Here is a 56,581-nt window from a genome sequence, read left to right as displayed (position 1 = left end):
CAAGGACTCCCCGTGTTGACCGTACGTGCGGCCCGAACCGATGATCTGGGCGCCATCGTTAATCTGGAACGCTACTGTTTTCCTCCCGAAGTCGCCTTTGGCCGCAGCCGCTGGCACTATCTGCTGGCCCACGCCAAGGGGCGCACCCTGTTGCTGCTGGACGAGAAACATCAGCTGATGGGCTATCTCTGCCTGCTGGAGCACAGAGGCTGGGATCGGCTGGTCATTCAGGCGCTGGCCATCCGCTGGACGGTGCGCCGTCTGGGCTGGGCCCGCCGTCTGCTGGAGCAGGTGATCTGCGAGGGCAAGGCCGCGGGATGGGGGGCAATTCGCCTCGAAGTGGGGGACGCCAACGAAGAAGCGTTGGCGCTCTATCAGGGGTTGGGATTTCGTCCCCAGCAGCGGCTGGCGGACTACTATGGCCGCGACCAGCACGCCCACCGGCTGGTGCTGCCGCTGGTGAGCGACGAGGAGCGTGAGCGGCGCAGAGTGGCTCGCACTCAGGCGCGCAAGCCCTCTGCGCAGGCCAACTGACCATATTGAACGAGCAGAATCGAGGAGCAGGATGAGCTGCGACAACTGTCTTGCCACCGCCATCAGGGCCAAGCTGGGGCGCTGCCCGGTCTGTGCCATCCAGACCTTTGTCATCGGTCTGAGTGGCTGGCTGGTCTGGTGGTGGTGCGGCGCCGACACCTCGGTCAACGCCCTCACCGGCCTGCTGTTTGCGCTGGGTGGCTCGGGCCTGTTGCTGCTCCATCTGGTGGTATTTGTCTGGCGCAAGGCGACCGGACGTGAATTGAGCGATGAATGAATCTTAATAGATTCAAACAGATAAATAACAATATCGGTGTAGATATGGAGGTTCAGATGATTGCAATGGTAACGGGCGCCTCGTCCGGTTTTGGTGAAGCTATCAGCCGCCAGCTGGTGCAGGCGGGCTACAAGGTGATCGGTACCGGTCGCCGTGCCGAGCGGTTGGCTGCGCTGGCTGACGAGCTGGGCGAGCAGTTCCTGCCGCTGGCGTTCGATGTGCAGGACAAGGCGGCTACCCGCGCTGCCATCGCTGCTCTGCCTGCCGCCTGGAGCGAGGTGGATCTGCTGGTCAACAACGCCGGTCTGGCGCTGGGGCTGGAGCCGGCCCACAAGGCGGATCTGGAAGATTGGGAGCAGATGATCGCCACCAACATCAGCGGTCTGACTCTGCTCACCCGCTTGCTGCTGCCGGGCATGGTGGCGCGCAATCGCGGCCATGTCATCAACATCGGCTCCATCGCGGGCACCTACCCCTATCCGGGCGGCAATGTCTACGGCGCCACCAAGGCGTTCGTGAAGCAGTTCAGCCTCAACCTGCGCGCCGATCTGGCGGGCACCGCCATCCGCGTCACCAACGTGGAGCCGGGCCTGTGCGGCGGCACCGAGTTCTCCAACGTGCGCTTCCACGGTGACGATGCCAAGGCGGCCTCCGTCTATCAGGGGGTGGAGGCGATCCAGCCGGAAGATATCGCCAATACCGTGCTCTGGGTGAGCCAGCAGCCGGCCCACGTCAACATCAACAGCATCGAGATCATGCCGGTGGCCCAGACCTTCGGCCCGCTCAATATCAGCCGCCGCTGATCGCTGGATTGGCTGAAACGAAAGAGGCTCCCTTGGGAGCCTCTTTGCGTTGGCGAGCCGATTAGAGGCTCATGATCTTCTTGAACTCCTCCGGCGAATACTTCTTCTCGCTGCGCTTGGTGAGATCCGTCATCAGCTTGTAGCGCAGCGTTTTGGCCATCTGATAGGTCTGCTCCAACTGGCCATAGGAGTAGTCTGCGGCCAGCCCGAGCGCGGTGGCCTTGTCGCTGGCATAGGCCTGCTTAAGGCTTTGGTCGAGCAGGGCCACCTCCTTGTAGAGCTTGTTGCTCTCCTTGCTCCAGACGCCGCGCAGCAGCGGCAGGTACTTGTCCGGATCGGCGCTGGCCAGCGCGGTCAGGCTGCGGAACTGCCAGTAGGCGGAATCATCGGAGTAGCTGTCGCTGCCGGTGCGATAGGGCAGGGGATAGTTTTCCAGGGTGTTGTAGAGCGGCACCATCACAGATTCGGCCAGCACGCCGTAACTCTGCCAGATGAGCCCCTGCAGCTCTTTGGGCATCTCCTTGCGCAGCTGGATGACGTGGGATTCGAGCTGGCGATCGATGCGGATCGGCCTCTCCGCCTTGCCCGCTAGCGGCGTGCCCTCATAGGTGGCGCTCAGCAGCCTGGCCACGTCCGGCACGGCGATGGGGGCATCCGGCTTCATAAACAGTGGATATTGTGCCTGCCGGGTCGGCTGCGGATGGCTGGCGGTCAGCATTTTCTGGCCGAGCCACTCCCGATCCACGTTGTAGGGGTCGGCAATCACCCCGAACGCCTTGGCGAAGTTGAACTCTTTCGGGTCGGCGTTATCCAGCAGTTTGTGCTCGCGCACGAACTCCAGCAGCTTGGGCGAGTGCAGCACATCGGCGCTGTCGAGACTGACGCCGTGAATGCGCAGGCCGTTGGCCACCATGGCGTAGCTGTCGTCCGGCACCCGCACCGCGATCCAGTGGTGGCCGGAGCCAATCTCCATCAGCCAGGCTTCGTTCACATCTGCCAGATAGAGGCTGTTGCCCTCACCGGCGCCATATTGCTCCACATAGCGGCCGAGCAGCTCGACCCCCTCTTTGGCCGTCCTGGCCTGCGGCAGGATCAGGGTCGGGATGATGGCTTCAATCACTCCCTTCTCGATCAGCGGATCGGCTTTCCGGGCCTTGTCGTTGACCTCGGCACTGGTGGTGGCCGAGATGGCGACGTTGAACTCGTTGATGCCGCGCTCCTCATAATATTTGCCTGCCGGGTCGCTGGTTGTGGCATCCCAGTCGTGGATGGCGGAGTAGGCGAAAAATGCCTTGGGCATCGGCACTTCCAGCCCGTTGCCCAGCTTCCAGACCTTGCCCTCGTTCTGCTGCGCGGGCCGGAAGGCGAGGTACTTGTTCCAGTTGTTGACGCCAAAATCCTCGTTTCTGGCGATCATCACGCTGCCATCGGCACTGGCGCCCTTGCCGACGATAAGGCCGGTACAGGCGTCGGCACTGGTGCCAAGCAGGGTGAGCAGGGTGGCAGAGAGAAGACTCAAGGTGTGTTTTTTCATAGGTGTACCCGAAGGGTTGCGGTGAGTGAGAGTCAGACGAGGGGATGAGGTGTGGGGAGGCTGCAACTCCGAACTGGCAGCGGAGTGAGCACGACAGATTGGTCTGCCTGTTATTGGTTTTGCGAACAGATCATCCATGACACGGCTGGCTGGTTGTGATGTGCGCCAAAATTGTATTCCCGAGTGGTTGTTTATTTTGTGATCGAGCTGCGGTTCCTGACTTTTCTCTGGCATCGTGGCGCGTGGACGGCAAAATGTGCCAAAACAGCGTGAGCTGGCAGCAGATGAGTCATGATTCTGACGCCTGCTTGCGAGGGATGCGTGGTGAGATCCGCCATATCTCTGGATCTCGTACTATCTGACAAGTTGGCCTGTAACTTGCTGGTTTAATTGATAATGGTGGGGCCTGACGCCCCATGTGACCGGATCAGCCTGTGCTCATTGCCGCAGATGCGCACCGAATTGGAGCCCCCATGGATATCAAACCCTACAGCCAGCAGCTTGCCCAGAGCGCATCCAACAACCGCGCCCTCGCCACCCTCAACAGTGCCAGTAGCGGCGGTCAGGGTGGTGGCTGGGAGGAGATGGTCAGCCTCTCCACCCAACGCATGACCGGTCAGGCCCAGCAGGTGCTGACCTACGAACATCTGGCCAAGAACAACAAGCTGCCGCCGGCGCTGGATATGAGCTCCGACAAGGGGGGCGTGGTGCAGCAGCTGGTGGACAAGGCGCTTGGTTTCGATCGCAAGAAGTTCAACGAGATCGAAGAGAAGCTCAAGACCATCGCCGATAACAAGAAGCTGACGCCGGAAGAGCGGGCAGAGCAGAGCAAGGCGCTCAACGAGCAGCGAGAGGCGATGCTCAAGGAGGCGATGGATCGCCTGACCGGCAAGAAGAGCTCATCCAAAGATGAGGCCAAAACTGCCTGATCCTGCCGCTGTTCTGAGATCTACCCGGTCGGCACCGATGGGCCAGTGTCGACCGCCGATGGGCAAGCTTCTGCCACCTCTTTTGACCTCACCTCCCCACAGGCGCACAATGTTCGCGCATTGAGCCAGTCGAGGAGTCCGCCGTGTACAACTTCCAATATGCCAATCCGACCCGTATCTGTTTCGGCGAGGGGCAGATCGCTAGCCTGCCCGAACTGATCCCGCCCGGCAGCCGGCTGCTGGTGCTCTACGGCGGTGGCAGCATCAAGCAAAACGGCGTCTATGAGCAGCTGACCCGGGCGCTGGAAGGGGTGACGTGGCAGGAGTTTTCCGGCATCGGCGCTAACCCCAGATTCGAGCTGTTGATGGAGGCGGTGGCGCAGGTGAAGCGCGAGCGCATCGACTTCCTGCTGGCGGTCGGTGGTGGCTCGGTAGTCGATGGCACCAAGTTTGTTGCGGCGGCCGCCTGCTACGAGGGGGATGATCCCTGGGATATCTGCGGCAAACAGGCGAGTGTGCACAAGGCGCTGCCGATGGGCTGTGTGCTGACCCTGCCAGCCACCGGCTCCGAGAGCAATCCCACCTCGGTGGTGAGCCGGGGGGATGTGAAGATCTCCTTCAGAAGCTCGCTGGTGCAGCCGCAATTTGCGGTGCTCGATCCGGCGACCACCTACAGTCTGCCGCCGCGCCAGACCGGCAATGGAGTGGTGGATGCCTTCGTCCATATTGCCGAGCAGTACCTCACCTTTCCGGTGGGAGGCGAGGTACAGGATCGGCTGGCGGAAGGTTTGCTGCAGGTGTTGGTGGAGAACGGCCCCAAGGCGCTGGCGGAGCCGACCAACTATCAGGTGCGGGCCAATCTGATGTGGGCCGCCAGTCTGGCGCTCAACGGCCTTATCGGCTGCGGGGTGCCGCAGGATTGGGCCTCTCACGCCATCGGTCATCAGCTGACGGCGCTTTACGGGCTGGACCACGGCCAGAGCCTGGCGGTGGTGCTCCCCTCACTGCTGCGTGAGCGAGCGAGCCAGAAGCAGGACAAGCTGGCTCAGTTTGCCGAACGGGTGTGGCATTCGACCCGCGAGGACAAGGCCCTGCGCATCGAAGAGGCGATTATCCGCACCGAGCAATTCTTCCAGAAGATGGGATTGGGTACCCGGCTGGCTGACTATGGCCTCAGCGAAAGTTGCATTCCGGCGGTCTGCTCCAACCTCAAGCGGGTGGGGCGCACCGCACTTGGGGAGCTGCAGGATATCGATCCGGATCGGGTGGCGCGCATTCTCGCCCGGGCGCTATAAGCCGGCGTCGATTTGTTTCCCTGGCTGATGCATTTTCCCAATTAAAGAGGGCCGCTTGTTGCGGCCCTCTTGTATGACGGGTTAGCCGATCACTCGGTGCGTGCCTTCAGATAACCGGCGTAATCCGGGATCTGTACGCTGAACGCTTGCCGCATATGGGGGCTGTCCATGATGAAGTCGGCGGTCGCTTCGTTGGTGGCGACCGGGATGTTCCAGACTGCCGCGAGGCGCAGCAGCGCCTTCACGTCCGGATCGTGCGGCACCGCATTGAGGGGATCCCAGAAGAAGATCAGTACGTCGATCTTCCCTTCGGCGATCAGGGCGCCGAGCTGCTGGTCGCCCCCCATGGGGCCGGAGAAGAGGCAGGTTATGGGTAGTTGCGCCTTCTTGCCGAGCATGGTGCCGGTGGTGCCGGTCGCATAGAGATGGTGCAGCTTGAGCTCCTCCTTGCGACGCATCACCCAGTTCAGCAGAGGGGTCTTCATATTGTCGTGAGCCACCAGTGCAACCCGTTTGTGGGGCGCCATCTCGCGTGCAATCTGTTCCATGGAAATCGTCCGTAGCATTGTTATTTGCAGAGAGCCGTATCCTAATCGAAAGCGGCGCCCGTTGCCTTGCTGGGCGCCGTAACTGTGATCACTTCGACTGTTCAATCCACTGCTTGTTCTTCTGCTCCAGCACCGAGATGGGCAGCATGCCGTATTCCAGCACATGGTGGTGGAACGCCTTGAGGTCAAAGCCTCCGCCCAGAGCCTGCTCGGCCGACTCCCGCATCCGGATCAGCGCCAGCTGGCCCGCTTTGTAGGAGGTCGCCTGGCCAGTGTAGGCCATGTATCGCGGTACCTCGGAGCTGATGTCCCCAGCACCCAATGCCGAGTTCTCCTTCATGTAGTTGACGGCCTGATCGTGGCTCCAGCCATACCAGTGGATACCGGTATCCACTACTAGCCGCATCGCCCTGAGCATCTCCTCGTTGAGGCGGCCAAAGTATTGCAACTGGTTGTTGAAGGCGGAAGATCCCTCGACCTTCACGTCTCCCACCGCCGGATCGTAGAGACCGCGCCCCTGATAGAGCCCCATGTCGTGATCCGCCAGGTACTCGGTGTAGAGCGCCCAGCCCTCCGCATAGGAGGTGTAGGAGGCGTTAGCCACGTACTGCGGGAAGTCGGGATCCTTGGCGGCTAGCTCCTGGGCGATGGTGACCTGGAAGTGGTGACCCGGCGCCGCCTCGTGGGCCAGCAGGGTGCTGATGTTCCAGCTCTGCAGACCATAGGGGTAGTATGTGTTGAGGAAGAACTGCCCCTTGCGGCCGGTCTGCGGGTTGCCGTCCTGATACCAGGCTACCCCGCCGTATGGCGCATCTTGATAGGAGACGGGCACCACCTCGTAATCCAGTTTGGGAATGGTACGTTCGGCATCGAAGAAGTCTGGCAGCACCAGTGCTGCTTTGCTCTTGAAGACGTTGTACTCCTGCTGTGCCCGCTCGTGTTCGGCCAGCGCCTGCTGCTGTGGCCCGCTCAACGTCGCCCTGGCTGCATTGTCCGGGTTGAGGCCGGCGGACCAGACCTCTAGCGGGTTCTGATAGAAGAAGGCCGGCTCGTTCAGATAGCGGAAGAAGGCGTAGATCTGGCCGCTCTGCTTGCTCTGGCTCACGTCGTCGCTGTCACACTTGCCGACGGAATGGCATACCTTGACCATGGCAGCGAAGATCCGCTCTACCTCGCTCAATCCCAGCTCATGTACCTGCTCGGGTGTCATATTGGTGGTGGTGTGCTTCTTCAGCAGCCAGCGATACCAGTCTCGCCCGTTGGTCATGCCGCAGAAGCCATCATCACACTCGCCACTACCCAAGCGCACTGCATAGGCGCCGCCATGCTGGTAATCCAGATAGTCGCGCAGCGCCATATAGCGGGTGTTGATGCTGTCCAACACGGCTTTGTAGTCTGCTCGCAGTGTGGCATCGGCATCCCCCGGCAACTGCTGCCAGCCGAGGTTGGAGCCGGCGATCGCCTCCCCATCCAGCTTGCTGTTGAGCTGGGCCAGCAGCCGGTCTACCAGCTCATCAGGCAAGGTGTTGCCTTGAACACTGGCCAGCTCGAACTGGTGTTTCACCTCGGCAAGATAGACATCATAGGCCTTGAGCCAGGTGAGGTGTTCCTGATACCAGGCCAGCGGGGTCATTGTTGTCTTTGCTCGAGTTGCCATTGCAAGTGCCGGAGCTGTGTCTGTGCGGTCGAGATCCCGTCGCCATGCGCCATCACTCGGCGTGACCCTGTCGGCCGAGCTGTGCTCGAAATAGTCGAAGTCACCGCTGACGGTGCGAGCCGCTTTGCCGCTGGCAGGGGCTGCGCCGACGTCATCTGCCAGATCCACCACGCGGTTGCGGAAGTGATGGATCGGGATCTGGGATTGGGGTAAATCGTATCCTTCAAGATTGATCTGCAAGTCCCAGCGGATCATGTCGTAGAACAGCCGATCCCGCTCACTTAGCACCGTGGGATCCAGAGCATTCAGTCGTTGGAGCAGTGAACTGTCGAGTGCTTTGCGCTTGGCGATGCTGGTGGCATCGATGGCAAAACCGTAGGGGTCGAGCGATTGGCTCTCGCGCAGGGCCTCATCCATGGTTTGCATCAGGGATGCTTTGGTGGCTGCGGGATCTGCAGGTGCGTTCGAGCTGTTGTCATTGCAGGCGGCAAGAGACAGGGCAATGGCGCAGGCTAGCGCGAGCTTGTTGGGTAGGAAGTGCATGATGTAGTCCTTTCACATGTTGTTATTGTATGTCCCTGTGAGGGGCCCCAATAGTGCAACTCCCAAGCGTCTGTTTTTGCGATCTGAATAGCAAAAATACGCTTATTTTTCATGCTGATAAGTGGCGTGAAAAGCTATGCAGCCAGACATTAAAAAACCCGCCTGAGCGGGTTTTTTAACCGTTTTTTCATGCCATAACTATTCAGGATGAACCGTGGTGCAGTTGCGACTGCTGGTAGTTCTCCAGCCCGATGCGATCGATAAGGTCTAGCTGGGTCTCCAGCCAGTCCACGTGCTCCTCCTCATCCTCCAGGATCTCCTGGAACAGGTCGCGGCTGATGTAATCCTGCACCGATTCGGCGTAGGCAATGGCCACTTTCAGGTCGGGAATGGCATCCATCTCCAGCGAGAGGTCGCAGCGCAGCATCTCTTCCACGGTTTCACCGATGCGCAGCTTGCCGAGATCCTGCAGGTTGGGCAGCCCTTCGAGAAACAGCACCCGCTTGACGAGCTCGTCGGCGTGCTTCATCTCGTCGATGGATTCGTGGTACTCCTTGTGCCCGAGCGCCTTGAGGCCCCAGTCATCGTAGATGCGGGCATGCAGGAAGTATTGGTTGATGGCAATCAGCTCATTGGCCAGCACCTTGTTGAGGTGGGCAATGATCTTGGGATCTCCTTTCATCGACAGTGCTCCTTGGTTCGTGCCTGAGGCTTCGATCGTTAGAGCTTAGTCCAGAAAAGTGACAACAAGAGGTCTGGCGAGCCAGCTCGCCTGAGAAAAGGGGTGACCCTGTTGGCGGGTCGCATCAGAAAAGAGGTGTCCGGATCAGGCCACTTCGTAGTAGAGCACGGGTTGCTCCTGCTCCATCTTGTCGAGTTCGGCGGCGATGATCTCCATGGTCATGCGCACGCATTTGCCACATTGGGCGCCCACCTCGAGCGACTGCTTGAGTTGGCGGAACTCGCTTTTACCTGACTGCACCGCTTTGCGGATCTGGGTATCTGTGATGCCGCGGCACAAACAGACGTACATGATGGTCACCTCTTGTGGAATGAGATGAAATCTAAATGAGAATGGTTCGTAGTGCAAATAACCATTGGTAATAAGATCCCCTGCTTGCCACTGTGCAACCCCTTGGGGACAATGCTGGCAACCAGAGGAGATCACCATGCTCAAGAAACTGTTCAGCGCCCTGTTCGGGGGCGAGCCGACCAAGGCGCCGGAAGTCACTCCCACCGAATATGCCGGCTATCTCATCTATCCGGAACCCATGGCGGAAGGGGGGCAGTACCGACTGGCAGGGCGCATCACCAAGGAGTTGGACGGCGTGCTGCAAACCCACCGTTTCATCCGCTCCGATCTGTTTGTTAATCCGGCCGATGCCGAGCGTTTCATGGTGCAGAAGGCTCACACCTTTATCGATCAGATGGGAGATCGCATGTTCGAGCCCCGCAAACCGGCTGACAGCCAAGCTTCATGACACAGCAAGAGGTCACCCTGCTGCGCGAGGCGCTGGCCCGCGCCGGCGAGCGGCGCCTGATCTGGCTGGAGGGGGAGGAGGCCGACTGCATTGCCCGCGCCCAATCCCTGCTCGGCGAGACGGTCTTCTGGCTGGGAGCCGGGCCCGAGTGCTATGCCCCGCAACCCGCCGCCAAGGCGCTGCAGCGGCTCGGTCAGGAGTGCGACACGCTGGTGTTCAACGCCTTCAGCGGCTTTAACCCCGACGCCTTCGGGGCGCTGGCGGGCACTTTGTGCGCCGGTGGCTTGCTGTTGCTGCTGACGCCGCCCAGAGTAGAGTGGCCTTCATGGCCGGATCCTGACCGGATCCGGCTGGTGGCGCAGCCGGAGGAGGCCGGTCGGGCCGGTCACGGCTTTATCGCCCGGCTGGTGCGGTTGCTGGCGGGGGAGCCTGCCCTCTCTCTGGAGCCGCCGGTTTGCTCGCAGCCGTGGCAACCGATTGGGCCCGAGCGCAGGCTGAGCAGCGATCAGGCACGGGCACTGCCCGCCATCCACAAGGTGTTGCAGGGCCATCGCCGCCGTCCGCTGGTGCTGAGCGCCGACCGCGGCCGTGGCAAGAGTGCGCTGCTGGGGCTGGCTGCCGCCGAGCTGCTGCGCCAGCAACCCTCGCTGAACATAGTGGTGACGGCCCCCTCGCAGGCGACGGTAGCGACCCTGTTTGCCCACGCCGCTTGCGGGCTCGATTGCACGCCGGAACAGCTGACAGGGCTGAGCTACTGCTCGCCGGATCGGCTGGTACACGAGGCGATGAATCCCGATCTGCTGCTGGTGGATGAAGCGGCCGCCATTCCGACCCCGCTGCTCGAGGCCATGCTGGCCCGCCACAGTCGCATCGTGTTTGCCACCACCGAGCACGGTTACGAGGGGACGGGGCGCGGTTTTCACCTGCGCTTCAAACGGGTGCTCGATAGCCAGACCCCGGAGTGGCAGGAGATCCGCCTCTCTGAACCCATTCGCTGGAGTAAGCGCGACCCGCTGGAGCCGCTGATTTTCCGCCTGCTCGGCCTCAATGCCGAAGTGGCAACTCCCTTGCCGCCGACCAGCCCGAGCTGGCGTCTGGTCAGTCAAGAGGCGCTGGCGAGCGATGAGACGTTGCTCAACCAGCTGTTCGGCTTGCTGGTGCTGGCCCACTACCAGACTACGCCGAGTGATCTCAGGTCCCTGCTGGAGAGCCCGGATCTCGACATCCATCTGCTGGAGCAGGATGCGAGCCTGCTGGGAGTGGCCTTGGTGGTGCGGGAAGGGGGAATAGAACCCGAGCTGGCCGAAGCGATCTGGGCCGGTCGCCGCCGTCCGCGCGGCCATCTGCTGCCCCAGTCGTTGCTGGCCCACGCCGGTTTCAAAACGGCGGGGGGGCGCAGCTACGCCCGGGTGATGCGTATCGCCATCCATCCCGAGCTGCACCGCCACGGACTGGGTTCGCTGCTGCTTGGCAGGCTTGAAGAACATTATCGTCAGGCGGGGATCGATTACCTCGGTTCTGCCTTTTCGGCTAGCGCCGACCTGCTCCCTTTCTGGCGCAAGGCCGGGCTGGAGGTACTGCGCATCGGCCTGCAGCGGGATGCCGCCAGCGGCTGCCACGCAGCCCTGCTGCTAAAGGCGCTGAAACCCGAACATGAGCCCGAGCTGGCCGGGTGGCAGCAGCGTTTCGTACGCCAGTTGCCAACCTTGCTGGCAGGCGAGCTGAAAGGATTGGAGCCCGAGCTGGTATGGCAATGTCTGCAAGGCAGCACCGTCACCGCGGCTGAGCTTGACGAGTTCGAGCGCGATGAGGTTGGGTGCTTTGCCCTGCATCACAAGCCGTTTGAACTGAGCCAATCCAGCCTGCAGTTGTGGTTGGCGCGCCATCTGGCTGTGCTGGGTTCACTGACTCCTGAAGAGCGTTATCTGCTGATCGCAGCTATCTGGCAATATGCCGACTGGGGAAGACTGGCTGCGAGGTTGCAGCTGGCGGGCAAGCCCGCAGTGATCAAGAGTTTGCGGGCGCTGCTGGCGCGTCTCTTGAGTTCCTCTACCACTCGATAGGTTTGCCCTGCCAGTCGAGAAAGCTCAGTTCGCCATCCGGTTGCAGCCGGTTCATCAGGTTAATCAGATGGTCGGCTACCAGCTCGGGACTCTGCACATTTCCTGGCGGTACATTGGCGTGAAACGGGCGGGAGAGTGGGGTATCCACTGTGCCGGGATGGAAGGCCAGCAATTTGACGCCTGGGGCCCGCCGGGCCAGCTCGATGGCGGCACACCTGAGCAGCATGTTGAGGGCGGCCTTGGATGCACGATAGCCATACCAGCCGCCCGCTCGGTTGTCGCCAATGCTGCCGACCCGGGCACTGAGAACGGCCAGAGTGCAAGGCTCGCGGCCAAACAGCGGTAACAGCTGGCTGATCCAGCGCAGCGGCAGCAGGGCGTTGGTCTGGTAGAGACGGGTCATGGCATCGAGATTGATTGCTTCGAGCCGCTTCTCTGGCTGGATCTCCCCCTGATGCAGGATGCCGTTGCAGATCACCACCCTGTGCGGTCTCGGTGCCAACTCCGCGATGCGGGCTACCGCAGTTGCCATCTGCTCATCGCTGTAATCGCAACATAGCCAGTGCAGGGCTGGCGAAGAGGCTCCTGCTGGTGCGGGCTGGCGGCTGATGGCAATCACTGGCCCGACACCCGCCGCCAACCAGTGTGTCACCAGAGCCGCCCCGATACCGCCAGAAGCGCCAATCACGACGATGCCTTCACTCATCTCAGGCTCCTTGTGAGTACATGATGGATTTCACCATCCGCCAATGTTGTCCTGATTGGCAGATACGATCCCGCCAGCCTGCGGGATCAAGCGGTTAAGGCTGCAATCTTGCCGAGATCCGAGCCGCTGGGTGAAATCCATTCCTATACTGAGGGAAAACCGCAGCGGTCTGCTGCCCGCGCAACCAGAATGAGAGTCACCATGATGTCCAAAGATGGGGAAGAGCGTAAATCTATCCTGACCGAAAGTGGCACTAACGAGCTTGAGATCATCGAGTTTCACCTCAAGAAGCAGCTACCGGATGGCCGTGAAAAAACCGCTTATTACGGGATCAACGTCGCCAAGGTACGCGAGGTGATCCGGGTGCCGGAAACCACAGATTATCCCAATGCCCAGCGCCATATGGTGGGGGTATTCTCCCTGCGGGATCGGCTGATCCCGCTGGTGGATCTGGCGGGCTGGCTCGGCATCAAGACCAACCCGGACCCCAGCCACAAGGTGGTGATCGTCACTGACTTCAACAAGATGGCCAACGGTTTTCTGATCGATAGCGTCAGCAGGATCCACCGGGTCTCCTGGGAGGATGTGGAGTCCCCCAGCCAGTTTCTGGAGGCGGGGGAGAACGACTGCGTGGTGGCAGTGGTCAGGCGCGATGGCAACCTCATCATGATCCTCGATTTCGAGAAGATCATCGCCGATATCAACCCCGAGCTCAGCATGGAGAAGTACGACGTCACCCAGGATCGCAAGGTGCTCATCGACGATCGCATGATGGCGCTGCGCCAGGGCAAAACCATTCTGGTGGTGGACGACTCGGCCTTTATCCGCAAGATGATCGAGACCACCCTGCGCACAGCTGGCTACAACGTGATCACGGCCAAGGACGGGGGAGAGGGGCTGGAGATGATGACGGATTTCGATCGTCTGGCCCAGGAGGAGAGAATGCCGGTGACCGGCTTCGTCAATGCGGTGATCACCGATGTGGAGATGCCGCGCATGGATGGCATGCACCTGCTCAAGCGAGTGCGGGATACCCCCTCCTACAAGGAGATGCCCATCGTGATGTTCTCCTCCCTGATGAGCGATGACAACCGCCAGAAAGCCCTGCAACTGGGGGCCAACGATACCATCACCAAGCCCGAGATAGGGCGCATGGTGGGGATGATGGATCACATGCTGCTTGGAATTGCCCCGCCTTCGCCAGCCAACAACATCTGACCTGCCGTTAACTTCCAATTAGCCGGTCGAATTCACTGACCGGTGCCTCAAGCGGCCACTCCTTGCCAAGGAGTGGCCGCGCTGTTTTGGCTGTTTGCTGCGATCCCGACGCCCCTTGTCTCCCGGATATGATTCGTGTAATGATAATTATTATCATTTGTTGGTGTGAAGCATATGACAGCAACCTGGGTGAAGGGGTGGGTCGAGTCGACCGAAGGTGGCAGCAGCATGAGTCACTGGAAACAGCAGACCCGAGATGGCAACCGGCTGTTTGACTGCGGCGAGTATCATCAGGCGTTGGCTCATTATCAGCAGGCGCTCTGGCTGGCTCGTCAGCAGTTGGTGCAGTGGCATGACGCCGATGAGGCGGTGGCGGCGCTGGTGGTGGCTCACCACAATCTGGCGGATCTGCTGGTGGCCATGACTCTGCCCGATCGCGCCGCCGACCTGCTCTGCTATGTGCACGACTGCCTGTTGGCAACCTGTCACTCCCCCGCTTGCTCCTCTCGCCTGCGAGAGGCTGCTTTGCGCCATACCCGCACAACCCGTGCCGAGTTGCTGACGTTCGTACAGCGCCACGGCAGCCACACCGGGATCATGCGTTCGCTCGGTCACTGCCTGTGTCAGAGCGAGCCCTCATCCCGGCTCCATTAATCCGAACAGAGGTCATCATGAGCCATACCCTGCCTGCCCTGAACTATTCCTACGACGCACTGGAACCCCATATCGATGCACTGACCATGGAGATCCACCACAGCCGTCATCACCAGACCTATATCAACAACCTCAACGCCGCGCTGGAAGCCGCGCCCGAGTTGGCCGCAATGCCGGTTGAGGATCTGCTGCGCCGCTTCGACACCCTGCCAACCGCCCTGCAGGGGGCGGTCCGCAACCATGGTGGCGGCCATGCCAACCACTCCCTGTTCTGGCTGGTGATGAGCCCGCAGGGGGGCGGTGAGCCGGGTGGTGAGCTGGCTCTGGCCATCGAGCGGGAATTGGGGGGATTCAATGCCTTCAAGCAGGCTTTCACTCAGGCGGCTTTGAGCCGCTTTGGCAGTGGCTGGGCCTGGTTGGTGGTGGACAAGGCAGGCAGATTGCAGGTGGAGAGCAGTGCCAATCAGGATAGTCCCCTGATGCATGGCCATACCCCGATCCTGGGGCTGGATGTGTGGGAGCACGCCTACTATCTCAAGTACCAGAACAAGCGTCCTGACTATATCGCTGCCTTCTATCAGGTGGTGGATTGGGCCGAAGTGGCCCGCCGTTATCAAGCGGCTAGAGGCTGACTTGGTCGCTGGGAATGGGTGTACAGGCTCACCGCCACAACCCGCGCTGTAATACCAAGACCCGCCAGTTGGCGGGTCGTCTGTTTATGGTGTGGCGGTGCTCGGCTCAGCCGCCGCTGCGGATACAGCAGGAGTGACTTGTTCAGTCACGGCCGAGGAAGATGGAGTTGCCGACTCGGTGGCAACCGCGGCAGAGACTTCCGCTGGCTTGGCCTCATCCACCGCCGGTTTGGGCTGTTTTAGGCAGGGTTGCAGGCTGCCGATAGTGCTCAGTGACTGGCAAGGCACAGGCAGACCGATGGGGACCGGAGCCCCGAGGAACTTGGGCCCCTTGTCCAGTACATAGAGGTCGAGCAACCCCATCAGGCGGGCAAAGACTTCCCGCACCCGGGTGCGGATCCCCTGATAGGCGCTGGGGTCCTCGGCATTGAAGCCGACCGCATCGATACCGAAATGGCGGGCGATGAAAATGGCCCGCTCGTTATGAAAGCCCTGGGAGACCACGGTAAAGCGCTCCTGGCCGAACACCTCCTTGGCGCGAACCACTGAGTCGAGGGTGCGGAATCCGGCGAAATCCATATAGATGGCGGAGGCGGGGATGCCCGCCTTGATCAGGGCGCGGCGCATCTGGCGTGGCTCGTTGTACTGCACTGTGGCGTTGTCACCGGAGACGATGATGAAGTCCACCTTGGCATTGTTGTAGAGCTCGGCCGCCGCCTTGATACGGTATTTGAAGTAGTGGTTGGGGCCGCCACCGGAGAGATATTTGGAGGTCCCCAGCACCACCGCAACCCGGTTGTAGGGCACCTTGTCTACCTGATCGTAGGTGTAGTGACGGGCATCCGAGACGATCCACTCGCTGTAGCCCAGCAGCATGGCAATCAGGGCCAGCAGCAAAACGAGGCAGGCGAGGAGGATCTTGGCAAACTTCTTCATGCGCGGTGCGGTCAGGGTCTGAAGTTGGGAGTGGCTATCGGCATTCTATTACAACTCGGCCGCTGGCGTCAGGCTTGATAACGGGCGGGCACCTCATTCGGGCAGAGGTTGTCGCAGCAGAGGCCGGGAGAGCGGGAGGATAAAGAGAGGGGCTGCGGTGGCAGCCCCTCTGTTGGGTGAAGGTCTATCAGTGGGCGGAGTCGTTACCCTTGCAGGCGTCTGACTCCTTGTTGGCTTGCCACCAGGGCAGCAGATCCCGGGCGAGCCACGCCTGATAGGCGTCGCTGTCGTTGGCGATCAGGCGGTCCAACTCCCCTTCGAAGTCGCTCATCGCCTGCTGTCGATCCGGATTGCGCAGCGCCTGTGCCAGCGCCAGCCAGCTGGCGCCGCGACCGGTATCATTGAGGAAACGGTGCACGGTATAGGACCAGGAGTAGACCATCTCGCCACCCTGGTCGTAGTCAAGGTGGAGGATAGCCGCCAGTGTCGGACGCTGTTTGGCGGGGCGGTTTGCTACGTTATCCAGACCCCGGGCAAAGCACTGGCCGTGGGCGATGTACTCTGCAATCCCCTCTGCCCACCAAGTGGTGCGGTTGAGCGGATAGTGGCCGAAGCTGCCGTACTGGTTGAAGCGGCCGTCGAGATAGTGAACGTACTCGTGGCGCAGGTTCCACACCTGGAAAGCGGGGCGTTTCCACTCTGCCTCATAGGCGAAGAAGCGGGCCTGATTGCCGGGGCGAGCCGGATCCCCCTCGATATAGATGCCGCCATTGTCGGTGGATACGCCAAACAGCGCGCTGCCGTAGCGGCCCCAGTCGGCGGAGGAGTTGAAGATCACCAGCTCCAGCGCTTCGTTGTGATCATCGGCTACCGGTTGCCAGCCAGTCTCCATCTGCTGGTGGAAGCGCTGCTCTTCATCACCCAGCTCGCGGCAGATCCCTTCGGCCTGAGCCAAGGTCAGATCCTGGGCGCGCAGACGCAGGGTGGGCGAGCAGGTGTGCTCGAACGGCAGAATATCTTCCATGCGGATCGGTGTGCAAAGCCCGGTAAACTCGCCGCTGACACAAGCCTCGCTGGTGCGATCCGTGTAGGTGAGGTAGTAGCTGGAGAGAGTCAGGGAGACCTCTTCCAGCATGGCAGCCGGATGCTGTCCGCCCGGGATCAGCCCTTGCTGGCGCATGATGGCGATCACATCGCGATCCAGCTGTTGGCGATAGGCGATCGCCTTATCCGGGCTGGTGTGATGGAGGTAGCGCATCATCTGGTAGAGGCGGCTATGGGCATCGAGGATGTTGTTGAAGATAAACAGATCCCGTGAGCCATCGCGCTGTTTCCAGAGGGCCAGCTCGCTCAGGCCCAGTTGCAGCAGGCTCTGGCGCAATGCCGCTTCCTGTTGCAGCACAGCTGCGCTGAAGTCTGCCTGCTGACCGTAAGAGGCGCTCTGATCGACCAGATTGAGCAGCTCGAACAGGCCATCGGCCCAGGGTTTGTGGCCATTGATCTGTGCCGCATGTTGCACCGCATAGCCGAGCACCTGGTTGAGCTGGGCCAGCATGGGGGCGGCACTCTGGCGGAAGGCGGCTTGCCCAAGTTGTCCCTGCGCTGCCACGCTCCAGGCTTCCAGCACTGTGCCAGCCTGATCCTGCGGTTCAGCTCCCAGCAGCAATGGGTGGTTGAGCAGATCAATCATTACCCCGGCCAGTGCCCGGGCAGCCTGATCACTCTCTTTGCCAACGCCGCCGTGGTAGTTGTGGGCGCGCACATAGTAGAGCAGCTTGTCCATTGCCGGATGGGTCGGCTGGTTGGCCGCCAGCAGAGCACGCATGCCGCGCACCACCGCCATCAGCTTGGCGTCATCGTGGCCGTAATCCGCCTGCCAGGCAGGACTGTTCTGGCCGCTCACGTCGGCTACCAGTTTGGCGGCATCGCTGTCGAGCAGATCCACATCGGGCTGCTCGGGCTCGGAGCAGAGACGACCGTTGGCGCGGCGGCACTCCAGCTGCTCCTCCTTGCTGGCCAGCACGATGGGGCGATTGAGCACCCGGCTCTCCTGCCACTCTTTGCTCTCTGGCAGGGGTTGCCACTCGCCGCCAGCGACCGGGTATTGGTAGCCGTTATCCTGCAGCGTCACCTGAACCTCGCTGCCAGCGGGGATCACCTGACGGCAGATGCGATAGCGGATGGTGTTGCTCCCCTCCTTGCGCTCCTGCGGCTCATCACACTCCTGCTGAGGCGTGAGCTGATCCAGCTGCCACTGATAGCGGCGCCAGACATGGATCTCGCTGACCTGAGCGGCAGCCTGACTGCCTGCCACCGGCTGCAGGCGGAAGAAGATCTGCTCCAACCGGCCATCCCGCTCACTCGGGGTCTCTTCAAGTACCTGCAACTGCTGCCAATCCTGCGGCTGATAGTGCCACTCCGACTCTGCGCAGCGGCCTTGTGCGTTGAGTTCGCAGCGATCCAGCTCCCTTTCGCTCTGACCCAGGATGATGGCTTGTGGCAGTGGCAGACGATCCTGCCGCTGGGCGGTCGGCGTGCCCGCCAGCTGCTCCCAGCGACCCTGCTTGAGGCCATAACCAAAGTCATAACTGCTGGCGGGAATGAGCTTGCCCGCCGGAATCCGATCTTCACAGCGCACGAAGCGGATCTGCCAGCCCGCATCTACCTTGAGCTGCGGCTCGCCACACTGCTGTTCGGCCAGTGCAGCGAGATCGCTGCTCTGCCAGTCGAAGCGACGGTAGACCCTGAGCTGCTGATAGGGGGCGTTGCTGCTGCGCGCCTTGAGCTCGTAAGTGATCTCGGTGATGCGAGCGGCCAGTTGCCGGCTCGATTCGCCAGTCAGCTGATACTGTCGCCAGTCATTGGGGGAGTAGTTGGCTTGCGCCGAGGATGTAGCCAAAAGCAGGGGGCCTGCCAGCAGCAGCCACCCGGTACCTGAACGGTTCATTTTTATCCCTTTGTTCTTGTTTGTGTATTGTCTTGCGAGTAATCGCAAGGCAATTTAAACAGTTCCAAAGGGATATCAATTGCCAATTAAAAATCAGATAAATCAATAAGATGGTGACTTTTTGAGTCTGATCGAATTATCGTGGGTTGGTGCCGCAGTAAGGACTCACATGTTTCTTTTTTGTTTTCAAAGAAGATCGGTAAATTGTGAGTCCGATCTCATTCAGCTTGTCGTGCCCGAGTGGTTTGTTGTCGGGCTACCTTGCCCAGCAGTTGGCGGGAGGGTTTGAGATTGCCGCCAAGGTCGGGCCAGGGGAGCCAGTGGTCGGGCACCATAAAGCCGGGCAGGGCGCTACGGATCCAGGCTGCCAGTTCGGAGTCGGGAACCGGCTCGCCGTGCCAGTCGATAAAGGCGGCGGGGCGTTGCCCCCACTCGTCGCTCGGTACCGGCACCACCAGCGCCTGGGCGACAGAGGGATGATCTACCAGTCGCTGCTCGATGGTTTCGGGCTGGATGTTTTCGCCACCCGAGATAAAGAGGTTATCGAGCCGTCCCTCTACCAGCAGTTCCCCTGCCGTAGTGAACCTTCCCTTGTCGCGGGTATGAAACCAGCCCTCGTCATCGAGGGGTCGTTCCAGCTCGCCATCTCGGTAGTAACCGGCGAACAGGGTGGTGCCGCGCACGCAGATCTCCTGCTCCCGGATGCACACCTCCCGTCCCGGTAGCGGTTTGCCAACTACGCCAGCATCGCCGGGGATAGCGGTGCAGACCTGACTGCCCATCTCGGAGAGACCATAGCTCGCCTTGGGTTCGAGCCCCATGGCGCAGAGGCGACTTACCAGCGGCTGCGGGATGGCGGCGCCACCGAGCAGCAATTCGCGCAGGCGGGTACGGGCGGGATCAAAACCCTCTGCCAGCAGGCGCCAGAGCTGGGTCGGCACCAGCGAGAGATGGGTAATGGGTTGCTGTTCAAGCCGCGCCTTGAGCGGCTGACTGCGATCGTCCAGCACCAGCGTGGCGCCCGCCAGAAAGACCCGAAACAGGATGGCGTAGCCGCCGACATGGAACAGCGGCAGGGAGAGCAGCCAGCCGCAGGCATCATCGAGGGGAATGAGGGTGGCAGAGCCGCGCGCCGAGGCAAGGTGGTTGCAGAGCCGGTGCACCACAGCTTTCGGCGTACCGCTGGAGCCGGAGGTGAGGATCATATTGTTGAGTTGGGTCGATTCCAGCGGCCACGCTTCCTCTCTTGCCGGCAGTTCGCGTGTGAAGTCGAGCTGCAAGGGCTGCCAGTTGCCTGCCGGGATCTCCCCTGCCGACCAGAAGGCATCGGCATCGAGTTGCACCGCCAGCTCACGCTGCTTTTCGAGAGGAAAGGCGGGATTGAGCGGGCAGAACACCACGCCGCTGCGCACGCAGGCCCACGCCAGCAGCACATCTTCCAGCGCACCGCGCACCACTGCTGTCAGATGATCGCCACGACGCACTCCGGCTTTTTCCAGCTGTTGGCACAGGCTGTTGAGGCGGGCATCGAGTTTGCGGTAACTGAGAGGCGAGGCGGTGTGGATGGCAATGCGGTTCGGGGCTGAGATTGCCCGGTGGCGTACCGGGCAAGGTGTCTGTTCGGGTGAACGGGAGGGGTCAATCACGGTAATACAGTTGCTCCAGTCGACTCAGATCCGGTTTGCCATCTTTCCCCAGCAGGTTGCCTGCCATCCAGCGGCGGGTATCCAGACCCGGCGCCTGTTCGGGAGCCCATTCGCCAGCCAGATGAAACAGCTGGTTCAGGCCCAGATCCGATTCGAAGCAGGAGGAGATGATCACCTTGAGCCGCAGTTCGCGGGCGCGGGCGATCAGCGCTTCGCAGTTGGCGAGTGAACCGAGCAGGGTAGGCTTGAGCACCAGCGCGCGCAGTTGCGGGATCGGCTCCCACGGCTTGCCTTGTGCCAGCAGTTCGTCCAGCGCCACCGGCATGCCGGTGCGGTTGGCGACAAAGGCGATGTCGGCAAAGTCGGCGCAGGGGTCTTCCAGATACTCGATGCGATTCGGGTCGAGGTGGCCGCAGAAGGTCCAGGCCTCCTCGCGGGTCCAGCCCTGGTTGGCGTCCAGCACCAGCTTGAGGGAGGGGAGGCGGTCGCACAGCAGGCGGATCAGCGCCAGCTCGTCACGCATCGGGTAGCGTGCCACCTTCAGCTTGGCCTTGCCGGGCGTGCGGTGCAGCCACTCTTTCCAGTTGCGCAGCAGCTCCTGGGGGGAGCCTTGAATGAGGGGATAGGGCTCCGGCAGCGGGTTGCGCTGCTCGGGCCATGTCCGGCGTGCGCAGTCGAGGCCAAATTGCACCGACGGCAGCACGGGGTTCGGGGTGTCGCCAGCGGCCAGGGCTGCCAGCGTGGCAAGGGCTTCTGCCTCTGCCTGTTGCAGGCTCTCTTTCGAGAAGCCGGGCAGGGGGGCGATTTCCCCCCAGCCGTCGTTGATGCGCACCAACAGCCCCTCTCGCGCCACCTCCACCTTGCCGTGAAAGGTCAGTGGCTGGGTAAAAGGCAGTTGATAGCGATACAGGGCTAGTGTCATCAGGGGTTCCGCTTGTATTTGGAGAAGTCGGGGCGACGCTTTTCGTTGAAGGCGTTGCGGCCTTCCTGACCCTCTTCGGTCATGTAGAACAGCATGGTGGCATTGCCCGCCAGCTCCTGCAAGCCCGCCTGACCATCACAGTCAGCGTTGAGGGCGGCTTTCAGGCAACGCAGCGCCATCGGGCTGTTTTGCAGCATTTCGCGGCACCAACGCACGGTTTCGCGCTCCAGTTCTGCCAGTGGCACAACGGTGTTGACCAGACCCATGTCGAGGGCTTGCTGGGCATCGTACATGCGGCAGAGGAACCAGATTTCGCGGGCCTTCTTCTGGCCGACGATACGAGCCATGTAGGAAGCACCCCAACCGCCGTCGAAGGAGCCTACTTTCGGGCCGGTCTGGCCAAACTGGGCGTTGTCGGCGGCGATGGTCAGGTCACACATCATGTGCAGCACGTGGCCGCCACCGACCGCGTAACCGGCCACCATGGCAACCACAGGTTTCGGGCAGGTGCGGATGTCGCGCTGGAAGTCGAGCACGTTGAGGTGGTGAGTCCCCTCGTCATCGCGGTATCCACCGTAGTCGCCACGGATCTTCTGGTCGCCGCCGGCGCAGAAGGCTTTCTCGCCAAAACCGGTCAGGATGATAGTGCCGATCTGATCGTCATAACGGGCATCGGCCAGCGCCTGCAGCATCTCTTTGACGGTGCGGGGGCGGAAGGCGTTGCGCACCTGGGGACGGTTGATGGTGATCTTGGCAATGCCATCGTTGGACTTGTGATAGAGGATGTCCTCGTAACCGGCGGAGCAATCTTGCCATTCAACAGGTGCATACAGTTCAGCTTCCGTCATTGCTTCAATCATGACTCGTCTCTTCTTGTTGGTTGACCCACTCCGCGAGGAGTCGGGCAAAGTTATCAGGCTGATGGGCATGCAGATTATGGCCGCCATCCAGCACCAAGTGGTTGATTCTGCGATCCTGGTTCGCCAGCTGGCAAGCCAGCTGATGGAATTTGTGATCCCGCTTGCCACTCACATAAGTAACCGGCAGCTGGCTCGCCATGAGCCAGGGGGCGAGATCCGGCTGCTTGCCGAGCGAAGTGGCGCGCAGCATGGTGGCGATGCCCAGGCCGTCGTTGCCAAGGCGGTGGGCGATCTGGCGGGCCCGGGCCGCGTCGTCGAGATCGGCAAACACCCCTTGCCGGTACCAGTCTGCCAGCACGTCAGCCAGGGGTTCCTGCTCAAAGCGCCGCGCCCACTGTTCATCGTGCTGGATGCGGGCGGCCCGTTCACTGGCCGCTAACCCCGGGTGGCAGTTCTCCAGCAGCAGCCCCCGCAGCCCGGCGGGCTCGCGGCTGGCGTGATAGAGAGCCAGTCGCCCACCCAGCGAGTAACCCGCCAGCAGATAGCGTTCAATGTTGCGGCTGGCCAGCTCGGTGACCAGCCACTGGTGGCTCTGCTCAAAGTCGCTGACGTTGAGAGCGCTATGCTGACCATGACCCGGCAGATCGAGGGCGATGCAGTGGATGGCGGGCAGCCGGTCGATCACCGGTTGCCAGTCGCCGCTATCCCCCAGCAGGCCGTGCAGCAGCACCAGCGGCACATTGGCATCTTTATTTACCACGGATGGCGGCCCCCAGTGCCTTGAGATCATCGGCTACCTGCTCGCTCGGTACCCGGATCTCGATCAAGGTAACGCCATGTTGGAGGGCGGCGCGGTAATCGCGTTCGAACTCGGGCAGGGTGGTCGGCGCCCGATAGGCGAGGCCAAACATGGCGGCGGCATGTTCAAAGCTGAGGCCGTGGGGCAGCCGATAGTAGCTCTCCAGCAGCTCCCCTTCGGTGGGCACCGGCAACATACGAAAGATGCTGCCGCCATCGTTGTTGAGCAGGATCACCACCAGCGGTCGGCTCGCCTTGCTGAGCAGGGCGAGGCTATTGAGATCGTGCAGGGCGCTGAGATCCCCAAGCAGCAGGGTGGTGGGCTCATCACTGTCCTGCTCGATTGATTGGGCAAACCCGTAGGCGGTGGCGATCAGGCCATCGATGCCGGAGGCGCCGCGGTTGGTCATCACCCGACTCGGCCCCTTGCCCGTTTCGCCGAGCATATCCATCAGTCGGGCTGGCATGCTGTTGCCGACAAACAGTTGCCCTTCGATCAGGCGGTTGAGGCGATGGCAGACCCCAAGCTCGGAGAAGTGCTCGCAGGCGGCGGCGATTTGCTGGCTGGCGTTGTGTTGCCGCTCGGCCAATGTGTGCCAAGGGGCTTGTGTGGTGACCGGATGGGCCGCAGCAAAGGCGCTGGCACTGCAGAGCAGCCGGCTGCGCAGCCGGTAGTCGGGATCGAGCCGCGCCGGTTGCGGATCCACCAGCCAGTAATCCTGCCATGAATGGTGCTTGATGAACTGGCCAAGCCGCTTGGAGACAAGCCGCGCACCAAATTGCAGCAGTACCTCGGCACGGCCCAGCTCGGCGACGAATTCAGGGTCGTTGAGCGCCATATCCATGTGGATGAGGTTGCGGCTGTCGAAGCGGATCTGGCTCTGCAGATCCGCCAGCAGCGGCCAGCCGAGTTGCTCCGCCTGCGCGGCGGCGGTCTGTGCCTGCTTCGGGTCGGTAATGCGGCCTGCTACAACGATGCCGCGCTGTTGCCGAAAGGTTTCCCACTCCGCCTGAGGGGGGCAGCTCGGCGCGCTTTGCTGCCACGGGCTCCAGGGCTTGTGTGAGCCGAGCCAGTCACCAAGGGGGGCCAGATAGTCGGAGAAATCCTGATAGTGCTCGCCCGGGTAAAGGGGCTCGGGGTACATGCAGTTGAAGTGCACCACCCCGGGGGTGAGCGCCTGTTTGGCCAGCGCCTGATCCACCGAGCTCAGCACAAACGCCGCCGGAATGGTCGGGGTGGGGCTCGGCAGGTTCTGTTGATAGACGGGGTAGTGGCCGAAGATCCCCTGCTGGTCGATCGCCTGATTGGCACCGTTGTCGATAAGCTCGTGAGGGCGATCGGCGGAGAGAATAATCAGCGGCACGCCGGTGAGCTGGGCCTCCGCCACGGCAGGCCAGAGGTTGGCCACCGCAGTACCCGAGGTCATGATCACCGCCACCGGCCGGTTGCTCCCCTTGGCCAGCCCCAGCGCCATAAAGCCGAGACCTCGCTCATCAAAGTGCAGGTGACGGCGAAAGCCCTGATGGGCGGCCGCCGCCATGGTCAGCGGCGCGGAGCGGGAGCCGGGGGCCAGCGCGATGTCGCGCACCCCGAGGCGAAAGAGCTCCTCCAGCAAGAGGGAGGACCAGACGTGATTGAAGGTGGCGTGCTGGCTCGAAAACGGGGGGCAGGCAAACTCTTCGCTGGCAGGCTCTTTACGGGTGGGCATAGGGGCTCTCGTAGCGTGAAAAGGGTGAATGACTATCCCAGCAGGGAGAGCACATTGGCGATCTTGTTGTCGAGCTCGGCCCACTCTGCGACAGGCTCGGAACCGGCGACAATGCCGGCACCGGCAAACAGGGTGACGCTGCCCGGCTGAATGCGGGCGCTGCGAATGGCGACCGAGAACTCGGAGGTCTCCCGGCTCAGCATGCCGCAGGCACCGGCGTACCAGCCCCGATCGTAGGGCTCGAATTCGCGGATAAAGGCGAGCGCCGCCTCGCGCGGGGCACCACCCACCGCCGGCGTCGGGTGGAGGGCGTCGAGCAACTGCCAGTCGCAGACGCCGGGCTTGAGCTCGGCTTCGATATCGCACTTGAGGTGTTGCAGCAGCCGCAGTTTGAGAATGCGCGGCTCGGTCAGGGTGGCATCGTGGGTCAGTGGTGCCAGACGGCTCAGGATGTCGGCGTGTACCAGCCGGTTCTCCAGCCGGTTCTTGCTGTCGGCCAGCAGCTCGGCGGCCAGTTGGGCATCCACCTCTTCATCGCCGGAGCGGCGAATGGTGCCCGCCAGCGCCTCGGTAAAGAGGTGGCGATCTTCCCGGCGGTAGAGCCGCTCGGGGGAGCAGGCGATAAAGGCCTGCTCGGGGGAGAATTGAAAACCGAAGTGGAAGCAGTCCTGGGCGTGGCGGGCCCACTGGTCGAGCATGGCCCAGGGATTGATGTCTGCATCATGGTTCGGACTGGTCAGCACGCTCTCCCGCGACAGCACCACCTTGGGAGTGTGGGCCTGAAAATCGGAGGCGGTGACGCGCTCTACCAGCGTCTGCCACTGGGCGGCGCCGGGGCAATCATGTCGCTGCCACAGCTGCTTTTGCAGGGCGGGCAGCGGGGCTTCCGGGCGCAGGGCATCGAGGGCGGCGTCGGCCGCCTGCAGTTCGGCCTCGAGATTGTTTTCATCCAGCCAGAGGTTGAGGCAGAGACTGACGCACTCACCACGGCGCACCAGCTCGATGCGGGGCAGCACGAAACGGCAGGGGCCAAACCCTTGCCAGCCGGACTGAGCCGGATCAAACGCCAGTCCGCCATAGTAGCGAGGGCTGTCGTCATGATGCTGGTTGGCTGTGTTAGTGCACACCTGCTTGATGGCGTGCGGTTCGGTCAGTTCATGGATGGCGCCCAGCGCGACATACTCGGGACGAGCTTCTCCACGGGCCTGCCAGTAGATGCGGGGATAGAGGGTTTGCGCCGCGAGCCAGCCCAGAAAGGAGCGGATTTCGATCGCCACTCGCAACCGTACGAAGCCGCTGACGTTGCTGTGACGCAGGGCGTCCAGTTGTTGCTTGATATGGGTCTGAGCCAACATGGATTCTTGTCTGAGCCGGGTAGTAACGAGCGATCCGGTAGCTGGATGCCGTAGGTTTATGCCAAAGGGCGATGATTTCCTATATATTATCTGCCCATTCGTCCATGTAAATCGCCCGCGGGAGCTTCACTCTCCGGGGCCAAGTATACCCAAATCCGGTTCGATAACCCTTAACACGATCAATATCCGATTGTTTGGCCATCACAAAATGACAAATACCTTCTCTGTTTGGTTGCTGGCGGCGCGTTTGCGAACACTGCCGCTCGCCTGCTCTTCCATCCTGCTGGGCTCGGGGCTGGCTGCCAGTCGTGGTGCCTTCGATGGCACCATCATGGCGCTCTCCCTGTTGACCGCCATCTTGCTGCAGATCCTCTCCAATCTGGCCAACGATTACGGCGATGCGGTTTCCGGCGCCGACAACGGTGAGCGGATCGGCCCGCAGCGGGCGGTGGTCTCCGGCCTTATCACCAAAAAGCAGATGTGCGTGGCGATGGGGCTGACTGCGCTGGCGGCGGTGGCCAGTGGCCTGCTGCTGCTCGGCTGCGCCTTCGGCGGCCAGTGGCTGCAGATTTTGGCATTTGTGGTGCTGGGTGGCGCGGCCATCGTTGCGGCGGTGACCTACACGGTCGGCAAGACTCCTTACGGCTATCGCGGGTTTGGCGATATCTCGGTGTTCCTCTTCTTCGGCCTGCTGGGGGTGCTCGGCTCCTACTACCTCTTCACCAAGACGCTGGAGTGGGATCTGCTGCTACCCGCCACCGCCTGTGGCCTGCTGGCGACCGCCGTGCTCAATATCAACAATGTGCGCGACATCGAGACCGACGCCGCCAGCGGCAAGATCACCCTGGCAGTGCGCCTTGGCCGCAACCGCGCCATCGCTTATCACTGGGTACTGCTGGGGGCGGCGCTGCTGGTCACCATCGTCTTTATCCTGACCCAGCCCGCCAGCTTCTGGCCGTGGATCTTCCTGCCCGCCATGAAGCCTCTCAGCGATGCGGCCAAGACTCTTCGCGAAAGCTACGATGGCGAGGTGCTGACCGGTGCCCTCAAGAAGACCGCCATCAGCGCCTTTCTGTTCAGCCTGCTGCTCTCTATCGGGTTGGCGCTCTCCTGACGTGCTGGATGTAACCGCGATAAATGAAAAGGGCTCCCGAGATGGGAGCCCTTTTTGGTTTTGGCGGGTTTAGCTGGCTCGAGCCACTTTGAGCGTGCGGCGGGAGAATAGCAGAGTATCCAGCAGCCAGATGGCGACCATGGAGGCGCCCACCAGCGGGAAGGCGATCCCCAGCAGGATTAGCAGGGCGATGGCACCGCGCATCGGCGGCAATTTGGCGGGCAGTGGCGGCGCGGCGAGACGGCCCTGCGGGCGGCGGCACCACCAGATCCACAGACCGCTCACGGCGCTGGCCAGCACCATCAGGCAGATAAGCAGCATGGCCAGCTGATGGGGCCAGCCGTAGAGCTTGCCCATGTGCAGCATGACGCCGCTCTCCACCGTTTTGGCGACCGGGCCGTAATCCTGCCAGCGCACATCGGCCAGCACCTTGCCGCTGTATTGATCGATATGCAGGGTGGCGTCGTTGCGCGGATCATCGGCAAAGATCGCGATGGTATAGACACCGGTGGCGCCGACCGGCGGGGTAATGCTGTAACCCGGTTGGACTCCCCGCTCATGGGCGATCTCGACCACCCGTTGCAGCGCAATGTGCTGGCTCGCCATCACCACTCCCTCGTGCTCGCCGTGGTTCATGGCACCATGAGCGTGCGCTTCATCGATCGGCTGCGAGCTGGGCATAGGAGTGTTCTCCACCGCCCAGGGGACGGTCTGCTCATGTGCCTGATTCAGGGTGCGGGCCAGCGGTGCCGATTTGGGCACCTCGTTCCACATGGCGGCCGGGAAGCGGTTCCAGACCGCGGCAAACTGATCGCCCCAGAAACCGGTCCAGGTCATGCCGCTCAACAGCAACAGCAGCAGGAAACCAGCGCCCCAGAAGCCGACCACGGCGTGCAGATCCCGCCACCAAAGGCGTCCACGCTGGCTCACTCTGGGCCAGAGGATGCCGCCCACCCCGGGCCCCTTGCGTGGCCACCAGAGGTAGAGGCCGCTCAGCAGCAGGACCAGCCCCCAGCCTGCGGCCAGTTCGATCAGCCGATCCCCCGTGGTGCCGAGCAGCAGGTCGGCGTGCAGGGAGCGAGCCACCGCTTGCAGATTCCACTTGTTATCCATGGTGCCGAGCAGGGCGCCGCTGGCGGGATCCATAAACAGGGTCAGTTCCTGTTCACCCCGATTGATGATGAACTGAGCGCTCAGGTCGGGAGCGGCAGGCGGCAGATATTTACGCAGGCTGGCATCGGGCATGGTCATCATCGCCTTGGCCAGCAGTTGGTCGGCACTCAGGGTCTGGCTGGAGGGGGCGACCTTCATCAGCTCGGGGTACATCAGGTTGTCGAGCTGGGGTTTGAACAGATAGACGATCCCGGTCAGTGACAGCAGGATCAGGAAAGGGGCGACAAAGAGACCGGCGTAGAAGTGCCAGCGCCAGATCCGTTGGTAATGACTCAAGTCCCTGTTTTTCATTGCACATCCTTGTTGAGGCGCCAAACCTTTCGGCAGGTGGAATGTTTGTGGCGGCGCGGATAATAGCAGTAACGTTTCGTTAACTGCAATCGCACATCTTGAGATCGATTCAGTGCGGGATGTCGGTAACATGAGGTGCCGACGGTTTGCAGGATAGGATGATCACGCTTTGGGGAAAGCCTGTTTGTTGCTGGACTTTTCCTTATAAATTATTACCTTGTGGTAACAATTTGCAGGCGATGGTGGTGGTAACGGAATGGGAGCAGTCATGCAGCCACATGGGCAATTCGACATGGAGCGCAGGGGCCAGATGCTGATCTGCCGCCCGAGTGGCCCCTTCAATCTGGCAGGTGCCATGGCCTATGAGGCGCGCTTTCGTCACGAACTGGCCGGATTGATGGATGGCCCCTGGGGGATTGTCGAGGTCGCAACCGAGTTTGAAGCGGCCGGGCCCGAGGTGCTGGCCCGTTTTCGTCGCCAGTTTGGCTGGTGTGCCGAGAGTGGCTGTCAGTTTCTGGCGGTGGTTTTCGTAGGGGGCTTCAAGCGCTATCTGGCGGATAACATCTTCAAGGGATTGCCCTTTCGGGCGGTACGTTACTTTGAACAGGAGGCTGCGGCCATCCAGTGGCTGGGAGAGCAGCTCAGCACCGCTCCCTGTGAACCTGCGAGCGTTTGACGACCCCGCATTCTGGTTGGCTCGGGTTTACTCCAGCTTGATAAACCACTTGTCCCGCTCGTCAACGCAGTCGGGTTCACCCATTTCGAATTCACGGCAGATCAGCGGCCGCACCTCGTAGATACGGCACATCATGGTGTTGCGGTCGAGGGCGGCGCACCAGCCATCGTCCAGCCGGCGCATGACCGGTATCTCGCCATCCCGTTCCAGTACATAACGGTCCGGCACGCCGGTATCGGTAAAGAGCATCACTTCGAGGCGGCAGCAGCAGGCTTCGCAGTTCTGGCAGCTCACATCGGTTTGGATTGCTTGGGTCATGGTGCCTGTCTTGCCGCATGGCGGCATCGGAGATATGAAACAGGCGCCTGTCAGGCGCCTGTGGTCTGGCTAACGGCTTGCAAAAAACCTTAGCCCAGTTTGCGGGCGCGGTAGCTGCGACCCTTGATCTTGCCTTCCTGCAACCGCTTGAGGGCGGCGCTCGCCACGCTGCGCTTCACGGCGACGTAGGAGTACTGCTCGGAGATCTGGATCTTGCCCACGTCGGCGCCGGCAATGCCGCCTTCACCGGTCAGGGCGCCCAGAATGTCACCGGCCCGCACCTTGGTCTTGCGGCCTGCATCGATGGAGAGGGTCACCATCTGCGGGGCGATCGGCTTGATGTCGCGGCCGATGCTGTCGAGATCACCCAGCGGCATCGGAGCCTGCTGGTACTCTTCGATAAAGTTGACGCGCTGGGCCTCGTTCGGCTGATAGAGGCTCAGGGCCAGACCTTGCTGGCCGGCACGACCGGTACGGCCGATGCGGTGCACGTGCACTTCCGGATCATAGGTCAGCTCGTAGTTGATGACGGCGCCCAGCTCCTTGATGTCGAGACCGCGGGCCGCCACATCGGTGGCCACCAGAATAGTGGCGCTGCCGTTGGCAAAGCGCACCAGCACCTGATCCCGCTCGCGCTGTTCCAGATCGCCATTCAGCGCCAGCGCCGAGAAGCCCTTGGCGGCCAGATGGTCGGCCACGTCGTTACAGGCGCGCTTGGTGTTGCAGAACACCACGCAGGAGCTTGGCTGGTAGTGGCTCAGCAGCCAGGTGAGGGCGTCGAGGCGCTGACCGGCAGGCACTTCGTAGAGCTTCTGTTCGATGGCGCTCCCCTCGTGCAGAGACTCCACGCTCACCTCGACCGGATTGCGCTGCACGCCGCGGCTCATCTGGGCGATCCCTTCCGGATAGGTGGCAGAGAAGAGCAGGGTCTGGCGCTGCTGGGGGGCATAGCTGATGACCCGGTTGATATCTTCGCCAAAGCCCATGTCCAGCATGCGATCCGCTTCATCCAGCACCAGCGTCTTGAGGCCGGATAGCTCCAGCGTGCCTTGCTCCAGATGCTTGAGAATACGACCCGGGGTGCCGACGGCGATGTGGGCACCAAAGCTCAGGGTGGCGGACTGCGGTGCGGTCGGGGTGCCGCCGCACAGGGTGACCAGCTTGACGTTGGGCAGGGCGCGCGCCAGACGGCGGATCTCGGTGGCCACCTGATCCGCCAGTTCGCGGGTCGGACAGAGCACCAGCGCCTGCACTTCGAGGCGGTTGACGTTAAGCTTGGCCAGCAGGCCGAGGCCGAAGGCGGCGGTCTTGCCGCTGCCGGTTTTTGCCTTGGCAATCAGGTCTTTGCCATCGAGCACCAAGGGCAGGCTCTGGGCCTGGATCGGGGTCATCTGCAGGTAACCCAGGCTGGTGAGGTTCTCTTGCAGGGCGGGGGAGAGATTGAGGCTGCTAAATTCGCTGTTGTTCACAAAAGGACTCTATTTCGGAGAAAACGGGGATGCGCGAGCGCTAAGGCCGCGCATCATACCAGAATGTGGCACCGGATGTGGCGGATTTTTGAACGGCTGGTCACGAGGGGCCATGAAAGGTTCATTTGTTGCCAAACCGATCGCGGGCGAGCACTGACAATGAAATAAGGACTATTTTTCAAACACTCATCTAATTATTTATCGAGGATAAACGTTTTCTATTTTCGGTGTTTTAATATAATGATTGGGAAATATTCCACGAACAGTTACTGCGCCACAGGGAATGTTGCGAAAATGCTGATGAAATATTTTCAAAGAACATGAAAATGGCGCCAATCTTACTCAGTATGTTGTTTTTAAAAGAATTTATATTTCCATGTTGCGCGATTAATATCAGTTCATTGCACAATTAATTTAAAAACGTTTGTATTATCCTGCCTCCATAATATTGCGCGGGATTGTGATGGCTATCTGATTTTTAAATGTGCAAATGTCTATGATGGCGCCGGTCAAAAATTACAATTTACTCAGGTGCTACAGGTATGGAATACGTTCACTTTGTGCTCGGACTGGTGATGGTCCTTGCTCTCTCTCTGCTGGCGAACCGCCACAACTGGAAACAGATCAAGCTGCGTTATATCGGCCAACTGCTGGTGGTCGAACTGGCGCTGGCCTGGTTCATGCTGAACTCTGAAGTGGGTCTGGCGGTGGTGGGTGGCTTTGCGGCCGGCTTCACCAAGTTGATGGAGTTTGCCAAACAGGGTACCGATTTCGTGTTCGGTGGTCTGGTCAACGAAGGGGCCTTCTCCTTCTTCCTGATGGTGCTGATGCCCATCGTCTTCATCTCCGTGCTGATCGGTATTCTGCAGTACATCCGCCTGCTGCCGCTGGTGATCCGCGGTATCGGTACCGTGCTGGCCAAGATCAACGGCATGGGCAAGCTGGAGTCTTTCAACGCCATCAGCTCGATGATCGTCGGCCAATCCGAGAACTTCATCGCCCTCAAGAACATCCTGCCGCACCTGAACGAGAAGCAGATGTACACCCTGGCTGCGACTGCCATGTCTACCGTCTCCATGTCCATCGTCGGTGCCTACATGCAGCTGATCGAGCCGCGCTACGTGGTTGCCGCGCTGGTGCTCAACATGTTCAGTACCTTCGTCGTGCTCTCGCTGATCAACCCCTACGAGCCGGATAACTCCGTGACCGACATCAAGGCCATTGCCGAAGGTGACGAGCACCACACCCCGAAGAAAGAGAACTTCTTCGAGATGCTGGGCGAGTACATCATGGCCGGTTTCACCGTTGCCGTGATCGTGGGTGCCATGCTGGTGGGCTTCATCGCCCTGATTGCCCTGATCAACTATCTGTTCGAGATGGCATTTGGCGTGAACTTCCAGTTCGTCATGGGCTACCTCTTCTACCCGATCGCCTGGATCCTGGGCATCCCGAGTGGTGAAGCGCTGCAAGCGGGCTCCATCATGGCGACCAAGCTGGTAACCAACGAGTTCGTGGCGATGATGGATCTGGGCAAGGTGGCTGCCGAGCTCTCTCCGCGCACCGTCGGCATCCTCTCCATCTTCATGGTCTCTTTCGCCAACTTCAGCTCCATCGGTATCATCGCCGGTGCGGTAAAAGCGCTGAACGAAGAGAAGGGCAACATGGTTTCCCGCTTCGGTCTGAAGCTGGTCTACGGTTCTACCCTGGTCAGCCTGCTCTCTGCTGTTATCGCAGGCATCATGATCTGATCCTCTGGCGGCACCCGCCACGGTTTGAGCCCCTGACCTCGTCAGGGGCTTTTTCGTTTCTGGCCTACAGGCGCCAGCCGCACCACCAGCCGGCAACCAGCAGGGTGAGGGTGCAAAAGCCGGTTTCGATGGCGCCGCCACTGCGCAGCGGCCAGCCCGGCAGGCGGTAACGGCGCTTGATGGGCCAGAAGAGCGGAATGCCCGCCGGGGTGAGCCAGTCCCCCAGCAGATGGCTGAGGTAGCCGACGATAAGCGCATCCTTGACCCCCATGGGCAGGGTGCCCGGCGGCAGGCTCTGGTTCAGCCCCCAGACAGCGGCGGCGACTGCCAGCAGACTGTGGGTGAAGCCGCGATGGCCGAACAGCCGCGACAGAGGTTTCGAGAGCCACGGCAGGCGCTGCCCCAGCACCGATTTGGGGTGGTCGAGGTCGGGCAACAGGGCGCTGGCCAGCGCAGCAGGGATGGTCTGCCACAGGCTGGTATCGGCCAGCGCCGGAGTGAGCTGCAGTTTATGGGCGATCAGGGTGCAGGTAACGGAGAAGAGCAGGTGCCCTTGGGCGGTCATGATGATTACGGCGTGGACAAGATGGCGGCGCATCTTACCAGCCTGACGGTTGTGGTCAGCTCTTATTTTAAAAATCAGGATGTTACGGCGAAAAAGCGCCCAAGCAGGGCGCCTTTAGGGTCTCTTTACAGCTTGCCTTTGACCAGCCACTTGTCGAGGGCGTTGGCGAAGCGCTGTTTGTCAGCGGCATTGAAGGGGGCCGGGCCGCCGGTCTGCACGCCGGCCGAGCGAAGCTCTTCCATAAAGTTGCGCATGCCGAGCCGTGCCTTGATGGTTTCGCGGGTGTAGATCTCGCCGCGGGGGTTGAGCGCCTCGCCACCGGCATCGATCACCCAGGAGGCGAGGGGAATATCACCGGTGATCACCAGATCGCCGGGCTGAACCTGCTGGGCGATGACATGATCTGCCACATCGAATCCCTTCTCCACCTGCTGGGTTTTGATGAAGGGCGAGGGGGGCACCCGCAACCCCTGATTGGCCACCAGGGTGGTGACGACCTGGGCGCGGTGGGCGGCGCGGTAGAGGATCTCCTTGACCGGAATGGGGCAGGCATCGGCATCAACCCAGATGGGCATGGCATGGTTTCCTGTAGTGAAAGCGGATGGAAAACGAGAGCGGGCATGTTAACACAGGCCTCCCCTTCCCGGCGCGGGGCTGAGTCGGCCCAGCCTTTGGTGTAAGCTGGGGCCTGCACATGAAACGAGAAGGAGACGAGATGGATCGGGTGCCCGGTGAAGTGATTTATGCCCTGACCCTGGATGGCAAGGGTGGCATGGCGCCGCTGACGGCGGGAAGCGAAGTCCCGGCGGCACATCCCGGCTGGCTGCATCTGGATTACGGCAATCCCGATTCGGCGCGCTGGCTGTTGCAGACCCCCTTGCTCAGCGAGGCGGCCAGGGAGTCGCTGCTCGGCCAGAGCAATCGTCCCAAGCTGGTGCGGATGGGGGAGACGGTGCTGCTGATCCTGCGTGGCATCAACCACAACAAGGATCACAGGCCCGAAGAGATGGTGGCGCTGCGCATCTTCATCACCCCGGATCTCATCATCAGCAGCCGTCGTCGTCCGCTGCTCTCCGAGCAGGATGTGTTCAACCAGCTCAAGCTGGGGGGGGGCGCCGATACCCCGGCCGACTGGCTGGTGGAGATCTGCGATGCCCTGACCGATCGGGCGGGGGAGTTTGTCGAGGAGCTGCACGACAAGATCCTCGATCTGGAGGAGATGGTGCTGATGCGCGACATGCCCGCCAATGGCCGGCTGGCGCTGATCCGCAAGCAGCTCATCATGATCCGCCGCTACCTCTCGCCGCAGCGGGATCTGGTGGCGCGCCTTGCCAACGAGAAGATCAGCTGGCTGGATGAGGATGACCGCCGTCGTCTGCTCGATATCGCCGATCGACTGCGGCGCTGGCTCGATGACCTCGATGCCGGGGTGGCTCGCACCGCCGTGCTGGCAGACGAGATCAACAATCTGATGGCGGAGGCGACCAACCGCCGCGCCTACCAGATGTCGGTGATGGCGCTGCTCTTTTTGCCCGCCAGCTTCCTGACCGGCCTGTTTGGCATCAACCTTGGCGGTATCCCCGGGGCCGAGAATCCGACTGCCTTCTGGGTCTTCTGTGGTTCGCTGGTGGCGCTGGCCAGCGGGCTGGCTATCTGGCTCAAGCATCGGCGCTGGTGGTAAGGAGGCATAACCCATGTGGCAATCAATTGGCCTGACCCTGCTGCTGTTGCTGGGGCATACCCTGATCCGGCGGCTGATTCACAAGAGCCTGCTGGCGCTCGGCCAGAGCAGGCAGGTGAGCGAGAACCGGGTGCTCTACGTGGCCCATGTGTTCCACTTCCTGCTCGGCTGCGCCACCTTGCTGGTGCTGGCCGGGGTGTGGGGGCTCGACTTCTCCCGACTGGTGGTGCTCGCGTCCTCCTTCTTTGCGGTATTGGGGGTCGCCATGGTCGCCCAGTGGTCGATCCTCTCCAACATCACCGCCAGCATCACCATCTTCTTCGCCTTCCCCTACAAGATTGGCGACCGGATCCGCATCCTCGACAAGGATGATTCGGTCACCGGCGTCATCACCGAAATTGGCCTGTTCTACGTGCGGGTGCGCGATGACAACGGCGATCTGGTCACCTATCCGGCCAACTTGATCCTGCAAAAGCCGGTCAGAAAGCTGGAGGGCAAGGTGGTGGAACCACTGCAACCGGAATAGAAAGCAACCGGAATAACAAAAGGCTCCCTCGGGAGCCTTTTAGTGTGCGGTGGGTGGCGCTAGCGTTCGAAGAAGCGGTAGAGGTGCTCCACCTGAACCGGGCAGTCGGCCACCTGATGCAGATGTTCGCGGGCCTGCTCGACGGTGCCGAAACTGACCGGGCAGCCGAGGGTGTCGGTCAGCTCGTAGAGGGCGCCATCCTTGCCTCTGAATTCGATGAGCCAGCCGGGAATAGCCACATCGTGGAGTATTTCAGCCTCTTGCAGGATCTGTTGCTGATAGAGCTTACGAAGTTCACTGACTGTCATGATGCTCTCCTGTGGGGAATATCCAGCTCCAGTCTATGCCTGCCCTTTATGTGCGGCAACAATGGTGCGGCAACGGGATCATCCCCGCAGGACCTCCCATGCCCAGCGGATGCGGACAAAAGTCTCGGCATTGCCGCCCCGATCCGGATGGTGCTGCAGTGCCAGCTCCCGCCAGCGGCGGCGGATTGCCTCCTGACTCGCCCCTTCATTCAGATCAAACAGTGCCAGCGCCTCGGCTTTGTGCCCCTCACCGTCATAAGCGCGCCAGAAGCGGTTGAGCAGGGCCTCAACTTCGGCACGGTCGGTCTGCCAGAACACCTGCCAGTCGAGATAGTAGCTACGCAGATTTTCGCTAACGGCAAAGCCGTGGTTGGCCTCCTGGTTCCCGGCCAGCGGTTCGAGCCGGATATCCAGGGTGCTGATCACCAGCCACCATCCCTCTTGCCAGAGCTCGGCCTGCAACTGGTAGAGGGCGTTCATGATCAGGAAGTTGACCCGAAACAGCTGCAGCTGCTCATCGTCGGCCAGTACCGGAATTGCCCCCTGCTGGCGCAGAGCAGCCATCAGTTCATGCACCTTGTAGCTGCCCGCCGCCTGTTGCAGCAGCACCAGCAGAGGGGCGATCAGCGGATTGTGGTTGGCTTCGTTCATTCGGCGCCCTGCTCTCTGGGCGGCTGCAGGGCGATCAGCAGCTCACCCGCCTGCGGGGTGACGGGGCCGGTAACGATCTGGGGCTTGCCCTTGCCATCCATGATGAAGAGCGGGATGGCGCCGGGATTGGCGGTTTGATACTGGGCCCAGTCGAACGCCTCGCTCAGGCGGGTCGCCTTGATCTGGCCACCCCGGCTCAGCAGGCCGCTCAGCCTGGCATAGTTGATGTCGGGGCCGAACAGGTTCTGGCGAGCGCGAAAGGTGGCGCTCTCCCGGTTGGCCTTGCCGTGCTGCTCGCTGGAGCGCAGGGAGTAGACCTGCTCCTCGCCGTAGAGGTGGGCAAAGTGCAGTACCCCGAGGGCGTTGTTGTGGCGGTTGGGGGAGAGCGCCAGCACGGTACTGATGCTGGTGAGCGGCAGGTGCAGCTCGGCATGTTCCGACTGGGGGTTGCCGAAGTAGCAGGCCAGGTTGCTCATCCGCGCCTGTTTGCAGAACTCCCAGGCGGGATCGCAGAGCTGTACCGGCACCTCCTGATCCGCCAGCGCCCGGCCTATGGCCCGCGCCACCGAGTTGGCCCCTATGATGAGCCAGGTGTTGGGGGCGCTCTGGCGCATCTTGAGCAGGCTTGCCAGCGGTGCCGAGGTGAGACTCTGCAACACCACGGTGGAGATGATCACCGCAAACACCAGTGGCACCAGCTTGTCGGCATCGGGGATCTCGGCCTGATGCAGGCTGATGGCAAACGAGGCGCTGACCGCTGCCGCGACTATGCCGCGCGGGGCGATCCAGCTCAGCAGGGCGCGAGCTCGCCAGGAGAGATCCGAGCCCCAGGTCGAGACCAGAATACAGAGCGGACGAGCTACGAATTGCACCACGCAGAGCAGCGCCAGCACCATGGGGCCGAGCTGCCAGAGCTGGGCCAGATCGAGGCGGGCCGCCAGCAGGATAAACAGGCTGGAGATAAGGATGACCGCGAGATCCTCCTTGAACGCCAGCACCTCCTCCAGATCCAGCCCCTCCTGATTGGCGAGCCAGATGCCGAACACGGTCACTGCCAGCAGGCCCGATTCGTGGCTGAGCCAGTTGGAGAGGCTGAAGGTGACCAGCACCAGCGCCAGCACCCCGAACTTGTGCAGGCTGACCGGTAGCCAGTCCTTGCGAATGAGCAGGGTGGTGAGCCAGCCTGCCGCCACCCCGATCAGGGAACCGACCAGCACTGTCTTGCCCAGCGCCAGCAGGGTATGGCTGATGAGATCCCCCTGACTGCCGAGGCGTACCGCCTCGAACACCAGCACCGCAAACAGGGCACCGATGGGGTCGATGACGATCCCCTCCCAGCGCAGGATGCGGTCCACCTCCCGGGTGGGGCGGATCACGTTGAGCATGGGAGCGATCACCGTTGGGCCCGTTACCACCAGTACCGCGCCGAGCATGGTGGCGACCCGCCAGTCCAGCCCCAGCAGGAAGTAACCGGCGCTGCCGATGACGGCGAAACTGACCAGCATGCCGGTGGAGCAGAGATTGCGCACCACCTTGCCGATCCCCTTGAGCTCGGCCAGATGGAGGGTCAGTGCCCCCTCGAACAGGATGATGGCCACCGACAGAGAGACCAGCGGAAACAGCAGCTCCCCGAGCAGGGCATCGGGGTCGAGCAGGCCGCTGACCGGGCCCAGAGTCAGGCCGGTGAGCAGCAGAAACAGGATGGCGGGCACCCGCAGCGACCAGGCAAGCCATTGGGCCAGCACGGAGACCAGGGCGATCCCGGCCAGAGAGAGGGCAATCATGCAGACCTCGATTCAGGCAGTGAGTATGGAGCTAGTGTAGTGGCTAAGTTGGTCAGATTGACACCCAAAGGAGCGTGCGTCATGGCCGGGATGGGGAGATGTGCGACAGTCGGCGTCATGGTGGCTGGCGGTGGTGTGCAGGGCGCCAGCCAGACGCCAACCGTGGTGATGGGGTGGCCTCGGGGCCGGATTAGATGGGACTCTCCTTGTGGAGCTCGCCGACACAGTCGGCCAGCGCCAGTACCAGTGCGGAGCGCACCATCTGATCGAGCCGGTTGAGCTGCATCTGGTAGAAGGCCCAATCCTCTTCGCTGGCGGGGGGCTCCAGCTTCATCATGCCGCCCTGATTGACCCCGTGCAGGCGGTCGAGCAGGTCGCGGATCGGCTTGTCGCTGAAGCGGTAATCCTTGGGGTCGCGCACCAGAAAGTCGCGGATCTTGAGATAGGCTTCCAGATCCTGATAGCGCTCGAGTGAGATGAGGCCGAGGGCGAAGATGAGCTTGAGGCGCACCTCCAGCTGGCCGAGGGGGCCGCTCTGGTTGAGCAGGGGTTCGATGGCGTATTTGACGGCATACTCCTCCTGACGGAACGCGCGTCGCATCAGGGAGTCGACCGCCTCTTCCAGGATGGTCACGGCTTCGAGAAAGAAGCCGCGGGGGCCATCCTGCTCGTTCAGTCGTTCCAGTACTTCATCTTCCTGGTGTGTGGTCATAGGTGCGTTGGGTCCAGCTGACAGGGAGAGAGTGGGCCTCTCTCCCGGTTTTTATCATATGGGGCACATTCCCTTGCCATTCAAGCGCTTGGCGCGCTATCAGTGGTGGCTGAATGCGCCGCAAGCAGGGTCATTACAGGGTTTCGTAACGGGCGACGATGGCGCGAACCACTTCGCTCTCTTCATCCAGTCCGGTGACGCGGGCCAGCGCTTTGGCCGGGCCAAGCTCCGCCAGCAGGGCTTGCAACTCCACTGCCTGCGGGTCATCGGCATTGCGATAGTGGAGCGCCGCGGCGATCCCTTCCTGCAACTGCTCGTTGGGCAGGCCGTACTCCAGGGTGCCGAGCAGCGGCTTCACCAGCCTGTCCCCCGCCGCCAGCTTGCGCAGCGGCTGGCGACCGACCCGGTCAATCTCGTCCACCAGATAGGGGTTGGCGAAGCGGGCCAGGATCTTCTCGATGTAGGCGGCGTGCAGGCGCGGGTCGAAGCCGTAGCGCTTGACCAGCACGGCCCCGCTCTCTTCCATGGCGCGGCGCACCTTGCTGCGGATCACCGGATCCTCGATCGCCTCGCGCACGGTGTGATAGCCCCTGAGCTTGCCCAGGTAGGCGGTGACGATATGACCCGTGTTGAGGGTGAACAGCTTGCGCTCGACGAAGGCCATCAGGTTGTCGGTGGTCTCCATGCCCGCCACCTGGGGCAGCTCCCCCTTGAACTGGGTCTTGTCGACGATCCACTCGCTGAAGCTCTCCACCGTCACCTCCAGCGGGTCGTCGTTTGCCGCTGCCGTGGGCGGGACGATGCGGTCCACCGCCGAGTCGACAAAGCCGACGCACTGCTCGAGGGTGGCATGATACGCGACCGGCAGGTACTTGAGTACCTCCTCCTTGAGGTGGCTGGTGCCGCGTACCATGTTCTCGCAGGCGATGATGTTGAGCGGCGTCAGGTTGCCGGCATCGAAGCGGGCCTGCAGCCCCTTGGCCAGGGTGCTGGCTATCTTGTCCAGGATGTTGGGGCCGACCGCCGTGGTCACCAGATCGGCGGTGATGATGCGGGCGATCACCTCGTGGCCGGCGGAGCTGACGGCGGCGACGTTGCGCACCACGTCCAGCTTCTGATCCGTGCCCACCACGTGCACCTTGTACTCCTGCCGGTGGTTGAGCTGATCGATCAGGGTCTCGTTGACGTCGGCGAAGGTGACCTGGTGGCTGGCGTCAGCCAGCAGTTTGCCGATGAAGCCACGACCGATATTGCCGGCACCAAAATGCAATGTTTTCATGATATTAACCTCTATAACCAAAGACGATGAAGGATGTTCAGGCGGCCTGCTCGGCGCCCAGCAAGTCCAGGAACTCCTGGGGATCCTGGGTGCTGGCCAGCCGGTCGATGAGACCGGGCTCATCCAGTGCATTGGTCAGTCGGGTTATTACCTGAATGTGTTCGTCATTGCGGGCGGCGATGCCGATCACCAGGCGTGCGACCTCGTCCGCCGCCTCGCCGAACGGCACGCCGGCCGGATACTGGCAGATGACGATGCCGGTGCGCTTGACGTGCTCCTTGGCGGCGATGGTGCCGTGGGGCACGGCGATGGACTCGCCGAGGTAGGTGGAGACCAGTTTCTCCCGTTCCAGCATGGCGTTGACGTAGTCCGGTGCCACATAGCCCCGCTCGGCCAGCAGTTTGCCGGCGGTGAGGATGGCGGCTTCCTTGTTGTCGGCCTTGAGGCCCAGGTGGACGTCCTGCAGGCTCAGGGTGAAGACTTCCGGCTCCTGCTGTTCGTAGCTGTCATCGTTGGCCGCCACCAGCAGCTGCGGGTTGGCCACGTCATCGTTGGCCGCATTGGCCATGCTGAGGTTCATCACCAGCTCCTGGTAGAGCTCGTTGTCCAGGAAGTTGCTCAAGGAGATGTGCTGGGCGTGCGGCGCATGGCGACGGGCGCGGTCGGTCAGATCCTTGTGGGTGATGACCAGATCGACCTGATCGTCCAGGTTGTTGATGGCACGGTTGGTGACGCTGATGTTGAGGCCGGCGGCCTGCACCCGCTTGCGAAGCATGCCGGCACCCATGGCGCTGGAGCCCATGCCGGCGTCGCAGGCGACCACGATGTTGCGCACTGCGGTCAGCTCGGCACCCGGCTTCTTGGCCGCTGTGGTCTCGGGTCTGGCCCCCTTCATGGCTTTCATCTTGCGAGTGGCTTCATCCAGGGCATCGGCCTCGTCGGCTTCCGGCTGCTGGGCGCGAACGAACACGGAGGCGACCAGGAAGGAGACGGTGGCAGAGGCGATGATGGAGAGCAGCACCCCGATCAGGGAGGCTTTCGGCGTCATCAGCAGCACGGCGAAGATGGATCCCGGGGAGGCGGGGGAGACCAGACCCGCGTTGAACAGGGTCAGGGTGAAGACCCCGGTCATGCCGCCGGCGATCACCGCCAGGATGAGGCGCGGATTCATCAGCACGTACGGGAAGTAGATCTCGTGGATGCCGCCGAAGAAGTGGATGATGGAGGCACCCGCCGCGGATTGCTTGGCATTGCCACGGCCGAACACAATGTAGGCCAGCAGCACGCCCAGACCCGGGCCCGGGTTGGCTTCAATCAGGAAGAAGATGGAGCGGCCCTGTTCGGTGGCCTGCTGGATCCCCAGCGGCGAGAAGATGCCGTGGTTGATGGCATTGTTCAGGAACAGGATCTTGGCCGGCTCGACGAAGATGGAGGTGAGCGGCAGCAAACCGTGGGCGACCAGGAAGTCGACGCCACCGGCCAGGGCACCGGAGAGCACCTTGACGAAGGGACCGATGACGAAGAAGGCGAGGATGGCACACAGCATGCCGATGATGCCGGCGGAGAAGTTGTTGACCAGCATCTCGAAGCCGCTCTTGACGCGACCTTCCATCGCCTGGTCGAAGCGCTTGATGGCCCAGCCACCCAGCGGGCCGACCATCATGGCGCCCATGAACATGGGGATGTCGGTCCCCACGATGACGCCCATGGTCGTGATGGCACCGACCACGGCACCGCGATCACCCCCGATCAGCTTGCCACCGGTATAGCCGATGAGCAGCGGCAGCAGGTAGGTGATCATGGGGCCGACCAGCTTGGCCAAGGTTTCGCTCGGCAGCCAGCCGGTGGGGATGAAGAGGGCGGTAATGAAGCCCCAGGCGATAAAGGCGCCTATGTTGGGCATGACCATATTGGACAGGAAGCGTCCAAAATTCTGTATCTTGACTTTGGTATCCGGTGATAACATGTCGGGACCCCGTTTTAAGCCTGTTTGATTAAAAGTGGTAGTTCGGGATGGCCGGTTTTGCCGAACCTCCATCCCGGTCGTCTAAGCAACTTCAATCTACCAGCTTGCGATCAAATTAGGCTGAAAACGGGGTGTCTTGTGATACAGATCTCAGATACCCAGCGATACCCCCTCCAAAACCAGTGATCCTGATCACGTTCGAGAGCTGTAATTCGGCTACATTTCGATCTTTTCTATTTTTAATGACCATTTTTTGTGATTCAGATCACCAACTCGTCTTTGCCGTGTCTTTGCGTAAAGGTGATTTGCATCACAAATTCAGTTTTTGTATTCGAATGGAGCAAATCACTCAATAACTCATCAGCGGGTGGTGACGATGGATCTATCGAAACACTCCATTGTTTATCAATGAATCAATAAATTTGTAACCCGCTTTCAGTTTTTACGGTTGGTGATGAGGGTTCTTTTGCTGCTGGCTGATGGAGAGTTGAGGAAAAGTGCCGAGGGGGATTGCGCCAATCATGTTTCGGTAGCTTACTTGCCGTGCAGGGCTGATAGCAGATAAAAACAAACCGCCAGCAGGCGGTTTGTCGGTTTTTGCGATCTGAGCCCTGTCGGGGCAGCGGCTTAGTAGAAGCCGGTATCCTCGGAGGATGGGCGGGTCTTGAAGCGGCGATGGAGCCACATGTACTGCTCCGGCGCCTTGCGCACGGCGGCTTCAATCTCGCGGTTGGCGCGGGCGGCATCAACCATGTCATCTCCGCTGGGGTAGTCGGCAAGGGGCGCGCCGATATGCAGGGTGTAACCCTCGCTGGTGCGGATGTTGTAGCAGGGCAGGGTGACGGTGTTCTTCACCCGCGCCAAGGTGGCGGTGCCGGTGATGGTGGCCGCCTGCTCTACCGCGAAGTAGGGCACGAACACGCTGGCGTGGCTGCCGTAGTCGTGATCCGGTGCATACCAGAGGGCGTCGCCGTTGCGCAGCGCCTTGATCATCCCCTTCACATCCATCCGGTCTACCAGATATTTGTTGGAGGCACAGCGCCCGTGGTACTGGGCATACTCCAGCACCGGATTGGTATTGGGGCGATAGACCCCCACGCCGGGGCGCACCAGCCCGAAACAGCGGGCGTTGAGTTCCAGCGTCAGGAAGTGGCAGGAGAGCAGCAGCATGCCCTGACCTTTTTCCATGGCGGCTATGACGTGCTCTTCCCCTTCCACCTTCATCAGGTTGCGCATCCGCCAGTCTGGCCAGAACCAGGCGATCCCCACCTCGAACACGGCGCAGCCCACGCTCTCGAAGTTTGCCTTAAGCAGTTTCTCCCGCTCATCCCGGGTCAGCTCGGGCATCGCCAGCTCCAGATTGCGACGGGCAATCTTGACCCGGGACTTCAATATCCTGGCGGCGAGACGACCGAGCTGACGGCCCAGCCACATCTGGCTACGCCACGGCAGCAGGGTCAGCAGCCAGAGCAGGCCGAGGCCGAACCAGCTGGCCCAGTAACGGGGATGAAACAGGCGGGGCTCCAGGCGGGGAGCGTTGTCGTGGGCCATGGCTAATCTCTTGTTCGCAAACACAATCGGGGGATTCTAGCCGAAAAGGGGGGGCGGGGGCGAATGGCTGTGTGCTGGTCAGAGGGGTAGCCTGCGTCCGGTTAGCGTGACAGCGGCGGCAGCTGCGGTCGGCTTTTTCTACACCGGATAAAAGAGTGTGATAAAATCGCCCGCTGATTTTTCAGGTTTTGAGAGTCGATACAGATGAAGATCACCCTGCCCGATTTTGAAAAAGCCCGCGTTCTGGTCGTTGGCGATGTCATGTTGGACCGTTACTGGCATGGCCCTACCGGTCGGATCTCCCCCGAGGCGCCGGTGCCCGTGGTCAAGGTTGAACACATTGAGGAGCGTCCCGGTGGCGCGGCCAACGTGGCCCTCAACTCCGCTGCCCTTGGCGCCCACGCCGTGCTGCTTGGCCTGACTGGTCAGGACGAGGCTGCCGATGCCTTGGCTGGCCAGATGGCTGGCGTCAAGGTAGCCTGTGATTTCGTTCGTCTGGCCGACTTCCCGACCATCACCAAGCTGCGCGTGCTGTCCCGCAACCAGCAACTGCTGCGTTTGGACTTTGAAGAGCCCTTCCACTCCGTCGATGCCACCCTGCTGATGAGCAAGGTCGAGCAGGCGCTGCCAAACAGCGACGTGATGATCCTCTCCGACTACGGCAAGGGTGCTCTCAACGACGTGCCCGGCATGATCCAGCGCGCCCGAGCCGCCGGTATTCCGGTGCTGGTCGACCCCAAGGGGACCGACTTCGAGAAGTATCGCGGTGCCACTCTGCTGACCCCCAACATGTCCGAGTTCGAGGCTGTGGTAGGCAAGGTGAAGAGCGAAGAGGAGCTGGTTGCCAAGGGGCTGGATCTGGTCAAGCGTTTCGAGCTGGATGCCCTGCTGGTCACCCGTTCCGAGAACGGCATGACCCTGATCCGCGAAGGCCAGCCGGAGCTGCATCTGCCAGCTCAGGCCCACGAGGTTTACGATGTGACCGGTGCCGGTGATACCGTCATCTCCACCCTGGCCACCTCGCTGGCCGCTGGCAAGAGCCTGGACGAAGCTTGTGCGCTGGCCAATACCGCAGCCGGTATCGTGGTCGGCAAGCTGGGTACCTCCACCGTCAGTCCGGTCGAGCTGGCCAATGCCCTCTACACCGAGCAGGAGACAGGCTTCGGCGTCATGTCCGAAGCCCAGCTGAAAGTAGCGGTTCGTGCCGCCCGTCTGCGCGGCGAGAAGGTAGTGATGACCAACGGTTGCTTCGATATCCTGCATGCTGGCCATGTATCCTATCTGGCCAACGCTGGCAAGCTGGGGGATCGCCTGATCGTGGCGGTCAATACCGACGAATCGGTTCGCCGTCTGAAAGGGCCGGGTCGTCCGGTCAACCCGACCGAGCGCCGCATGGCCGTACTGGCTGCGCTGGGCGCGGTGGACTGGGTTGTGCCCTTCTCCGAGGATACCCCGCAGCGTCTGATCGCCGAGATCCTGCCGGATCTGCTGGTCAAGGGCGGCGACTACAAGCCGGAAGATATCGCCGGTTACGCCGAGGTGACCGCCAATGGCGGCGAGGTGCGCGTTCTCAACTTCGAGGATGGCTGCTCCACCACCGACATCATCAAGACGATCCGCGAGCGTGGCTAACGTTCTGCTGGCCCCGCAATCTGGCGGGGCTCATTATCGGCGGTAGCAAGCTGACAGAAATACGGATAACAAAAAGGCGACCTTGCGGTCGCCTTTTTCATGCCCGATAGCGGCTATTAGCCTTTGGCTTTTGCCGTGGCAGGCATCAGACCCTGGTTCACTTCCACTAGGTCCTGCGCTTCCAGAATACCGGCAGCCTGTTTCAGGCTCAGGATATTGAGGATGTAGTTGTAACGGGCTTCGGAGAGCTTCTGCTTGGCCTCGTACAGCTTGCGAGTGGAGTCCAGCACGTCGACGATGGTACGGGTACCCACTTCGTAGCCGGCTTCGGTCGCCTTCAGGGCGCTGTCGGCGGAGACCACAGACTGGCTGTAGGCGCGCACCGAGCCGATGCTGGCGTTCACGTTGTTGTAGGAGGAGCGCACTGTGCTCTGCACCGAGCGGAAGTTCTTCTCCAGCAGTTCGCTGGCCGCCACGTAGTTGTATTGAGCCTGTTTCACCTTAGAGCTGGTGGCGCCACCGCTGTAGATGGGCAGCTTGAAGGTCAGACCGATATTGGCCTGATTGTCATTGCCGCCGCTCTGAATACTATCCAGCTTGTAATCGGTATTGCTGGTTTGCAGTCCGGCACCCAGATCCAGCGTCGGCTCATGGCCGGTTTTGGCCAGATCGATCTGCTCCTTGGCAATGTCCTTGCTGATGCGGGCACTGTGCAGTTGCAGGTTTTTGTCCAGCGCCAGCTCCAGCCACTTGTCGGAGCCGAAGGCGGTCTTCTGCGGGCTGAAACGATCGGTGTTCAGCACGTCCAGATTGCGGTGATCGATACCGGTCAGCTCGCGCAGGGTCTCGTAGCTGTTGTCCAGCGAGTTTTCGGCATTGATCTCGTCAGCCAGCGCCTGGTCGCGGGAGGCTTCCGCTTCATGGACGTCGGTGATGGCGGTCAGGCCCACTTCGAAACGCTGCTGGGTTTGCTCCAGCTGACGCTCTACCGCAACCTTGTTGGCGCGGACGAACTCCAGGGTATCCATCGCCTTGAGCACATCAAAGTAGGCTTTGGCGGTGCGCACCATCAGGTTCTGGATCTCGAGGTTGTAGGCGACATCTGACTGGGTGGCCTGCTTCTCGCTGATATCCAGATTGACCCAGTTACTGCGACGATAGAGGGATTGCGACAGCGTCACCTCGCCCTTGGCGTTGGTATTGCTCTGGGTATCGTTCTTGTTTTGCAGATAATTGAGCCCGGCACCCAGATCGATCTGGGGCAGCAGAGGGGCACGGGATTCGTTGATCTTCTCGAAGGCCTGGTCGCGAACGGCTTTGGACTGCAGCAACTGCGGGTCTTTGATCTGGGCTTGCTGGTAGATATCGAGCAGGTTTTCGGCATGGGCACCGGCACTGACGCCCAGCAACACCATGACTGACAAAAGTGTTCTTTTCATAGATCGTTTTAACCTTATGTAGTAACCCAAACTGGTTGCTGGAGAGGCAAATATTGTCACCGACCAAGCTTGATTGCAGCTTAATCACTCTACTATAAGCAAAATTTAATGCTAAGAGTCTCAGGTCCGGTGACGGGAACGTCAAGAACCGGACGCAGTTTTCTCCCCGCGCGCCTAGCCAAATGGTCTGTGGCTGCTAAAATCCACCCCTCATTACCATGGCACGCCGAGTGAATGAACGTTCATTCATGTTCCTCGGATTTTATGGTCAAACTGATACAAGTCAAGCTGACGGGAGCCCCGGATGTCGCAGCAACCCTTGCCGCAAGATCGGCATTACGCCGCCGATGATGTAAAAATCATTGAAAAATCAGCTGGATATAACGGCTTCTTCAAGGTGAATGTCTATCGTCTGCAGCATCGGTTATTTGCGGGCGGCTGGAACCAACCCATCGTGCGCGAGCTGTTCGAGCGGGGCCATGCTGCCGCGCTGCTGCCCTATGATCCGGTACGCGACCAGATCGTGCTGGTGGAGCAGTTCCGCATCGGCGCCATGGAGACCAGTCCGACCCCCTGGCTGCTGGAGCTGGTGGCCGGCATCATAGACCCAGGCGAGGTCGCTGAAGACGTGGTGCGCCGGGAAGCGGTGGAAGAGGCCGGGATCGAGGTTGCCCGCTGCGAGCATGCCATCAGCTATCTGGTGAGCCCGGGCGGCAGCACCGAGCGGATCGAGGTCTTTGTGGGCGAGGTGGATGCCAGCAAGGCCGAGGGACTGCACGGTCTGGCTGATGAGGGCGAAGATATCCGGGTGCACGTGGTGAGCCGCGAACAGGCCTATGCCTGGCTCAAAGAGGGACGTATCGACAATGCGGCCTCGGTCATCGCCCTGCAGTGGCTGGCCCTCAACCATGGCGAGCTGCGCGCTCGCTGGCTGGCGGATCGCTGAGGTGGCGCTGACCCTGCAACAGAGCAGGCGCTATGTGCCTGATCTGATGTCCTTGCAGCGTACCTGAGAGGTCAATTACATGGCGTTGATGAAACTGCTGCCGCCAGATGGGGAAGTCGGGGCCGAGCGCCGCTATCGGGTCGGCAACGATCTGCAGTTCCAGCTCACCATCATTGGCGAGAGTCGCTTCACCAATCAGGTGATCCTGAGCCAGCACAACCCCGAATTGCCCGAATATTTACAAGCTCAGATAGAGATTCGTTTGTATCATGATGTGCGGATGGCGGAAGTGTGTGCAGCGCAACAGATTTCCCGTTTGCAACCACGTTATGATTATCCCAATAAAAAGATGCACCAGCGGGACGAAAAGGAGCAGGTAAATCTGTTTCTGGCCGAATGGCTAAAATTTTGTCTCAGACATGGTACCAGCCCGATCAATATCTCCAGTTGAACAAATAAAAAGAAGCGTGATTTTGGAAACAGAGCTCCCCCAGGCGCAGGACGGCAGTGTGCGCCTGTTGCAAATTACCGACACCCACCTCTTCGCGAGTGCCGAAGGGCGGCTGTTGGCTGTGCGCACCGCAGAGAGTCTGGCCGCCGTGCTGGAACAGGTGCAGGCCAATGAACACCCCTACGAGGTGATTCTGGCGACCGGCGATCTGTCGCAGGATCACAGTCCGGAATCCTATCAGCGTTTCGCCTCCATGATGGCGCCCCTGGGCCGCCCCATCTACTGGCTGCCCGGCAATCACGATGACAGCCCGCTGATGACCGAATATCTCCATGCCGCCGGGATCAGCGAATCCAAGCAGCTGGTGGGCGACCACTGGCAGGTGATCCTGCTCGACACCCAGGTGCGCGGCAAACCTCACGGCATGATTGGCGATCACCAGCTGGCCGCCCTCGACCGCGCCCTGCGTCAATATCCTGATCGCCACGCTCTTATCACCCTGCACCATCAGGCGGTGCCGGTGGGCTGCGCCTGGCTGGATCAGCACAATCTCAAGAATGCCGATGACCTGTTCGCCGTGCTGGCCCGTCATCCGCAGCAGAAGACCATCCTGTTCGGCCACGTTCATCAGGAGTTTGACGAGGTGCACCGCGGGGTGCGGCTGATTGCCAGCCCATCGACTTGCATTCAGTTCAAACCGCTATCCGACGGCTTCGCGCTGGATGAATCCGGCCCGGGCTGGCGCTATCTCACCCTCTATCCGGATGGGCGGGTGGCCAGCGAGGTGTGGCGCCTGCCGGTGGGGCAGTTTGTGCCCGACCCCAACGCCACCGGTTATTGAGGAGAGCATTCCATGAAGTCCGTTCTCCTTTATCTGCACGGTTTCAACTCCTCACCGGGCTCCGCCAAGGCGCAGCAGATGGCTGCCTGGGTGGCCGCCAACCGGCCCGACATCGAAGTGATCATTCCGGCCCAGCCCAATACGCCAGCGGCGGCCTGGGCGGCCATCGAGCAGACCATTGCCGATCTGCAGCGTCGTTATGGTAGTGAATACAAGCTCGGCGCCGTGGGCAGCTCCCTCGGCGGCTTTATGGCGACCCGAGTGAGCGAGCAGTACGGCTGCCGCGCGGCGCTGATCAATCCGGCGGTGCGCCCCCACGAGCTGCTCTGTGACTACCTCGGCCCCCAGACCAATCCCTATACCGGGGAGCAGTACGAACTGCGGCCTGAACATATGGATGAGCTGCGGGCACTGGCGGTACCGGTGACGGCGCCGGAGCGGCTCTGGATCCTGCAACAGCAGGGGGATGAGGTGCTCGACTATCGCAAGGCGCTGGATGAATACCGCTTTGCCCGCCTCTCGCTGGAGTGCGGCGGCAACCACGCCTTTGTGGCGTTCGAGCGCTACCCCGCCCAGATCATCCGTTTCCTCGGGTTATAGTCAGGTTTGAGTCAATAAGGGCGGTCTCGCCCTGCTTGTTCTTCTCCAGATCAAGCTTTCGGTGCGGGGAGTTTGTTCTACCCCCGCCTAGCAGTTAAGATTCCCTCCAAACGTCAATTCGCAAGGCCCTCCATGTCTACTCAATACAATGCGGATGCCATTGAGGTCCTCAATGGCCTTGAGCCGGTGCGTCGCCGCCCCGGCATGTATACCGACACCACCCGGCCCAATCACCTCGGCCAGGAGGTCATCGACAACAGCGTCGATGAAGCGCTGGCAGGTCACGCCCGCAGTCTGGAGGTGATCCTGCATGAAGACCAGTCCCTCGAAGTGATCGACGACGGCCGCGGCATGCCGGTCGATATCCACCCGGAAGAGGGGGTCAGCGGGGTGGAGCTGATCCTTTGCAAGCTGCACGCGGGCGGCAAATTCTCCAACAAGAACTACCAGTTCTCCGGCGGTCTGCACGGGGTGGGTATTTCGGTAGTGAACGCCCTCTCCGATCGGGTCGAGGTGACGGTACGTCGCGACGGTCAGGTCTATGACATCGCCTTCGAGCGTGGCGAGAAGGTGCAGGAGCTGACCATCACCGGCACCTGCGGTCGTCGCAACACCGGCACCCGGGTGCGTTTCTGGCCGCAGGCGAGCTACTTCGATTCGCCCAAATTCTCGGTCACCAAGCTGGAGCACCTGCTCAAAGCCAAGGCTGTGCTCTGCCCCGGCCTCACCATCAAGTTCCTCGACAAGAACACCGGCATCAAGCTGGAGTGGTGCTACGAAGATGGCCTCAAGGATTATCTGGTCGACGCGGTCAAGCAGTTCACCTGCCTGCCGGAGCAGCCCTTTATCGGCTCGTTCAGCTCCGAACAATCGGCGGTGGACTGGGCGCTCTGCTGGTTGCCGGAAGGGGGCGAATGCCTTGCCGAATCCTATGTGAACCTCATTCCCACCGCTCAGGGCGGTACCCATGTCAACGGCCTGCGTCAGGGCCTGCTCGACGCCATGCGCGAGTTCTGCGAGTTCCGCAACCTGCTGCCGCGCGGGGTCAAGCTGACCCCGGAAGATATCTGGGATCGCTGCGCCTACATCCTCTCCATCAAGATGCAGGATCCGCAGTTCGCCGGCCAGACCAAGGAGCGCCTCTCCTCCCGTCAGAGCTCGGCGTTTGTCTCCGGCGTGGTGAAGGATGCCTTCAGCCTCTATCTGAACAGCAACACCGAGCTGGCGGAGCAGATCGCCGAGATCTGTATCTCCAGCGCCCAGCGCCGGATGCGCGCCGCCAAGACGGTGGTGCGCAAGAAGATTACCCAGGGCCCTGCGTTGCCCGGCAAGTTGACTGACTGTAACTGCGCCGACCCCATGCAGGGGGAGCTGTTCCTGGTGGAGGGTGACTCCGCGGGTGGCAGTGCCAAGCAGGCGCGGGATCGCGAGTTTCAGGCCATCATGCCGCTGCGCGGCAAGATCCTGAACACCTGGGAGGTGGAGGCCGGTCAGGTGCTGGCCTCGCAAGAAGTGCACGATATTTCCGTGGCCATCGGGCTTGACCCCGACTCCGAGGATCTCAGCGGCCTGCGCTACGGCAAGGTGTGCATCCTCGCGGATGCGGACTCGGATGGTCTGCACATCGCCACCCTGCTCTGCGCCCTCTTTGTGAAGCACTTCCGCACGCTGGTGGAGAAGGGCCACGTCTATGTTGCCATGCCGCCCCTCTACCGGATCGATATCGGTAAAGAGGTCTACTACGCCCTCGACGAGGATGAGAAGAACGGCGTGCTGCAGCGGGTCGAGGCCGAGAAGAAGAAGGGCAAGGTGATGGTGACCCGATTCAAGGGCCTGGGTGAGATGAACCCGAAACAGCTGCGGGAAACCACCATGGATCCCAACACCCGCCGTCTGGTGCAGCTCACCATGGAGCCGGCAGGAGAGAGCGAAGGGGATGCGGCTGATGAGACCCTGCAGCTGATGGACATGCTGCTGGCCAAGAAGCGGGCGGGTGATCGCCGCGAGTGGCTGGAAGAGAAGGGTAACCTCGCCATCATCTAAGCCGTCGGTCACCTGCCGACCCGCATTTCAGGCGTGCCCTCTTGGGGCGCGCCATAGCAAGAGAAAAACATATGAGTGATGCTATCGAGCTCAGTCTGGACGGGGTAGAGCGCCAGCCAATGCGCACCTTTACCGAACAGGCTTACTTGAACTACTCCATGTACGTCATCATGGATCGGGCCTTGCCGCATATCGGCGATGGCCTCAAACCGGTGCAGCGGCGCATCATCTACGCCATGAGCGAGCTGGGTCTGTCGGCCCTCTCCAAGCACAAGAAGTCCGCCCGTACCGTGGGTGACGTGCTGGGTAAGTACCACCCCCACGGCGACATCGCCTGTTATGAAGCCATGGTGCTGATGGCCCAGCCCTTCTCCTACCGCTACCCGCTGGTGGACGGTCAGGGTAACTGGGGTGCGCCGGACGATCCCAAATCCTTCGCCGCCATGCGTTATACCGAGGCGCGGCTGTCGCGCTTCTCCGAGCTGCTGCTCTCCGAGCTGGGGCAAGGCACGGTGGAGTGGACGCCGAACTTCGACGGCACCATGAAGGAGCCGGTGGTGCTGCCCGCCCGTCTGCCGCACATCCTGCTCAACGGGGTGACGGGTATTGCGGTGGGGATGGCGACCGACATCCCGCCCCACAACGCGCGGGAAGTGGCCTACGCCTGTGCCGAGCTGCTCGACAACCCCAATGCGGGGCTGGATGTGTTGATGCAGCACATTCAGGGGCCGGACTACCCGACCAACGCCGAGATCATCACCCCGCGCGACGATATCCGCAAAATCTACGAGACCGGCAAGGGCTCCATCAAGCAGCGGGCGGTCTGGAGCGAGGAGGATGGCGACATCGTCATCACAGCGCTGCCCCATCAGGCCTCCGGCGCCAAGATCATGGAGCAGATCGCCGCCCAGATGGTGGCGAAAAAGCTGCCGATGGTCACCGACCTGCGCGATGAATCTGACCACGAGAACCCGACCCGTCTGGTGATCGTGCCGCGCTCCAACCGGGTGGACGTGGAGGGGCTGATGGCCCACCTGTTCGCCACCACGGATCTGGAGAAGAACTACCGGGTCAACCTCAACATCCTCGGCCTCGACAACCGGCCGCAGGTGAAGTGCCTCAAGACCATCCTCAGCGAGTGGATCATCTTCCGCCGCGAGACCGTGCGTCGCCGTCTGCAGTTCCGCCTCGACAAGGTGCTGGCTCGCCTGCACATCCTCGAAGGCTTGCTGATCGCCTACCTCAACATCGACGAGGTGATCGAGATCATCCGCACCGAGGATGAGCCGGGCAAGGTGATGGTGGAGCGCTTCAACATTACCGAGACCCAGGCCGAAGCGATCCTCGAGCTGAAACTGCGCCATCTGGCCAAGCTCGAAGAGTTCAAGCTGCGCGCCGAACAGAGCGAACTGGCCGAAGAGCGCGACAAGCTGGAGCTGATCCTGGGCTCCGAGCGTCGCCTCAACACCCTGCTCAAGAAAGAGCTGCTGGCCGATGCCGAGAAGTACGGCGACGATCGCCGCACCCCGCTGGTGGAGCGTGCCACCGCCGTGGCGCTGACCGAGAAAGAGCTGGTGCCTAGCGAACCGGTCACCGTCATCCTCTCCGACAAGGGGTGGGTGCGCGCCGCCAAGGGCCATGATGTGGATGTCGAGGGGCTCTCCTACAAGGCGGGGGACAGCTATCTGGCCCATGCCTGTGGCCGCAGCAACCAGCAGGCGGTGTTCCTCTCCACGTTGGGGAGAACCTACGCCCTCGAATCTCACACCTTGCCATCCGCCCGCAGTCAGGGCGAGCCGCTCACCGGCCGCTTTGCGCTTGGGGCAGGGGAAGAGGTGCGTCATCTGGTGATGGGCAACGAGGGCGAGCCCTACCTGATCGCCAGCGATGCCGGTTACGGCTTTGTCTGCACCTATGACGATCTCATCGGCAAGAACAAGAACGGCAAGGCGCTGCTCACCGTGCCGGAAGGGGGTCAGGTGATGGCCCCCCAGAAGATTGGCTCGCCGGAGACCGATCTCTGCATGGCTATCTCCAACGAGGGGCGCATGCTGCTGTTCCCGATGAACACCCTGCCGGTGCTCGGCAAGGGCAAGGGCAACAAGCTCATCAGCATCCCGTCGGCTCGGGTGAAGGCGCGGGAGGAGTTTGTGGTGATGGCCGCCGTGATCCCGCAGGGCCAGTCGGTCACCCTGTTTGCCGGCAAGCGCAAGCTGACCCTCAAACCGTCCGATCTCGATTACTACCGCGGCGAGCGTGGCCGCCGCGGCGCCAAGCTGCCCCGCGGTTTGCAGCGGGTCGATCGTATCGAGATTGAACCCGCTGCCGGAACCGAACCGGTAGCCGGGGAAAATCAGGAAGGGTAATTAATATAGAAGGGTGCGAAAGCGCCCTTCATTTATAAATATATGTATTTATTTATATTTTGGAAGGCATTCAATATCTAATACACAGATACTATTATTTTTTTCCTCATCAGTTATTTCTGTTGTCGATAATAAAGAGTGCTTCCTCGAGTAATCGTACATTCTACCTAATTTAGCATGTAATAGACATATGTCGTTAGCATGGCTTGAAAATGTACATTCTGTAATTAGGTTGTTTTTATCTTTCATGCTCTCAATTCTTGCGCGTGTTATTTGCATGTCAGATAGTATTGATGCCATGAATTTTGCTTCAGTTTCATGCTCATGAATCATGCAGTTTTTAAATACTTCAAAAACCCATTCTTTTGGTGGAATGGGGGGTTCATGGTTTTCTTTGGTTGTTGATGTATCTATCTGGTGTTTTTCACTAAGAAAAATAAATTCATTTTTTAGGTATGTAGCTAATTCGGTACAGTAGGTGTGTAGCTCTGACAAGGCTAATGGCAGGAGAGATTTTGCGGCGATTAGTTCTCTGTATCTCTTCGCATTTTCAGAATATTGAGCTGCGTATATTGCAAGTACGGCAGCCAAAAGAGCAATCATACCTGAGTTGAATGTCTGCCAGCGATCCCAGACTTTCTGTATTTCAAGCCAAGAAAAATCAGTCATTATCAATGGGGCAGTAATCATTGCATTCACCCACAAGAAAATAAAAGCAAGTGATAGCGATTTAATTAATTTTATTTTCGTTGTATGTGTCACGCTAGGAATCCTGAAGTTTGAATTTTATTATTCTATTCAAGGTGGAGTAACTAGTCTAGCTAGATGAAGCAACCGAAGAGCCGTAGATCGCGAAAACAGGTTACCGTAATTCTACCGGTGCTCCAGCTGATCTCTTCTCTATATCCATCGCCACCGAGATTGCACTGCGGACGATTACGCTTCGCTAATCGACCCTACGCGCTCCTGCTTGATTTAACGCTCTGCTGCTTGTCGATGGTTTGCTCTCCCTCCTCACCGACCTTTCTCCCCTTATCTATGGCAAAGAGTGGGAGAAGGAAGCAGAGATCGCAGCCATTTTGGTATGGCGTGACAACTAGGGCCAAAGGTTGGCATGCACTTGTCCCCTGCGAGATCGCGCTTCTCAGCGCACCATCTGGTCTTTTGACCCGTCTGCGTGGATCTGATGGATGGCTTCATGGCAATAATGGGGGCATGATTCGGTCTGCACGGTGCTATCGCTAAATAGCTGTTCCGAATAGTAGATCACCGGAGGAAGGGAACTCAGTCCAGTTTGTGCGATCTGATTAGTCGCTAAACAAAACAAGCCACACCCAAAGGACTGAGTTGATGCCTATCCTACCACCTCTGCCACGACCACAACGGCGCCGCATTCACAAAATCATCCATGCCACCCGTGATAAAGGACATGCTCGTCGCTTGATGGCCATCTTGCTGTTACATGAAGGACGCACGATCACCGATGTTCATCACCTTACCGGCGCTGCGCGCTCGACCATCGGTCGTTGGCTTCGGTGGTATCGAGATGAAGGCATAGATGCGCTAGAAGCCTTACCGGCTGGCCGTGCCCCAGTCTTACCTATCGCCAAGATTGTCACCTTACTGGTGCTGCTCATGCAGTTTTCTCCGCAAGATTTTGGTTATCAGCGCAGCCGTTGGTGTACTGAACTATTGGCTATAAAAATCAATCGGTTAACAGGGCTCAATGTGGCAGCCTCCACGCTCCGCCGATGGTTACCTCGTATGGGCATTGTCTGGCGCAGGCCCGTGCCGACCTTGCGGATAAAAGACCCAGCCTATCAGGAAAAAATGGCGAATATCGACGCCGCGCTGGCCCGCTGTGATGCCGATAATCCGGTGTTTTATGAGGATGAAGTCGATATAGACCTCAATCCCAAATTAGGAGCCGACTGGATGTTCAGAGCGCAGCAAAAGCGGGTTGTCACACCGGGGCAGAATGCCAAGCATTATCTGGCAGGCGTTCTCCACGCAGGCAACGGAAGGGTACTTTACGTCAGCGGGATCAAGAAAAACTCATCGCTGTTTATTGCCATGCTGGAAAAGCTGCGCCACCACTACCGACGAGCCAAAACCATCACGTTGATCCTCGATAACTACATCATTCACAAAAGCAAACAGACCGAGCGATGGTTGAAGAAGAATCCCAAGTTCTGCCTGGTGTTCCAGCCAGTTTACAGCCCTTGGGTTAATCACATAGAACGGCTATGGCACAAGTTACATGAAACCATCACGCGCAATCATCAATGCAGAGGGATGGCAAACCTGCTGGCCCGAGTGAAACACTTCATGGATACCGTGTCTCCTTTCCCGGGGAATGGCTATGGCACAGCGAAGGTGTAGCACTATTGGGATCAGTTATTTA

The 56,581-nt window shown here is 60.9% G+C and carries 51 protein-coding genes; 23 read left to right on the top strand and 28 right to left on the bottom strand.

The window, feature by feature from the left end:
- The first annotated feature begins 12 nt into the window (after positions 1-12).
- From AB5Y84_RS09665 to AB5Y84_RS09655, 3 genes are read left to right on the top strand one after another with little or no spacing between them, the layout of a single operon-like run.
- On the top strand, positions 13-534 hold the full coding sequence (locus AB5Y84_RS09665; RefSeq protein WP_151285841.1) for a GNAT family N-acetyltransferase: 522 nt from the start codon (positions 13-15) through the stop codon (positions 532-534).
- 31 nt (positions 535-565) lie between these two features.
- Complete coding sequence (locus AB5Y84_RS09660) at positions 566-811, top strand: DUF3624 family protein (protein WP_040067114.1); 246 nt, start codon at positions 566-568, stop codon at positions 809-811.
- 56 nt (positions 812-867) lie between these two features.
- Positions 868-1,614 (top strand): SDR family oxidoreductase, encoded by a 747-nt coding sequence (locus tag AB5Y84_RS09655; RefSeq protein ID WP_216980039.1) that lies wholly within the window; start codon positions 868-870, stop codon positions 1,612-1,614.
- A 61-nt stretch (positions 1,615-1,675) separates the two neighbouring features.
- On the opposite strand, the gene AB5Y84_RS09650 is transcribed toward AB5Y84_RS09655, so the two are convergent.
- Complete coding sequence (locus AB5Y84_RS09650; RefSeq protein WP_368176842.1) at positions 1,676-3,148, bottom strand: C69 family dipeptidase; 1,473 nt, start codon at positions 3,146-3,148, stop codon at positions 1,676-1,678.
- A 473-nt stretch (positions 3,149-3,621) separates the two neighbouring features.
- On the opposite strand from AB5Y84_RS09650, the gene AB5Y84_RS09645 reads away from it, so the two are divergent.
- Together AB5Y84_RS09645 and AB5Y84_RS09640 are read left to right on the top strand one after the other, a co-directional pair.
- Entirely contained in the window at positions 3,622-4,077 is a 456-nt protein-coding gene (locus tag AB5Y84_RS09645; RefSeq protein ID WP_368176841.1) for a hypothetical protein, read from the top strand.
- A gap of 143 nt (positions 4,078-4,220) precedes the next feature.
- Positions 4,221-5,372, top strand: coding sequence for an iron-containing alcohol dehydrogenase (locus AB5Y84_RS09640; RefSeq protein WP_162504474.1), 1,152 nt, complete (start codon positions 4,221-4,223; stop codon positions 5,370-5,372).
- A gap of 89 nt (positions 5,373-5,461) precedes the next feature.
- On the opposite strand, the gene AB5Y84_RS09635 is transcribed toward AB5Y84_RS09640, so the two are convergent.
- From AB5Y84_RS09635 to AB5Y84_RS09620, 4 genes are all read right to left on the bottom strand, one after another.
- Positions 5,462-5,920: a methylglyoxal synthase gene (locus AB5Y84_RS09635; protein ID WP_005363178.1), complete on the bottom strand. Its 459-nt coding sequence runs from the start codon at positions 5,918-5,920 to the stop codon at positions 5,462-5,464.
- Between the two features lie 88 nt (positions 5,921-6,008).
- Complete coding sequence (locus AB5Y84_RS09630) at positions 6,009-8,120, bottom strand: DUF885 family protein (RefSeq protein ID WP_368176840.1); 2,112 nt, start codon at positions 8,118-8,120, stop codon at positions 6,009-6,011.
- 202 nt (positions 8,121-8,322) lie between these two features.
- On the bottom strand, positions 8,323-8,802 hold the full coding sequence (gene bfr, locus AB5Y84_RS09625) for a bacterioferritin (protein ID WP_005335967.1): 480 nt from the start codon (positions 8,800-8,802) through the stop codon (positions 8,323-8,325).
- 144 nt (positions 8,803-8,946) lie between these two features.
- Positions 8,947-9,153 (bottom strand): bacterioferritin-associated ferredoxin, encoded by a 207-nt coding sequence (locus tag AB5Y84_RS09620; protein ID WP_005335965.1) that lies wholly within the window; start codon positions 9,151-9,153, stop codon positions 8,947-8,949.
- 136 nt (positions 9,154-9,289) lie between these two features.
- Here AB5Y84_RS09620 and AB5Y84_RS09615 point away from each other — a divergent pair, with 136 nt between their 5' ends.
- Both AB5Y84_RS09615 and AB5Y84_RS09610 read left to right on the top strand, forming a co-directional pair.
- Positions 9,290-9,601, top strand: coding sequence for an HlyU family transcriptional regulator (locus AB5Y84_RS09615; protein WP_005335963.1), 312 nt, complete (start codon positions 9,290-9,292; stop codon positions 9,599-9,601).
- Complete coding sequence (locus AB5Y84_RS09610; RefSeq protein WP_368176839.1) at positions 9,598-11,664, top strand: tRNA(Met) cytidine acetyltransferase TmcA; 2,067 nt, start codon at positions 9,598-9,600, stop codon at positions 11,662-11,664. Before AB5Y84_RS09615 ends, AB5Y84_RS09610 begins: the two co-directional genes overlap by 4 nt.
- Here the strand turns inward: AB5Y84_RS09610 and AB5Y84_RS09605 are convergent.
- Positions 11,651-12,370 carry an SDR family NAD(P)-dependent oxidoreductase gene (locus AB5Y84_RS09605; protein ID WP_368176838.1) on the bottom strand — a complete coding sequence of 240 codons (720 nt, stop codon included), beginning with the start codon at positions 12,368-12,370 and terminating at the stop codon, positions 11,651-11,653. The two genes, AB5Y84_RS09610 and AB5Y84_RS09605, sit on opposite strands and share 14 nt — an antisense overlap.
- Positions 12,371-12,571: 201 nt before the next feature.
- Here AB5Y84_RS09605 and AB5Y84_RS09600 point away from each other — a divergent pair, with 201 nt between their 5' ends.
- The 3 genes from AB5Y84_RS09600 (at position 12,572) to AB5Y84_RS09590 (ending at position 14,874) form a co-directional block, all read left to right on the top strand.
- Positions 12,572-13,588 (top strand): chemotaxis protein CheV, encoded by a 1,017-nt coding sequence (locus tag AB5Y84_RS09600; RefSeq protein WP_368176837.1) that lies wholly within the window; start codon positions 12,572-12,574, stop codon positions 13,586-13,588.
- Positions 13,589-13,762: 174 nt separating this feature from the next.
- Complete coding sequence (locus tag AB5Y84_RS09595; RefSeq protein ID WP_368176836.1) at positions 13,763-14,242, top strand: hypothetical protein; 480 nt, start codon at positions 13,763-13,765, stop codon at positions 14,240-14,242.
- A gap of 17 nt (positions 14,243-14,259) precedes the next feature.
- Positions 14,260-14,874: a superoxide dismutase gene (locus tag AB5Y84_RS09590; protein ID WP_368176835.1), complete on the top strand. Its 615-nt coding sequence runs from the start codon at positions 14,260-14,262 to the stop codon at positions 14,872-14,874.
- An 84-nt stretch (positions 14,875-14,958) separates the two neighbouring features.
- Here the strand turns inward: AB5Y84_RS09590 and AB5Y84_RS09585 are convergent, their stop codons facing one another.
- From AB5Y84_RS09585 to AB5Y84_RS09550, 8 genes are all read right to left on the bottom strand, one after another.
- On the bottom strand, positions 14,959-15,810 hold the full coding sequence (locus tag AB5Y84_RS09585; protein WP_368176834.1) for a vancomycin high temperature exclusion protein: 852 nt from the start codon (positions 15,808-15,810) through the stop codon (positions 14,959-14,961).
- A gap of 187 nt (positions 15,811-15,997) precedes the next feature.
- On the bottom strand, positions 15,998-18,757 hold the full coding sequence (locus AB5Y84_RS09580) for a collagenase (RefSeq protein ID WP_279498762.1): 2,760 nt from the start codon (positions 18,755-18,757) through the stop codon (positions 15,998-16,000).
- A gap of 218 nt (positions 18,758-18,975) precedes the next feature.
- A complete protein-coding gene (gene menE / locus AB5Y84_RS09575; protein ID WP_368176833.1) occupies positions 18,976-20,403 on the bottom strand; it encodes an o-succinylbenzoate--CoA ligase in 1,428 nt (475 codons plus the stop codon).
- Complete coding sequence (menC, locus tag AB5Y84_RS09570; protein WP_368176832.1) at positions 20,396-21,325, bottom strand: o-succinylbenzoate synthase; 930 nt, start codon at positions 21,323-21,325, stop codon at positions 20,396-20,398. Before menC ends, menE begins: the two co-directional genes overlap by 8 nt.
- Positions 21,325-22,173 (bottom strand): 1,4-dihydroxy-2-naphthoyl-CoA synthase, encoded by an 849-nt coding sequence (gene menB, locus AB5Y84_RS09565; protein WP_197971580.1) that lies wholly within the window; start codon positions 22,171-22,173, stop codon positions 21,325-21,327. Before menB ends, menC begins: the two co-directional genes overlap by 1 nt.
- Positions 22,174-22,177: 4 nt before the next feature.
- Positions 22,178-22,975 carry a 2-succinyl-6-hydroxy-2,4-cyclohexadiene-1-carboxylate synthase gene (gene menH / locus AB5Y84_RS09560; RefSeq protein WP_368176831.1) on the bottom strand — a complete coding sequence of 266 codons (798 nt, stop codon included), beginning with the start codon at positions 22,973-22,975 and terminating at the stop codon, positions 22,178-22,180.
- A complete protein-coding gene (gene menD, locus AB5Y84_RS09555) occupies positions 22,935-24,692 on the bottom strand; it encodes a 2-succinyl-5-enolpyruvyl-6-hydroxy-3-cyclohexene-1-carboxylic-acid synthase (protein WP_368176830.1) in 1,758 nt (585 codons plus the stop codon). Before menD ends, menH begins: the two co-directional genes overlap by 41 nt.
- A gap of 32 nt (positions 24,693-24,724) precedes the next feature.
- Positions 24,725-26,047, bottom strand: a complete 1,323-nt coding sequence (locus AB5Y84_RS09550) for an isochorismate synthase MenF (RefSeq protein ID WP_368176829.1) — start codon at positions 26,045-26,047, stop codon at positions 24,725-24,727.
- A gap of 208 nt (positions 26,048-26,255) precedes the next feature.
- Here AB5Y84_RS09550 and AB5Y84_RS09545 point away from each other — a divergent pair, with 208 nt between their 5' ends.
- Positions 26,256-27,161, top strand: coding sequence for a 1,4-dihydroxy-2-naphthoate polyprenyltransferase (locus tag AB5Y84_RS09545; protein ID WP_368176828.1), 906 nt, complete (start codon positions 26,256-26,258; stop codon positions 27,159-27,161).
- Positions 27,162-27,230: 69 nt separating this feature from the next.
- On the opposite strand, the gene AB5Y84_RS09540 is transcribed toward AB5Y84_RS09545, so the two are convergent.
- Positions 27,231-28,625, bottom strand: coding sequence for a PepSY-associated TM helix domain-containing protein (locus AB5Y84_RS09540; protein ID WP_368176827.1), 1,395 nt, complete (start codon positions 28,623-28,625; stop codon positions 27,231-27,233).
- A gap of 268 nt (positions 28,626-28,893) precedes the next feature.
- On the opposite strand from AB5Y84_RS09540, the gene AB5Y84_RS09535 reads away from it, so the two are divergent.
- Positions 28,894-29,301 carry a hypothetical protein gene (locus AB5Y84_RS09535; protein ID WP_368176826.1) on the top strand — a complete coding sequence of 136 codons (408 nt, stop codon included), beginning with the start codon at positions 28,894-28,896 and terminating at the stop codon, positions 29,299-29,301.
- Positions 29,302-29,328: 27 nt separating this feature from the next.
- On the opposite strand, the gene AB5Y84_RS09530 is transcribed toward AB5Y84_RS09535, so the two are convergent.
- Positions 29,329-29,619, bottom strand: coding sequence for a YkgJ family cysteine cluster protein (locus tag AB5Y84_RS09530; protein ID WP_005335921.1), 291 nt, complete (start codon positions 29,617-29,619; stop codon positions 29,329-29,331).
- Between the two features lie 89 nt (positions 29,620-29,708).
- On the bottom strand, positions 29,709-31,088 hold the full coding sequence (gene dbpA, locus AB5Y84_RS09525; RefSeq protein ID WP_042053613.1) for an ATP-dependent RNA helicase DbpA: 1,380 nt from the start codon (positions 31,086-31,088) through the stop codon (positions 29,709-29,711).
- Between the two features lie 542 nt (positions 31,089-31,630).
- Here dbpA and AB5Y84_RS09520 point away from each other — a divergent pair.
- Positions 31,631-32,836 carry a NupC/NupG family nucleoside CNT transporter gene (locus tag AB5Y84_RS09520; protein ID WP_005363118.1) on the top strand — a complete coding sequence of 402 codons (1,206 nt, stop codon included), beginning with the start codon at positions 31,631-31,633 and terminating at the stop codon, positions 32,834-32,836.
- Positions 32,837-32,900: 64 nt separating this feature from the next.
- Here the strand turns inward: AB5Y84_RS09520 and AB5Y84_RS09515 are convergent, their stop codons facing one another.
- Positions 32,901-33,401 carry a metal-dependent hydrolase gene (locus tag AB5Y84_RS09515; protein ID WP_368157417.1) on the bottom strand — a complete coding sequence of 167 codons (501 nt, stop codon included), beginning with the start codon at positions 33,399-33,401 and terminating at the stop codon, positions 32,901-32,903.
- A 125-nt stretch (positions 33,402-33,526) separates the two neighbouring features.
- Positions 33,527-33,976 carry a YaiI/YqxD family protein gene (locus AB5Y84_RS09510; protein ID WP_005335916.1) on the bottom strand — a complete coding sequence of 150 codons (450 nt, stop codon included), beginning with the start codon at positions 33,974-33,976 and terminating at the stop codon, positions 33,527-33,529.
- 140 nt (positions 33,977-34,116) lie between these two features.
- Between AB5Y84_RS09510 and zntB the strand changes: the two genes are divergently transcribed.
- Positions 34,117-35,082: a zinc transporter ZntB gene (gene zntB / locus AB5Y84_RS09505; RefSeq protein ID WP_005341467.1), complete on the top strand. Its 966-nt coding sequence runs from the start codon at positions 34,117-34,119 to the stop codon at positions 35,080-35,082.
- Between the two features lie 13 nt (positions 35,083-35,095).
- Positions 35,096-35,608, top strand: a complete 513-nt coding sequence (locus tag AB5Y84_RS09500; RefSeq protein ID WP_005335914.1) for a mechanosensitive ion channel domain-containing protein — start codon at positions 35,096-35,098, stop codon at positions 35,606-35,608.
- Positions 35,609-35,667: 59 nt separating this feature from the next.
- Here AB5Y84_RS09500 and AB5Y84_RS09495 read toward each other — a convergent pair whose 3' ends face one another.
- The 7 genes from AB5Y84_RS09495 to lpxL all read right to left on the bottom strand — a co-directional run bounded on the left by AB5Y84_RS09495 (position 35,668) and on the right by lpxL (position 43,859).
- Positions 35,668-35,916 (bottom strand): hypothetical protein, encoded by a 249-nt coding sequence (locus AB5Y84_RS09495; RefSeq protein WP_005363113.1) that lies wholly within the window; start codon positions 35,914-35,916, stop codon positions 35,668-35,670.
- 78 nt (positions 35,917-35,994) lie between these two features.
- Entirely contained in the window at positions 35,995-36,567 is a 573-nt protein-coding gene (locus AB5Y84_RS09490) for a DNA-J related domain-containing protein (RefSeq protein ID WP_368176825.1), read from the bottom strand.
- A complete protein-coding gene (locus AB5Y84_RS09485) occupies positions 36,564-38,351 on the bottom strand; it encodes a cation:proton antiporter (RefSeq protein WP_368176824.1) in 1,788 nt (595 codons plus the stop codon). Before AB5Y84_RS09485 ends, AB5Y84_RS09490 begins: the two co-directional genes overlap by 4 nt.
- 190 nt (positions 38,352-38,541) lie before the next feature.
- Positions 38,542-39,063 carry an MltR family transcriptional regulator gene (locus AB5Y84_RS09480; RefSeq protein WP_005354914.1) on the bottom strand — a complete coding sequence of 174 codons (522 nt, stop codon included), beginning with the start codon at positions 39,061-39,063 and terminating at the stop codon, positions 38,542-38,544.
- 133 nt (positions 39,064-39,196) lie between these two features.
- Positions 39,197-40,342: a mannitol-1-phosphate 5-dehydrogenase gene (locus AB5Y84_RS09475; RefSeq protein WP_368176823.1), complete on the bottom strand. Its 1,146-nt coding sequence runs from the start codon at positions 40,340-40,342 to the stop codon at positions 39,197-39,199.
- 37 nt (positions 40,343-40,379) lie between these two features.
- Positions 40,380-42,308, bottom strand: coding sequence for a PTS mannitol transporter subunit IICBA (locus AB5Y84_RS09470; RefSeq protein WP_043757244.1), 1,929 nt, complete (start codon positions 42,306-42,308; stop codon positions 40,380-40,382).
- 627 nt (positions 42,309-42,935) lie between these two features.
- Positions 42,936-43,859: an LpxL/LpxP family Kdo(2)-lipid IV(A) lauroyl/palmitoleoyl acyltransferase gene (lpxL, locus tag AB5Y84_RS09465; RefSeq protein WP_136502368.1), complete on the bottom strand. Its 924-nt coding sequence runs from the start codon at positions 43,857-43,859 to the stop codon at positions 42,936-42,938.
- Positions 43,860-44,063: 204 nt separating this feature from the next.
- Between lpxL and hldE the strand changes: the two genes are divergently transcribed.
- Complete coding sequence (gene hldE, locus AB5Y84_RS09460) at positions 44,064-45,491, top strand: bifunctional D-glycero-beta-D-manno-heptose-7-phosphate kinase/D-glycero-beta-D-manno-heptose 1-phosphate adenylyltransferase HldE (protein ID WP_058058377.1); 1,428 nt, start codon at positions 44,064-44,066, stop codon at positions 45,489-45,491.
- A 116-nt stretch (positions 45,492-45,607) separates the two neighbouring features.
- On the opposite strand, the gene tolC is transcribed toward hldE, so the two are convergent.
- The gene (gene tolC / locus AB5Y84_RS09455; protein ID WP_058057939.1) at positions 45,608-46,930 is read right to left on the bottom strand and encodes an outer membrane channel protein TolC; all 1,323 of its coding nucleotides are present in this window, start codon (positions 46,928-46,930) and stop codon (positions 45,608-45,610) included.
- Positions 46,931-47,234: 304 nt separating this feature from the next.
- Between tolC and nudF the strand changes: the two genes are divergently transcribed.
- The 6 genes from nudF (at position 47,235) to parC (ending at position 54,177) form a co-directional block, all read left to right on the top strand.
- On the top strand, positions 47,235-47,876 hold the full coding sequence (nudF, locus tag AB5Y84_RS09450) for an ADP-ribose diphosphatase (protein WP_058057940.1): 642 nt from the start codon (positions 47,235-47,237) through the stop codon (positions 47,874-47,876).
- Between the two features lie 79 nt (positions 47,877-47,955).
- Positions 47,956-48,327 (top strand): DUF1249 domain-containing protein, encoded by a 372-nt coding sequence (locus AB5Y84_RS09445; protein ID WP_368176822.1) that lies wholly within the window; start codon positions 47,956-47,958, stop codon positions 48,325-48,327.
- Positions 48,328-48,349: 22 nt separating this feature from the next.
- A complete protein-coding gene (gene cpdA / locus AB5Y84_RS09440; protein WP_041202814.1) occupies positions 48,350-49,168 on the top strand; it encodes a 3',5'-cyclic-AMP phosphodiesterase in 819 nt (272 codons plus the stop codon).
- A 12-nt stretch (positions 49,169-49,180) separates the two neighbouring features.
- Positions 49,181-49,768 carry a YqiA/YcfP family alpha/beta fold hydrolase gene (locus tag AB5Y84_RS09435; protein WP_139741668.1) on the top strand — a complete coding sequence of 196 codons (588 nt, stop codon included), beginning with the start codon at positions 49,181-49,183 and terminating at the stop codon, positions 49,766-49,768.
- Positions 49,769-49,900: 132 nt separating this feature from the next.
- Positions 49,901-51,811, top strand: a complete 1,911-nt coding sequence (parE, locus tag AB5Y84_RS09430) for a DNA topoisomerase IV subunit B (protein WP_064335387.1) — start codon at positions 49,901-49,903, stop codon at positions 51,809-51,811.
- 71 nt (positions 51,812-51,882) lie between these two features.
- Positions 51,883-54,177, top strand: coding sequence for a DNA topoisomerase IV subunit A (parC, locus tag AB5Y84_RS09425; RefSeq protein ID WP_368176821.1), 2,295 nt, complete (start codon positions 51,883-51,885; stop codon positions 54,175-54,177).
- 48 nt (positions 54,178-54,225) lie between these two features.
- On the opposite strand, the gene AB5Y84_RS09420 is transcribed toward parC, so the two are convergent.
- Positions 54,226-54,939 carry a hypothetical protein gene (locus AB5Y84_RS09420; RefSeq protein ID WP_337073636.1) on the bottom strand — a complete coding sequence of 238 codons (714 nt, stop codon included), beginning with the start codon at positions 54,937-54,939 and terminating at the stop codon, positions 54,226-54,228.
- A 588-nt stretch (positions 54,940-55,527) separates the two neighbouring features.
- On the opposite strand from AB5Y84_RS09420, the gene AB5Y84_RS09415 reads away from it, so the two are divergent.
- Complete coding sequence (locus AB5Y84_RS09415) at positions 55,528-56,559, top strand: IS630-like element ISAhy2 family transposase (protein ID WP_001809438.1); 1,032 nt, start codon at positions 55,528-55,530, stop codon at positions 56,557-56,559.
- Positions 56,560-56,581: the final 22 nt, after the last annotated feature.

It is taken from the genome of Aeromonas sp. s11, assembly GCF_040907945.1.
GTDB lineage: Bacteria > Pseudomonadota > Gammaproteobacteria > Enterobacterales > Aeromonadaceae > Aeromonas > Aeromonas veronii.
The sequence above is the reverse complement of the archived record's forward strand: the minus strand, read 5'-3'. Positions and strand labels throughout refer to the sequence as shown.

Coding starts and splice junctions, on each gene's coding strand:
- AB5Y84_RS09660 (WP_040067114.1), top strand. CDS start 566: ATGAGCTGCGACAACTGTCTTGCCACCGCCATCAGGGCCAAGCTGGGG.
- AB5Y84_RS09655 (WP_216980039.1), top strand. CDS start 868: ATGATTGCAATGGTAACGGGCGCCTCGTCCGGTTTTGGTGAAGCTATC.
- AB5Y84_RS09650 (WP_368176842.1), bottom strand. CDS start 3,148: ATGAAAAAACACACCTTGAGTCTTCTCTCTGCCACCCTGCTCACCCTG.
- AB5Y84_RS09645 (WP_368176841.1), top strand. CDS start 3,622: ATGGATATCAAACCCTACAGCCAGCAGCTTGCCCAGAGCGCATCCAAC.
- AB5Y84_RS09635 (WP_005363178.1), bottom strand. CDS start 5,920: ATGGAACAGATTGCACGCGAGATGGCGCCCCACAAACGGGTTGCACTG.
- AB5Y84_RS09630 (WP_368176840.1), bottom strand. CDS start 8,120: ATGCACTTCCTACCCAACAAGCTCGCGCTAGCCTGCGCCATTGCCCTG.
- bfr (WP_005335967.1), bottom strand. CDS start 8,802: ATGAAAGGAGATCCCAAGATCATTGCCCACCTCAACAAGGTGCTGGCC.
- AB5Y84_RS09620 (WP_005335965.1), bottom strand. CDS start 9,153: ATGTACGTCTGTTTGTGCCGCGGCATCACAGATACCCAGATCCGCAAA.
- AB5Y84_RS09615 (WP_005335963.1), top strand. CDS start 9,290: ATGCTCAAGAAACTGTTCAGCGCCCTGTTCGGGGGCGAGCCGACCAAG.
- AB5Y84_RS09610 (WP_368176839.1), top strand. CDS start 9,598: ATGACACAGCAAGAGGTCACCCTGCTGCGCGAGGCGCTGGCCCGCGCC.
- AB5Y84_RS09605 (WP_368176838.1), bottom strand. CDS start 12,370: ATGAGTGAAGGCATCGTCGTGATTGGCGCTTCTGGCGGTATCGGGGCG.
- AB5Y84_RS09600 (WP_368176837.1), top strand. CDS start 12,572: ATGATGTCCAAAGATGGGGAAGAGCGTAAATCTATCCTGACCGAAAGT.
- AB5Y84_RS09595 (WP_368176836.1), top strand. CDS start 13,763: ATGACAGCAACCTGGGTGAAGGGGTGGGTCGAGTCGACCGAAGGTGGC.
- AB5Y84_RS09590 (WP_368176835.1), top strand. CDS start 14,260: ATGAGCCATACCCTGCCTGCCCTGAACTATTCCTACGACGCACTGGAA.
- AB5Y84_RS09585 (WP_368176834.1), bottom strand. CDS start 15,810: ATGAAGAAGTTTGCCAAGATCCTCCTCGCCTGCCTCGTTTTGCTGCTG.
- AB5Y84_RS09580 (WP_279498762.1), bottom strand. CDS start 18,757: ATGAACCGTTCAGGTACCGGGTGGCTGCTGCTGGCAGGCCCCCTGCTT.
- menC (WP_368176832.1), bottom strand. CDS start 21,325: ATGACACTAGCCCTGTATCGCTATCAACTGCCTTTTACCCAGCCACTG.
- menB (WP_197971580.1), bottom strand. CDS start 22,173: ATGACGGAAGCTGAACTGTATGCACCTGTTGAATGGCAAGATTGCTCC.
- menH (WP_368176831.1), bottom strand. CDS start 22,975: ATGATCTCAAGGCACTGGGGGCCGCCATCCGTGGTAAATAAAGATGCC.
- menD (WP_368176830.1), bottom strand. CDS start 24,692: ATGCCCACCCGTAAAGAGCCTGCCAGCGAAGAGTTTGCCTGCCCCCCG.
- AB5Y84_RS09550 (WP_368176829.1), bottom strand. CDS start 26,047: ATGTTGGCTCAGACCCATATCAAGCAACAACTGGACGCCCTGCGTCAC.
- AB5Y84_RS09545 (WP_368176828.1), top strand. CDS start 26,256: ATGACAAATACCTTCTCTGTTTGGTTGCTGGCGGCGCGTTTGCGAACA.
- AB5Y84_RS09540 (WP_368176827.1), bottom strand. CDS start 28,625: ATGAAAAACAGGGACTTGAGTCATTACCAACGGATCTGGCGCTGGCAC.
- AB5Y84_RS09535 (WP_368176826.1), top strand. CDS start 28,894: ATGCAGCCACATGGGCAATTCGACATGGAGCGCAGGGGCCAGATGCTG.
- AB5Y84_RS09530 (WP_005335921.1), bottom strand. CDS start 29,619: ATGACCCAAGCAATCCAAACCGATGTGAGCTGCCAGAACTGCGAAGCC.
- AB5Y84_RS09520 (WP_005363118.1), top strand. CDS start 31,631: ATGGAATACGTTCACTTTGTGCTCGGACTGGTGATGGTCCTTGCTCTC.
- AB5Y84_RS09515 (WP_368157417.1), bottom strand. CDS start 33,401: ATGACCGCCCAAGGGCACCTGCTCTTCTCCGTTACCTGCACCCTGATC.
- AB5Y84_RS09510 (WP_005335916.1), bottom strand. CDS start 33,976: ATGCCCATCTGGGTTGATGCCGATGCCTGCCCCATTCCGGTCAAGGAG.
- zntB (WP_005341467.1), top strand. CDS start 34,117: ATGGATCGGGTGCCCGGTGAAGTGATTTATGCCCTGACCCTGGATGGC.
- AB5Y84_RS09500 (WP_005335914.1), top strand. CDS start 35,096: ATGTGGCAATCAATTGGCCTGACCCTGCTGCTGTTGCTGGGGCATACC.
- AB5Y84_RS09495 (WP_005363113.1), bottom strand. CDS start 35,916: ATGACAGTCAGTGAACTTCGTAAGCTCTATCAGCAACAGATCCTGCAA.
- AB5Y84_RS09490 (WP_368176825.1), bottom strand. CDS start 36,567: ATGAACGAAGCCAACCACAATCCGCTGATCGCCCCTCTGCTGGTGCTG.
- AB5Y84_RS09485 (WP_368176824.1), bottom strand. CDS start 38,351: ATGATTGCCCTCTCTCTGGCCGGGATCGCCCTGGTCTCCGTGCTGGCC.
- AB5Y84_RS09480 (WP_005354914.1), bottom strand. CDS start 39,063: ATGACCACACACCAGGAAGATGAAGTACTGGAACGACTGAACGAGCAG.
- AB5Y84_RS09475 (WP_368176823.1), bottom strand. CDS start 40,342: ATGAAAACATTGCATTTTGGTGCCGGCAATATCGGTCGTGGCTTCATC.
- AB5Y84_RS09470 (WP_043757244.1), bottom strand. CDS start 42,308: ATGTTATCACCGGATACCAAAGTCAAGATACAGAATTTTGGACGCTTC.
- lpxL (WP_136502368.1), bottom strand. CDS start 43,859: ATGGCCCACGACAACGCTCCCCGCCTGGAGCCCCGCCTGTTTCATCCC.
- hldE (WP_058058377.1), top strand. CDS start 44,064: ATGAAGATCACCCTGCCCGATTTTGAAAAAGCCCGCGTTCTGGTCGTT.
- tolC (WP_058057939.1), bottom strand. CDS start 46,930: ATGAAAAGAACACTTTTGTCAGTCATGGTGTTGCTGGGCGTCAGTGCC.
- nudF (WP_058057940.1), top strand. CDS start 47,235: ATGTCGCAGCAACCCTTGCCGCAAGATCGGCATTACGCCGCCGATGAT.
- AB5Y84_RS09445 (WP_368176822.1), top strand. CDS start 47,956: ATGGCGTTGATGAAACTGCTGCCGCCAGATGGGGAAGTCGGGGCCGAG.
- AB5Y84_RS09435 (WP_139741668.1), top strand. CDS start 49,181: ATGAAGTCCGTTCTCCTTTATCTGCACGGTTTCAACTCCTCACCGGGC.
- parE (WP_064335387.1), top strand. CDS start 49,901: ATGTCTACTCAATACAATGCGGATGCCATTGAGGTCCTCAATGGCCTT.
- parC (WP_368176821.1), top strand. CDS start 51,883: ATGAGTGATGCTATCGAGCTCAGTCTGGACGGGGTAGAGCGCCAGCCA.
- AB5Y84_RS09415 (WP_001809438.1), top strand. CDS start 55,528: ATGCCTATCCTACCACCTCTGCCACGACCACAACGGCGCCGCATTCAC.